Raw genomic sequence first — 57,671 nt, 5'->3', positions numbered from 1 at the left:
ACGCGGTAGCGATTGCATTACGCGCAGCGGCATAGCCCATCGCAGCGTTCGGTGTAACATGCGGATCGCCTAAGCCCAAGTCGAATAGGATCGCAGACGGAACGATAGGCACTTTGCCTACCCCGACATCCATACCAATCCCCTGCTCCTTCAAATAACGCATCACGCCGTGTGATGCTTCCAGTCCGAACGCGCTGCCGCCGCTCAGGCAAAGAGCGTGAATATGCTGTACGAGCGCAGTCGGGTGAAGCAGCTCCGTTTCGCGGGTACCTGGTGCGGAACCGCGCACATCGACGCCGCACACTGCCCCTTCCTCCGCAATGATGACCGTGCAGCCCGTTAAGGCTGCGTCATCCTGTGCATTGCCCAGTTTGATGCCAGGCACATCAGTTATACAGCCCGGATAGAACTCCTTGCCGCCCACGTGATGCAAAGCGGAATCCGAATGCTTCATATTCTCACTCCCTTAACTATTATTAATAATAAGATTCGATTAAGAAGCCCGCTTTCCTTTTTTCAGGATATATCTTGCTCTGTCTTTACTTCTGCCTCATAATGGGAGAGATTACTAAGCCATCATTTGGAGGTGTCGCAATGAAAATGCGCGTATCTGCTGTACAATACCATTTGCATTCAATTAGCAGCTTTGAACAATTCGCTCACCAAGTCGAACATTATGTGAAGACAGCAGCGGAATTCGAAGCTGAATTTGTGCTCTTCCCTGAGTTTATGACGACACAATTAATGTCCATCGGTGACGAACAGGGAGAAGCGCTGACGATACAGGATTTGCCGCAGTATACCGAAGCCTATCACACTTTGTTCAAACGGTTGGCGAAGCAATACAACATGCATCTTATCGGGGGCACACATGTCATTGCGCGTAACGATAAGCTATATAACGTCGCTCATCTGTTCTACCCTGACGGCAAGGTGGAAGAGCAAGCGAAGCTGCATATTACTCCTTTCGAAGTGAAAGACTGGAATATGGCTGCCGGAGAAGGCGTACGTGTCTTTCATACGGAAAAAGGGACGATCGCCATTTTAACCTGCTACGATATCGAGTTTCCGGAAATTGTGCGTATGGTGCGCGCGCAAGGCGCGGATGTCATCTTCTGTCCTTCCTGCACAGACGATCGCCAAGCATTTTATCGCGTGCGCTACTGCTGCCATGCCCGAGCCATCGAGAATCAAGTGTACGTCGTGGCTACCGGCACAGTCGGCTCACTGCCTACTGTTGACCTTATGCGTTTGAATTACGGCCAAGCAGCAGTCATCACGCCGAACGACATTCCGTTTCCGCCACGCGGCATCATGATTGAAGGTGAAATCAACAACGACATGATCGTAACCGCCGACTTAGATGTCACCTTGCTGCATCAAGTGCGTGAACGCGGTTCGGTCACGACTTGGCGTGATCGCCGCACCGATTTATATACGGATTGGTAAGGAGGGTGTGCATGTTCCGCCAATCGCTATATGTCATACTCGATGGCAAGCCGCGACTTGTCACGCTGCGCAACTATACAATAGAGGATACAGAAGCGCTCATCGATATCCAACGCGACTGCTTCCCTCCTCCATTCCCATCGGAGTTGTGGTGGAATGCAGAGCAGATTGCCAATCATGCGCGCATCTTTCCCGAAGGGGCACTGTGTGCCGAAATGGACGGCGTGCTCATCGGTTCAATGACCGCCCTTATCATTCAGACTGATGCATATGAGAAGCACCTGCCTTGGGACAAGGCAACAGATAACGGCTATATCCGAACGCATCATCCGGATGGCGATACGCTGTACGTCGTCGATATTAGCGTGCGACCGGATTATCGCAAGTGCGGCATCGGCAAAGTGATGATGCAGGCCATGTACGCCGTGGTCGTTCATCTCGGATTGAAGCGCCTTCTCGGCGGTGCGCGCATGCCCGGCTACGGACGGGCCGCGGCTCAGTATTCAATCGAACAATATGTGGAAGGCATCATGGAAGGGAAATGGCATGATCCCGTCGTAAGCTTTCTGCTGCGCTGCGGGCGGACGCCGGTCGCCATCGTCCCGGATTATCTTGAGGATGAAGAGTCAAGGAATAACGGGCTGCTCATGGAGTGGCGCAATCCGTTCATCACGAATTGCCGGCGATAACAGTTCCAGTATGAGCAGTCTGACTATGCAATAGGAAAAGATGGCAATGATATACAATTACGTTCGAGGAAAGGATGTTATGCCATGACAGCATTGCGATATATTCGCATCCAATCTATAGCAGATCCTTTATTTTCCCAAATGCACGCGTTAATGGGCCGCATTTTTCCGAAAGAGGAAGTGCTGGAATTCGATTTATGGAAAGAACCATTGGAGGACCCGGATATTCGCGTATTCGTCGCGGTGCATGGCGAAGAAGTCGTCGGCGCGACCGAATATCGCTTCGTGGAGCCGCTGAACGTAGCGATGACCGACTTTACCATTATCGGCCAACCCGGACTCGGCATTGGACGCTTCTTGTATAAAGAGCGCGAACGCGACCTGCTGCAAGCTGCTAAAGAAGCAGGCACATCGCTCATCGGCATGTTTGCCGAAATCTACGACCCTTATCGTGTAGGTGATTTCTCGTTCGGGGGCGTGCGCCCGATGGATCCGGTCGTACGGCGCGAGGTGCTGTCGCACCTCGGCTACGAAAGATTGGATTTCCCCTATGTTCATCCTTCTTGGTCCAACGATGGAGAAGCGGTGAGCGGACTCGATTTCTGCTTCATGCCGTTGCAAGAAAATAGGCAAGACGTACCGGCAGAACTTGTCGTTGCATTCCTGCAATGGTATTACGCCGTACTGCCGAACAAGCCTGAAGCTTGGTACAACATGATTGAGCAATTGAAGCAGCGGGATAACATTGCTTTACTTCCGCTTTAATGGAATTGCCCAGCGGCTTTTTGATGAGTTATGGCGTGTCCTGTCATTTTCTTACGAAACGACAGACAAAATGCAGGCGGATATCAGCCCTCGGTACATATCGGCGTCGACATCCGTCACGGCAAGCAGCATGCGCAGTCGTCCAACAACGCAAAATGGTGGAGCAGGAATAATCTCTGCCCCACCATTTTTTCATTCGCATGCTGCAATTCTAATAAACTGAGCTATCCCTCAAGTGTTTCTATCTGCTTTTTGGATAGCTCTTTTGCTTCATATAGCACGGAGTTTCACATGTCACACTGTACAGTGTAACCACCGTAGAGCATTCTATTACACAAGGCCGCACAGTCTCCGGCATCGTCCCGGCCGTTCTGCCCGGAACGTCTCCACGTTGCCTTGATCCATCATCGTTACGTATACCGTTCGTCCATCTTCTCCGCCGAACGTAACGTTCGTGCAATTACTGCCATGCAGACGCACTTCCTCGACGAGTTCGCCTTCCGGCGAGAAGATGGCCACCGTCCCTTTGCCGAAACGGCTCACGTACAAATAGCCTTCCGTATCGCAACGCATGCCATCTAGTCCGTAATCCGGAAACTCGTGGAACAATCTTTTGTTGGAAACATTTCCTTGTTCATCAAGGTCATATGCCCATATCCGGCGTTGAACGGATTCATTGACGTATAACGATGCTTCGTCCGGGCTAACCTCTATCCCATTGGTCGTCCCCATCCCCGTCTCCAACAGCGTCATCTCTCCATCCGGAAGGATACGCCACAATTGGCCGGTATCATTGCTCCAATTCGGATCGCTGGCGAAGACAATGTCATTTGCCATAATGGCAATATCGTTCGGTTGATTCATATCCGGATTATGCGCCAGCACATCAAGCCGCTTCGTATCGAATGAATACCGGTATACGTTGTGGCCGGCATAATCGGCGATCAACATATCACCGTTACGGTTGAACCGAATTCCGTTCCCAACACTTCCTTCCGGAAGTTCAAGGAAGACGGAGCACTCGGCTTCAGGCGTAACTTGTCCAATCGTGCCTTCACGCTCATAATTGACCGCATACAAATTGCCGTCCTTGTCGCACGCTGGTCCTTCTACTCCATTGGTAAAGCCGTGTGGAGTTGTGAACACCTTGCTTGTGCGGCATTGTGCCTTACGTTCAGCCTGACTCATACCTTCCGCTCCCCCCTATACATTATCCTTACTCCTTATTCGGCAGCCGCATGAGCATAATTAACCACATTAATCAATGTGCCGAATATAATGAATGCCATTAATTATAAATGGATTGGAACAGTTGAGTGCCGGTATCCTGACGCATCAGCGGGTATTTCCGTTGTTATGATCGTCCGCGCCGTCTTCTCCACCGTCGCCGGTATCCGTCTGAAATACGCGCCGTGCTTCTTTTTCCTGCACATACGCTTCGATCATATCGCGCTTCAGTTCCCAAGCCTTCATGCTTATATCGACATGGTATCGCTCTGGATTCGTCTTGCGCAAATATTCCGGCCAGAATAGCTGCAGCTGCTGCTTGTGATAGTCGCGGATCTCTTCCAGCGATGGTCGGTTATATACCAGTTCTCCGTCACGGTACACCGGTTGCAGCAGTCGTTCCGCATCATATTGATCTACATATTTGTGCATATACGGGTGAATCGGATCGAACAATTTAATTTTGGAACGGCGTTCCACATCATCTTCTTCCGATAAGCAGATGTAATCGGCGATTGCCTTCTTCTTTTTCTTATGAATAATGCGGTATACATCCTTCTTTCCTGGTGTCGTCACCTTTTCGGGATTCGCTGATATTTTGATCGTCGGATGCATTTCTCCTCTGACTTCCCGGGAGACCAGCTTATACACCCCGCCCAACGAAGGCTGATCCGATGCTGTAATCAACTGCGTGCCGACGCCCCACAAATCAACGCGCGCGCCCTGCAGCTTCAAGTCAGAGATTGTATACTCGTCCAAATCATTGGAAGCGCAAATTTGCACATCCGTCAGACCGGCTTCGTCAAGCATATTCCGCGCCTGGATCGACAAATACGCGATGTCGCCGCTATCCAGACGAATCGCTTGCAGTTCTTTGCCACGCTTCTTCAGCTCAAGGCCTATTTGAATGGCATTCGGAATGCCGCTATGCAGCGTATCGTACGTATCGACCAGGAGCGTCACTTGGTTAGGCAGCGCCTCGGAGAACACTTCGAATGCCTCTCGCTCGTCCTCGAAGCTCTGTACCCAAGCGTGCGCATGCGTGCCTTTCGTCGGAATGCCGAAGCGTCGGCCCGCCAGCATGTTCGAAGTGGCATGGAACCCTGCAAGGTAAGCCGCCCGCGCTCCCCACAAAGCCGCATCCGCTTCCTGGGCCCGTCTTGTTCCGAATTCCATCAAAATATCGTTGTGCGCCACCTGCTTAATTCGCGATGCTTTTGTCGCAATCAACGTTTGGAAATTCATGAAGTTCAAAAGTGCGGTTTCAATTAATTGGGTCTCAAAGACGCGTCCTTCCACACGAATAAGCGGTTCATTCGCGAAGACGAGCGTGCCTTCACGGACCGCATCAATATGTCCGGTAAACCGGAAATTCCGCAGTTCCTCGAGGAATTCTGCATCGTACTGCTCTTCCTGTTCACTTAAATATTCGATATCCTCTTCCATAAAGTGAAGCTGTTCGATATACTCCACAATACGTTCAAGTCCAGCGAACACCGCGTAACCGTTGTGGAATGGCAGCTTGCGGAAAAAAGCCTCAAATACCGTATGCTGGTTGTGCGTACCGTGCTTCCAGTGTGCATACATCATATTGATTTGATATTTATCCGTGTGTAACGCCATAGACGTATTCATCTGTTCATCCTTCTTTCTGAGGTCCCTACTGTCGAGCGGAGCTTCTATCGTTAATAGCCGCGAACAATTTGAGCTCCTAATGTATTGCGGAAATGCTGCAAGGCCCATTCATGTGCTTGTCCATTAAACGTGGCGACAGCATCCTCATGAATGACAGTCTTGTAGCCTAGATTATAGGCTTCGATCGCCGTATGCAGCACGCAAATGTCTGTGCACACGCCAACCAGGTGTACTTCTTGAATGCCTCGGGTACGAAGCCGCAGGTCCAAGTCCGTTCCGCAAAACGAGTTGTAGCGCGTCTTATCCATCCAGTAAATGTGAGCTTCGTTCTGCTTGTACACCTCTTGCACTCGGCCATACAAATGCCGTCCATCCGTACCTTTAATGTTATGCGGCGGGAACAGCGCCGCTTCCGGATGATAAGGATCCTGCTCTTCATGCATATCGACCGCCATCGTGACAAAATCGTCTGCAGCCGCAAACTTCTCCACCAGATCCGCAATGCGGTCTTCAATATCAATAGCCGGCTGTCCGCACGGAAGCCGGCCGATAACGAAATCATTCGTATAATCAATTACGACCAACGCCTTCATGGCAGTTCGTCCCCCCTCTTCACCCTTGCCGAGCAATAGGCAGCTTAACGTCATTATGACAAAATGGCGCTAAAAGTCAACCGATAAGCTACCCCTTAGCGACAAAAGTGCCGGTTCCCATCGTTCCCAATCTGCCTTGTTCGTCGGTAACCGTTCCATATAATGTAAGCATGCGTTTCGTGGCGCTCACGACATGGGCGCGCACTTCCAGCGTCCCGCTCTTCAACGGGTGCACGAAATGGACATTCAAGTTGCTTGTCACGACGTTCTCGTGCGGCCTGACTGCAGCGGCGGCAATCCCCATCGTATTGTCGAGCAAAGAACTTAACACGCCTCCATGGACCATGCCCATCATATTCAGGTGATGCTGTTCCACCTTCAGCCTTACGACAGCCTCATGTTCATCCACTCGCACCAGTTCGCAGCCCAAATATCCCCAAAAGGAGGCTTGGGCCTGTTCGGCCAACTCGCTCCAGCGCTTCATCTGATCATCATTCTCTTTGCTCATGTGCGCACACCTCACAATTGTTCAAGCTATTTATTGTAGTTAACCGCGATGGTTATATATGCATTTCTTCTTACTAGTATATACGACGCCTATCTACAGATCATCCCAAAGATTACATCTCCTGTCCATTCTGTTGTCTATAAAAAAATCGGCCGATCGCCAGTGCCAACGATCGGCCATTGATTAGATGTAATTTACGATGTCCTATATAGATGCCACTCTATTCAGTATGAGCGGATTCGCTTCGTCCCCCTTCTACTCATCCGGTTTTTCATTCGGCTCTTCACCCTGCTGCCTGCGCAGCCCCTCCTCTTCAATCAATTTACGCCGCAGAACTTTGCCAACGATCGTCTTCGGCAACTCGCTGCGGAATTCATAAATGCGCGGCACCTTGAAGGCCGCCAGTCTTGCGCGGCACCATTCCTCCAACTTCTCCTCGCTCACGTCCAAGCCTTCGGCCCGGACGATAAAGGCTTTGACCGTCTCGCCGCGATACGGATCGGGCACGCCGATGACGACAGCTTCCTTGACCGACGGATGCTCGAACAGCACCTCTTCCACGTCGCGCGGGTACACTTTGAAGCCGCTGGCATTGATCATGTCTTTTTTCCGGTCCACAATGATAAAGAACCCGTCCTCATCCATCGTCGCCATATCTCCGGTCAGCAGCCATCCCTCGTTGAGCACTGCTTTCGTCTCTTCCGGCCGATTCCAGTACCCTATCATCACCTGCGGTCCGCGCACGGCGAGCTCTCCGATCTCACCGACAGACAGCGGCTCTCTTGTATCAGGATGAACAACCATCGCCTCCGTATCTGGGAATGGGATACCGATCGTTCCGTTCTTGCGCAGGCCCTTCAGCGGATTCGCATGCGTGACCGGCGAAGCCTCGGTCAACCCATAACCTTCAATGAGCCGGCCGCCCGTGATGGATTCGAAGCGCTCCTGCACTTCCAATGGCAGCGGCGCGGATCCGCTTACGCATGCTTTGATAGAGGAGAGGTCGTACTTATGAACCTCCTTATGGTGATTGATTGCAATGTACATCGTCGGCGCTCCCGGAAAGACGGTTGGCCGTTTCTTCTCAATCGTCTCCAACACTTGCTTCGTCTCAAAGCGCGGCAGCAGCACGAGAATGCCTGCCAGATGCATCGCGTAGTTCAACAGCACCGTCAGGCCGAACACATGGAAGCAGGGCAAAGCCGCCAGAAAGATTTCCTTTCCCCTGTGGGCGTCAATGAACCAATTCGCGGTTTGCAGCGTGTTGGAGACCAGATTGTAATGCGTCAACATGACGCCTTTTGCCATGCCTGTCGTCCCGCCCGTATATTGCAGCATCGCGATATCGCGCTCCGCATCGACCGGATAGCTGACCGGCTCCGCAGAACACGACTTCAGCCAAGACTTGAAGCGGAACACGCCCGGCACATCCGGTATGTCCAGCGATTGACCATCTCTTTTCGCTTTCAACGGATAGAGCAAGTTTTTCGGAAACGGCAAATATTCTTGAATGGACCCGACGATGAATTGCTGCAGCGGAGTGCTGCGCTTCACATGGTGTACGCGCGGGAACAAAATGTCCAGCGTCACGATGACTTTTGCTCCGGAATCATTTAATTGAAACGTCAGTTCACCCTCCATATACAGCGGGTTCGTCATCACGACGATGCCTCCGACGAGCAGCGTGCCGTAGTATGCGATAACCATCTGCGGACAGTTCGGCATCATTAGGGCAACGCGGTCGCCAGTCTTCACGCCTAACGACTGCAATCCATTCGCAAATCGGTAAGCCGATTCAAGCAGCTCCCGATACGTTAGCGACACACCCATGAATTCAACGACGGGCCGCTCCGGATAATCTGCGGCGGCCTGAATCAGCAGCTGCGCGACGTTGTGCTTGGGATAGTCGAAGGACGGTGCCACTTCTGCAGGATAATGGCGAAGCCAAGTCCGTTCGCCGAGCATTGCTACCCTCCCCTTCCTCTCTTAGTATGAGAAATGTTGTTGCGGCAGTTCATCGTGCTCATTAATAGACGATATAGCGTTCAGATTTAATCACGCTTGCCGCGATGTCCCGCTTAAGTGCAAAGGTGGACAGGGAGGATGCGCGTGTAAATTTCTTCAAGAGGGACAGCTGCGTGCGAAGCACGTCGCCGCTCGCCGCTTCCTGCAGCGTTTCTTTGGCACGTTGCTCCATCACCTGCAGCGCTTCGCGCAAATAGACGCGCGTCATCTGAATCGCCAGATCCGCCTTCTCCTCTCCGAAGCGCTCAACGATCTTTTTCGTGCGCAGCAAGGCGCTTTCTCCCGCATACAATTGAATGATCATGTCAGCAGATGGGACAGAACCTCTTGCTTCTCTTCGATGCGGGTGCCGAACTTCTGGACTGCTGAGCCTCCCACGATAAGGAATAGCGTCTTCATCTGCGACAGCAGCTGTTCTTCTTCCACAAGCGGACCATCGCCTTCCGCAACACTGTACGAGAGCACTTCCTCCTGAAGCTGCTCAAGCCGCTCCATTAGCGGTAGCTCGCCTTTCATTGCTTTTTTGAGCAGCGTGCCCGGAATGAGCAGACGGTTAATCTCATTCGTCCCTTCAAAAATCCGATTAATGCGCGCATCGCGGTAAATCCGCTCGACCTTGTATTCCTGGACGTAACCGTAACCTTATCCAGTCCGAGTCCGCCGTAGGCTTCGGGCACATCTGCCGCCAACAGTCCGAGCTCGCCTGCCTTCCGCATCAGGCGAACCGTCAATTCATAATCCAACCGCTCGATGTGCTCATCTTGAGGCAGAACGTCCCCTTCCAAAAAAGCGCGTGTCGTCTCCGCGAACATGCGCTGCTCTTCTGTAAAGTCTTCCGGTGTAACGACCAGCGCCGGATCCGAATCAAAGATTAGAAAGCCGCCTCCAACCTGTCTCGCTTCGGAAGTCGCACCCATATGCAATTCCTCCTTCATTACTGGATTGCTGCTTTATACCGAGGCCGGGGCAAGCACCTCGAATACCCCGGCCGCCCCCATTCCGCCTCCAATGCACATGGACACTACGCCATAGCCGCCGCCGCGCCGGCGCAGCTCATAGAGCAGGCTCGTCGTCAGCTTGGCTCCGGTGCAGCCGAGCGGATGCCCGAGCGCAATGGCGCCGCCATTCACGTTCACCCGCTCCGGATTCAAGCGCAATTGCTGTATGACGGCCAAGCATTGCGCGGCGAACGCCTCGTTCAACTCGTACAGCGCCACGTCATCAGCCTGCAGCCCAGCCTGACGGAGCGCCTTCGGAATCGCTTCTGTCGGGCCGATGCCCATTACTTCCGGCGGAACGCCCGCAACGGCGAACGTCCGGTACACGGCAAGCGGCTCCAGACCAAGCGCTTCCGCCCGCTCCCGGCTCATGAGGAGCAAGGCTGCTGCGCCGTCGCTGAACGGCGAGGAGTTGCCGGCCGTCACCGTTCCCCCCATGCTGAAGGACGGCTTCAACATGCCGAGCGCTTCGAGGCTCGTATCCGGGCGCACACATTCATCATGCGCGAACGGCTCCGTCACGGTGCGCAAGCGGCCATTCGCTTCCGCGCGCGTACGCGCCGCCTGCACCGGGACGAGCTCGGCATCGAATGCGCCCGCCGCCTGCGCCGCGGCCGCCCGCTCATGGCTCTGCAGCGCAAAGGCGTCCTGCATCTCTCTGGAGATGCCATACGCCTGCGCCACCCGTTCCGCGGTATGTCCCATGCTCATGTACAATTCCGGCATCGTGTCCGCTATCTCGGGATGCGGAGCCAGCTTGAAGCCGGTCATCGGCACATGTGACATGCTCTCCACTCCGCCCGCGATAATGACATCTGCCGCTCCCGCCATGATGCGCTCCGCCGCGAAGGCAATCGCCTGCAGCCCCGATGAGCAGAAGCGGTTGATCGTGACTCCGGGCACCGAATACGGCAACCCGGCATGCAATGCAATCACCCGCGCTACATTTAAGCCTTGTTCGCCTTCCGGCATGGCACAGCCAAGGATAACGTCCTCTACCTCGGCCATTTGCAAGGCTGGCGCGCGTTCCAATACCGCCCTTATTACAGCGCGGCCCAAATCTTCCGCTCTCGTCTCCGCCAAGGCGCCGCGCTTGCCTTTTCCTACGGGTGTTCGCACGGCGGCAACAATAACCGCCTCGCGCCCTGAACGGGAGGAAGCGCTTGCTTCCATTTAAGCCCCTCCTTTTCACATCGCATCCATATTCCTTCCTGATAACCTGGGCATCTGCAGGGCTGCCTTTAATTCCGCAGCGGCTTGCCTTTGCTTAACATGTGCTGCATCCGCTGCTGCGTCTTCGGTTCTCCGCACAGCGACAGGAACGCTTCGCGCTCCAGATCCAGCATGTGCGCTTCAGAGACGAGACGATTGGCCGGAACGTCACCTCCCGTCAATACGCGGGCCAGCTTGCGCGCAATTTTGGCATCATGCTCGCTAATATATCGGCCTTCGAGCATGGACGAGACCGCCAGCTGCAGCACAGCTCGCCCTTCTCGGCCTGCTGCGCGAATCGTAGGCTTGCCTGCATCCGCCGCCGTTCTCCAATACCCGGCAGCATCAAGTGACAGCACCGCCTGCTTCGCCTCGAACACTCTGCGTGCGCTTGGGATGAGTACCCTATCCTGCGGACTCATATATCCAAGCCGTTCCACATCATGCCCGCTGCCGGATACTTTGGCCATCGCAATCGTTTCGAAGGCGCGCAGCAGCGGCTGCGTGACATCATCCTCCGGGTGCGGGAAGCGCTTGGACAACCTCAAGGCGATTTCCTTGCAACCGCCTCCTCCCGGAATGAGGCCGACTCCCGTCTCGACGAGGCCGAAATACGTCTCCGCGCTGAACAAAATCATATCGGACGGCAGACACGCCTCCACGCCGCCGCCGAGCGTCATCTGGTGTGGTGCGGCCACGACGGGACGATTCAGCGCCTTCAGCTTCATCATCGTATTCTGGAACTGACGGATGATCAGATCGATTTCATCCCATTCTTCGGCCTGCGCCTCTGCTAGAAGCAGCATAATATTGGCGCCGACACAGAAATTGCGGCCTTCATTGGCAATGACCATACCTCTGTAATCGCGGGAAACAATATCCACGCTTTTCTGAATCATCGACAATATATCCTCGCCGATCGCGTTGTTCGGCGAATGGAATTCAAGGCAGGCCACATCGTCCCCAATATCAATCAGACTCGCTCCCGAATTGCGCGTAATGGTCTTCCCCTGCTCCTTGCATTCACGGAGCGATACCAATTCTGGGTCTGTCTCCACCAGCTTCCATTCTCCGCGCGAAACATGGAACACCCCTTCCGGTCGACGTTCATAGAACTGTTCATGGCCCGCTGCGAGCCAATCCGTCACCCATGAAGGGACCGTTGTTCCCTCCCTTTCCATCCGTTCCACGCTGGCGCGCACGCCTATCGCATCCCAATATTCAAACGGACCGAGCTCCCAGTTGAATCCCCAGCGCATCGCCTTGTCAATGGCGCGAATATCGTCGGCAATCTCCCCTAACTTAGCAGCGGAATAGCAGAGCACATGCTTGAGCACATTCCAGACGAACTGCGCATGAGCATCGCTTAGCTTCAATATGGCCTGCAGCTTGGCCTCCGTTCCTTTGGCGCGCTTCGCCTGCTCCAGCGAAGCAGACTTCACCGGCTTGCGCGGTTCATAGCTCCAATCCGACCATCTCACGGCTCGAATTGGATCGGCGCTAGCTCCTGTCCGCTCTTTGCGGTAAAATCCTTGCCCGCTTTTCTCCCCGATCCAGCCGCGCTGAACCATTTCCTGAAACCAGGCAGGGAGCTGGAACGCGGCGCGCTCTTCATCGCACTGCACCCGTTCGGCCACATTGTTCGCCACATGCTGGAACGTATCAAGCCCGACCAGATCCAGCGTGCGGAAGGTGGCGCTCTTCGGGCGTCCCATGACAGGTCCAGTGAGCGTATCGACCTCCTCGATGCTTAAGCCGAGTCTTTCCATTTCCTTCAATGTCATGAGCAATCCATACGTTCCGATACGGTTGGCAATGAAATTCGGCGTATCCTTCGCTACAACGACTCCTTTGCCGAGCCGGCGTTCACACCATTCTCTTGCCTGTGCCAGTGTTTCCGTCTTCGTATCGGTTCCAGGAATCAGCTCTACCAGATGCATGTAGCGCGGCGGATTGAAGAAGTGAGTGCCGACAAAAGAGCCTTTAAACGCTTCTGTCCTGCCTTCCAGCATGAGGTCGACGGAAATGCCCGACGTATTCGTGCTGACCAACGTTCCTTCCTGCCATTGCCGTTCCACTGCTTCCAATACGGCGCGTTTAATGTCCAGCCGTTCGGTCACCGCTTCAATAATCCAATCCACGCGCTGCAGATCCGCCATATGGTCGGTCGTATTGCCGGGAGTAATCCGCTCTGCGAACGCTTCCACGTATAATGACGCCGGATTGCTTCGCTTCAGACGCTCCACCGCAGACCTCGCCAGCCGATTGCGAACGCGGAAGTCTTCCAGGCTCAGACCCGCTTGCTCTTCTTCCGCCGTTAACGCTGGCGGAATGATATCAAGCAGCAAGCAGGAGATGCCTGCATTCGCCAATTGCCCCGCGATGGCGGCTCCCATGACGCCCGATCCAATCACGGCCGCCCGCTCCACCTCGTTCCATTTCTTCACCTTCGTCCCTCCTCAATCATGCACTCGCAACCATCATCAACTTGCGTATTGCCCCCTTGGCCCGTTCCAACCACTTTATCGTGGTCACTTGACATGCGGTCCCCGCCCGCACCGCAGCATATGACATTCATGCGTGCCGTTCCAGTTCGAGCAGATCTAGGCCGGGAATCGCTTTCAGCAATTGTCTCGGCGCTACAGCACTTCATTGGAGCGCGCCAAGTAACAGGAGTCATGCCATGCTACCTGCTTCTGGATCGAGTGAACGGGACGCAGCCTGCCGTACAGCCACAGCTTATGTAACCATTCCGTGTGATGAAATACTTGGATTTTCCTTGGATGTCCGGTTGCAGTCCGCAGTCCGGATATTCTTTTTTCAACGTATGATACGTGTGGGGTCAGGCCGTCACAATAGTGGAGTGCCTCATGCAGCAGACGGACCAGCGCTTGTGTCACGCGCTGCGTACGTTACGCCCCCATCAAGCCGATTGGCAAGTAGATAAACCCATAGAACAACACTGCGTGCATAAGACCACTTGGCAAATCTCGTCACAGCTTGCCTTCGCTGAGTATCTGTCCGAGCGCCTGCACCGTCCGAACCGACCGCTTCGATACCGGGTCGCCTGCTTGACTGAGACGCATATAGAGCACACGCCTGCAATCAAATTTCGACAAACATGCCGACACCGATGGAAGCAACGATAATAAAGACAAGCCATTTAACATAAATTAGCATTCTATCCCCCTCCACCGATGTCTGATATGAACAAATGCATCCCCTGCTGTGACACAGCAACCAGAGGATTGCCCTTGCTTGATGGATATGTAGGCTTGATAGAAAAAATGCAATTCATATCCTCGAGTTGACAATGGGTTAAACAGGAGATATCTTGCTCGTCCGAGCATATCATGTATTAAAGAAGCCATAACTCGAGGTGATTTCATGAGCATTTTTGTCCTCATCAAGCAAACATTCGATACCGAAGAAAAAGTCGTCCTCACAGACGGAGTGCTTTCGGAAGATGGGGTAAAGTGGGTCATTAATCCTTACGACGAATACGCGCTAGAAGAAGCTATGCGCTGGAAAGAAGCGCATGGCGGCACCGTAACGGTACTAACCGCAGGTCCAGAACGTTCACAGGAAGCGTTGCGCACCGCCCTAGCCATGGGTGCCGATGATGCTATCCATATCGTTCCTCCAGAGGGCCGGGGAACGTCAGATGATGAATATATCGTGTCATCCTGGATTGCATCCATTCTGCAGGAGCAGCAGCCGGACATCATCTTTGGCGGTCATTTCAGCGTGGATCAAGGCAGCGCCCAGGTTGCGGTTCGCGTCGCGACTCTGCTCAATATGCCGCACGTATCCGCGATTACCGGACTAGAAAGGACGGGAGACAGCTTCGTTCAAGTTCAACGCGATGCCGAAGGGAACGCGGAACTTCTCGATGTATCGTTGCCCGCCCTGTTCACAGCGCAGCAAGGGCTGAATGAACCACGTTACCCCTCTCTTCCCGGAATTATGAAAGCAAAGCGCAAGCCAATTCGCGTAGTCTCTGCAGCTGAGCTGTCTCAAGAAGCGGCGCTGGAGCCCCGAACAGAACGTCTAGCGTTAGAGCCGCCGCCGCCGCGTCAAGCAGGCAGAATGATTGCAGGCGATGCTGCTGCTCAAGTACAAGAGCTAATTCGCTTGCTGCATGAGGAAGCAAAATGTCTCTGACATCTGTTTCCATTTAAAGAGCATTTAAACATGTATTTTCGAGCATGAAATGTACGTTGAAGCAACTTCTTAAGAGACCAACAACATGGATGATTATAAGAAAGGAGTGCTGCGATATGAGCTGCACTTATGCTGTCATCGCCGAAATGCGGGGAAACCAACTGCGTCAGGTAACGTTCGAGGCGCTTGACGCCGTTCAGCAGATGGCCTCTTCCGACGATCGGATTATTGTTCTTGCGATTGGATATGGACTGCAGGAAGCGGTACAAAGTTTATCTATCCCTGGAATCGCTCATGTGTATTGCGCCGAGGATGTGCGATATAAATATTACGACTCGGAGGCGTACTTCTCTGCGTTGCTCGCTTTCGTGGAACAAGAGTCGCCAGAGGTCGTCCTCTTCGGACATACTGCGATGGGACGCGATCTCGCCCCAATGTTGGCTGCACATCTTCGCACCGGGCAAATCTCCGATGTCATCTCGATCTCGCAAGACACAGACGGATTCGCCTTCCGGCGTCCGGTGTATGCAGGCAAAGCATTTGAGACCCGACGATTTACGACTCAATCGAACCCGTGGATTATTACGATTCGGCCGAATAACTTTCCAGCATTTACACCGGAAAACGGTACGCTGCCTACACATGCGACGGTATCTTCCCCTGCTGTCGTTGCGCTTCCCGCTCCTGCGCCTTCGCTGCGGACCGTAGTTCGTGATGTCGTCACGAAGATGAGCGGTTCGATTGATTTGACCGAAGCCAAAATTATTGTTTCCGGTGGCCGTGGCGTCAAAAGCGCGGGAGGCTTTAAGCCGCTTGAACAGCTGGCCCTCGTGTTGAACGGAGCAGTCGGCGCATCACGCGGGGCATGCGATGCCGGTTATTGTGACTACGCTTTGCAAATCGGTCAGACCGGGAAGGTCGTCACACCTGAAATTTACTTTGCTTGCGGCATCAGTGGCGCAATTCAGCATTTGGCGGGAATGAGCCAATCACGTGTCATCATTGCGATCAACATCGATCCGGAAGCTCCCATCTTCCAAGTGGCGGATTACGGCATCGTCGGGGATTTGTTCGAAGTCGTGCCGCTATTAACTACGGAATTCCGCAAAATGCTCGTTTAAGACATCCAGACGTGTAGCTCTCGATTTCTGCTCCATGCAGACCCTATCATCCTTACATCGTCTCTTGTCGAATTGGACCGGACGATGTAAGGATATTCGTCGTCATTGTAGAGGTTGTTCAAAAAGCCCCCTTTTGAACACGATCTTGTAATCATATTTTCACAGAACCAACTGTCAAATTACGGAATAAGTGGTATAATGGTCTCACCTATCATTCTCAAGTCCTATTGGATCACTTCATAAAGGAAGGTGTTCCCGCATGTTCGCCCGCTTAATGTTAAAGCGCTTTTCTTTTAAGCTGTATCGCAGAGACGGCCTGACGCTGGTCGAAGTGCTGGCTGCTACGGCCATATTTAGCATGCTGCTTATCGTTTTTATCACCATGAGTGGCTTTGTGCAGCAGACGGACAAGTCAATGGGCCGCTCTCACGAAGCTGTCACGATCGCGGAATCATTCATACATAAATATCGTTCCCAACCGCAATCGATCGGGCCGAGCGGCATCACCCGCGACGGTGTGCGCGCCCATCCTGGCCAAGCCAACACATACCAAGTGACCATCCATCCGCTACAGTCATATGTAGACGGCGCAGCCCCCGCACCCATATCTACTGACCATCAAGCTGTCGTACAATCGATCGTCTACATGAACGAACCATCCTATCACAATCGACCGATGCTGCTGACGGTCTCGGTCTCATGGGAGGAATCATGATGCACATACCGTCCCGCATCCGCAATGAACGCGGGTTGACGCTGCTGGAGCTGATGGCGGCATTGCTCATCACTTCCGTCATTCTGGGCGGAGCCCTGACCTTCTGGTGGAGCTTGCAAACGAACAGCAATATGGTTACTGCCGCACAAATGCAAGAGACATCCGTCCGCTGGACAAGCAAGCAATTCCACCATCTCATATCGGAAGCCTCTCTTGCCGCCCTCTCGTCTCCGCAGGAGATTAGACTTCGAGTTGGCAAGGACTACCGGGCCATCATCCATCATTCATCGACAGAGGAGTGGAATGTGTACTCATTCTCTGTTCCCTCCGCCTCCGAACTAACTGACGAGGAAGTGATGGTCAAGCTTGCCGATACTTCCGTAACCTTGAAGTCGCATCCTGATCGCTATCGTTACCTGTATTCGCTTGCCCATAGCATGCCGGCCGCTCCGCTAATCCGCATCATTCAATTGCCGGATGGAACGTCGGTGAATACGGCGGAGTTTCCCGCCATCGCTCAGGCAGGCAGCCTTCTGGAAGCAGTGCTGGAATTCCAGAGCATCAGCAGAGACTCGATGGGGCGGCCCGAGCTAACGTCCGGCAATGCCAATTCACGCTACACGATTACGGCAAAGTTGATGAAGGATCGGTAATGCAGCTGGACATCATAGCTTGTTATTATGCTGAATCTGGTGGAACATGCTGCCGCGGATGATGACCCTCCGCCCGCGGGGTATGCCGCAAGCTGCCCGTAACGTTCCGTTGAGCTCGGTAAGAGTTATCTGAAGGAAAGGAACTGATATCGTGAACAAGTTGCATTTGTGCTTGAACATCCTGCGCCGTGAACGCGGCAGCGCTATGATGATTGTCTTTTTGTGCATGATCCTATTATTTCTTACCGTCCCGCTCTTGCTCCAGGTCGTCGGCACCGGTGTGGTGCAGCAGCATTTAAGCTCGGAGCAGCGCATTGCCCAGGAAATAACGGTAGGCAATATGGAAAGCTACATTAGCTATTTAAACCAATACCAACGCAAGATAGGCGGCTCGCCAGTCGCTTCGGAGCATTATCGCAACACTTACGCGGGAATGGGGAATAAAACCGTACAGACGGGAAGCGGCTGGTCGACGACCGTGTGCATGAACGATGTAACCGATGTATTTCCCGACGCACAATCTGACCGCTTCTATATGAAGAGCGAAGCCTCCTTGCAGAAAGGCAAGAAAGAAATGGTCTATTCCTTTTTAAAGGCGCCGCGCTTCGGAGAAACGGTCGTATCCCCGAATCCAGACGATCGTGACTGTACACTGGATAAGCTGCTGCTGCAGGGAAAATTCAAGGATCCGCACCACAATGATTGGCAAGACCCGCCCATATATCTCAAACAAAGCGACGATGAAGAGAACGAAGCCGAGGATGTTGTTATTCGCAAGCATTCTGACTTGCAGACGCCTATCGGCAAATTTTTAGAGGAAAAGCAAAAGGAAAGCTCGGCAATGACAGCCCCCTCCCATGATCGCAGCTGCGGAAGCAAGTGCCAATATGATTTGTCTGAAGTAGACAAGCCGGAAGCCTTGGCTGGAGAAACGATTGCTCTGGGTAATGCTGTTATCGATCGAAATGGGGAGCGAAGCTCCTATACTATCGGCGCTCCCGATCGACTAGTGAATATCGTTGGGGGCAGCCTCACATACGACTCTTACGTTAACGTAGAGATTCACGGGAACATGCATCTCTCATCGCTAACGTTGCATAATGGCGGACATTTGACGATTCATGGCGATCTCATTATTGACGGTCCGCTTGTTGCAAGCGACTGGAAAAATGAGTACAGATCTACGATCGAACGCACTGTTATCAAGGCGAATCGTATCATAGTAAAAAACAAGCTGGAGGTAAACGACAATGCTCAACTGCTGGCAACCGAACTGCTATACGCTGAAAACATCACCACCAGCGGGAATTCTACAGTGGGAGGAGACCGCATTGTCGTTGTCAACAACCTGATTGCCCATAACCTCTTCTTTATCGATTCCGCTCATACTCGTGATATTATAGCAGGAAATATTCTACTTCAAGCCAAATCCGACCCTAGTACAGTTTCAAAAATAGAGGTGCGTGGGGATATTCTCGTGAAGGATAATCTAACTGTGAATAACAACGTTATATTTGACTTTGGCGGCACGCTCGCTATAGGCGGCAATATGGATTTGCAAGGGTCCCAAAATCGGTTCCTGCCGCGGAACAATAGCGATCGTTCCACGTCGATCATCATTGATGGCGGCATCTGCATCGGCATTCCCAATTGGGAGCCGCGCCGCGAACAGCAAGGAACATAGGGAGCAAAAGGAACAACCGGAGGTTTGCCGCCTCCGATTGCTTTTACGTTCCACGATATGTAACTAGATATGACCTTCACGACAATCAATGATTTCCACCGTCACGCCACTTACCGTTGATGATTGACATGCGCAACCAGCGTTTCTTTTACTAGCATGTCTCTAGAAGTCTGGTGAATAACGGCCAGAAGTCTGTAGATACCGTCGAGTCCTGCTAGCGGCAACTTGAGGAACTGCAAATATGCATGAAAATTTGTAAAAATAGACGATATTCGGGCATAGGATGTAATTGTACATGTAAACGACGCTCAATACCCCATTGACACGCACTTTTGCAGTTTGTCTAACTTTTCACCGGACTTCTAATAGAGCTGTCAACTTGTCGCCAGTGCGTCAGTACCAGGGGATGTATACACATGAATGATCAGTTGCACATTGTATAGCTCCTTACTGTGGCTGTCTGTAGCAGCCATATCAATACTGTACGAATGCTGCATGGTCCATTTCTCTAGTCGATGCAGTCGCTCTTGCCGCTGTATATCTGACAGCCACGACAACCAGCTTTCGTAATCGGCCGCTCCTTCCAGCTCATACGTCCACTGTTCAATCGCAGGAGTTCCTTCGTTTGCCAACTGCGCCCTCTTCTCCACTGAGGGAGGTGCACCTTCATCGACGAGTTCATTCTCGGCGTCTGATGGCGCTCCTGCCGCATTCGCATCGGTTTCTTCCAGCTTCTGCTCGGATGGGGCAAGCAGAAGCTGACGCTCTACGAAGCGCAGCTTCTTCACGTTAATCCCTGTTCTGCGCGATAGCTCCCGCACCTGCTGCAGCCATGCGCTCTCGTCATGTTGCCCGGGGACAGCCCGATGCCACCTGAGCCAATCTGCTGCAGTTGTTTGGATTGGATCAGGTTGACTGCTTATGCTTGCAAGCCGTTTTTCAAGCATCTCCACATCTTCTAATGCAGTGAGTTGTTGACGCGCTTCTTGGACAGGCAGCCATCCGAACAGAAAGATGGCAAGCAGAAGCAAGAGCCCGCCTACCCATATGAGAATTAACCAGAGCTTCTTGCTCTTTAATGAGGACTGCGTTCGTCTGCCTATCGTGTCCGCCATTTCACTTCGTCGCCTCCCTCATGCCGCGCGGCCGTAACGTGACGATGTAATCCACTTCCAATAACGGCGGCTCCACATTGGTTCCTTGCTCGGTATTGCCTGACCATTGCTGGAATTGTACGGACTGCACCTCATCCATTGACTGCAAAAGAGATAGATAAGCCGCGACAGCATCCGCATCGCGAGCAATGAATGACATGTTGATGATATCAGTACTGCCATCTGCGGTGGATTCCGCGTCAGCTCGCTTCCAGTTCATCATATCTGGCATCGCATCAGTCAACCGATTCCACATGCTTCCCCAGTCGAGCCGCTCTGCTTTCAATGCATTAGATTGACCTGTCAATTGTGTGAAAAATACTGTAGCAGGGGCCGGCTCCTTCTGCAGTCGCGCCTCGGCAATCTGACTGCGCAGCCGGTTCATATCCGCCTTCATGCGTTCGGTCCCTTGGCTATATTGAATGGAGGCGAACGTCAGCAACGCAGCTGCAACGACCATCACACCGATGCCGGACCATAAATAGAGCAGGAAACGCTGTTCGAGACGCGGACGAATCGGCAGTAAGTTAATATGCTCTGGCGTATTGTGCATCAGGTTCATACGTCCCCTCCTCTACACGCCAAGCTAACTGGAACTGCAAATGAATAAAGAGGAGCATCCAGCTCCGTCGTTAACGTGTCCGTTTCCTCCAGCATCCTGACTGGCATGTCCAGCTTCCGTTCCAACACTGAATATATTGCTTTTAAGCCGTCCGTATCCCCGCAAATGAACACGAACTGGATCGATTCACTCTGCTGCTGGGATGAATAACGGTAAAAATCTATTAACCGCTCCAATTCCATTGCCAACTCATCGCACACCGATTCATATATCTCCGTTTCATTCATCATCGTCCCAGACAAGTACGATACTCTGCTTCCGCTCATCGATATGGAGGCGGATATGTTAATGGATAAGCTCCTCGTCAGACGCAGCTGCCCGCGATGGAAGAGAAAGATATCCGTATGCATCGCATGTATGCTGGCCGTAACATATGTACGGGCATCCTCGACCTGAGGGAGGCGCGGCAGCAATCGATGCAACGCCAATGGCTTGATGTCGAAGACGCGCGGCACTAGCTTGGCTGCTTCGATCGCATCGCGGTACCGAATCATCTCCGATTTCGGCACAGCTACCAACAATACATCGCTGCGCACCGTTAATTCGACATGAGGCTGATCACGGTGCGAGGGCTTGCGCAACCCGCCTCGGAGCCTGCTCCATAACGTGGTCATGCGACGTTCTGTTACGACTGCAGCCGCAGCTTCATCGTGTGCATTGCCGACTGCCAGCACTGGATCCAGCTCCAATTCGTCATCTTCTTTTTTTCGTTCAATCGGAGATTGCGGATAAGACACAATATCATAAATCGGATCGGCGAACGGCAGCCGAGTTCGCAGCTCAAGCTCCATATCAATCATTTTTTTCAGCTCCGATTTCACGACAGACGGCAGCTGATAATGCCGAATCAACACAAAAGCGCTTGGAATGCCGAAAATCACCTCGCGCGACTGAAAACCAGCTTCCTCCCACAGCTCTAAGATGGCTGCCGTCAAGAGCTCCGGATGAATGACGCGTCCTTCCTCGACGATCCCTGCTGACAGCGGCATCCGTTTTGCCTGCACAACTTGGATTTCCGACGGCTGTTCAATAATTTCAGCAGCCTGCAGCCACGTATCGTTAATCTCCAGCCCTACTATTCTATTGCTGTTCCTGCGCAGCTTCATACGCACACCTCCTATGCAGCAACGATATATTGAAGCATCGCATGCAGAAACTCTTCCCCGTACAAATAGGCCCACCATGCGCCTACAGCAATGAATGGCGCGAACGGCAAAGAGCGGTCTTTGCCGAAGGCAGGCTTGAAGCATAGAAGTACACAGCCGTACAATAGCCCCAGCACACTTGCTGTAAACAGTGACAACAGCGCTGAAGCTAGACCGAGCACCAACCCAATGAATAGATATAGCTTAATATCCCCTCCGCCCATTCCACCGTTGCTTGCGATAGCAAGCAAAAGAAGCAGCCCCGAGCATACAACGGCAGCGAGCACATAATTCCACCATGGCAGCGGGTGAATGAAGCAGCGCATGAATACCCCGAGCCCCATCCCCCATATAAGAATGCGGTTCGGGATGATGCGCCAATCCATATCGGTCACCGCGACTACAATTAGGACCGAACTAAGCAGTGCTCCGACAATGGCTTCCCCGCTCCACGGCATGTTCCAGGCAACGACAGCGAAGGCGGCACCCGTCAACAGCTCCACCAACGGATAGCGCACAGCGATCGGCATGCCGCAAGAGCGGCAGCGTCCCCGTAAGATAATGTAGCTGATGACCGGGATCAGATCGTACGGCCGTACCTGCTCCCCACAGTGGGGGCAACGCGAAGGCGGAGCCACGACAGATTCCCCGCGCGGCACCCGGTAAGCGACGACGTTAAGAAAGCTGCCGATGCAGAGCCCAAGCAGGGCGAAGCTGACAACCCACAGTGCAATTTCCATCATCGTTCCCCCTAAGGAAAAGGTAACTCTTGCGAGTTACCTTTTGTCATTTTGATGACTTTTGGGACAGCCCTTTTCTTTTTTTTGTAAAATTCATGTTTACTCTACTGTGAAATTGAGCTTAGCTATGTTTCCCGATTCTCGCGAAATTACAACTTTTGTATATGGCTTATTCTCTTTGGATTTTTTAGGTTCTGTTTTTAAATATCCTGCATTAAGCATTTCTTTAACTTGAACTTCAAGCGTGCCTGTGTCAGGAACATTCAAATTCTTTTCCAATACGTATCGTTCAGCAGCTTCAATTAAAATTTTCTCTGATGTTGCGTCTGAACCATCTCTCGCCTTATCGAACTGACCGATAATAACGACTGATGCAATCCCGATGATAATCCCCAGAATGACGATAACCGCCAGCAGCTCGATCAGCGTCATCCCCTTTTCGTTCCGAGCGGCCTTCACCCGCTCCTGTACCCATGTCATACTCATGATTCACCTTTCCCCTCTCTAGAAAAATGATATATGTTTTACTTCCGTAAAACCGTTATTATTTTTGTGGTAGGTCCCCTGTTTGAACTCGCACCTTTAGGAATACTGATTACCTCAGATTGTCCATCAGCTTGAACGACGGCAGCATAACCGCCAGCACGATGAAGCCGACAACTACAGCAAGCACGACAATCATGAGCGGCTCAAGCATTGCCTTCAAGCGATCCGACATCGTTTCCACGTCGCGCTCGTAAAAATCGGCGACCTTCTCCATCATCTCATCCAAATTACCTGTCCGTTCCCCGACAGCCATCATCTGCACCAGCATCGGGGGAAACCAAGCATGCTCACTGAACGTTTCCGTCAACGACTGCCCGCTCTTGATATCTTCTCGCGCATCACGTATGATGCGGCCGTACACTTCATTGCCAGTGACACGAGCCGCAATGGTCAGCGTGTCGACAATCGGTATCGCTGCGCCGAAGAGCGAAGCGAACGTTCGGGTGAACCGCGCCAGCGCTTGCTTCTGCTGCAGCGTGCCGAACACCGGCATGCGCAGCTTAGCCATGTCCCAAGGGTACTTCAAGCGCGGCAGCTTCTTCAGGAACATCCATAAAAACGGAAGCAGCACCATGACCGGAATGACGATATAACTGTAGTGCTGCATGAACTCGCTCACTGCCATCACGATCTGGGTCGGCAGCGGCAGCTCGATGTCCATCGTCGTGAAGCTGTATACGAGCTTCGGAATGACGAATATCATTAATACCGTAACGACGACGATGGTCATGATGAGCATAATGATCGGATATATCATGGCTGATTTTACTTTTTCGCGTGTTTGGTGCTCCTTCTCATAGAAGACGGCCAATCGCTCCAACATCTCGTCCAGCTTTCCCGATGCTTCACCAGCCTTTACCATGTTAACGAACATTTGGCTAAATACGCCTGGGTATCGTTCGGCAGCTTGTGACAACGACGTGCCCGACTCCAAATCCTCGAGCACTTGCTGCAGCACCTCGCCGAACGGCTTATTGCCCGTCTGCTCAGCAAGGATGCGAATGGATTCCGCCAGTGGGATACCGGCACGCACCATCGTGGCGAACTGCCGGCAGAATACAGTCATCTCCCCTACCTTCACACGCGGTCCACCAAGAGCAATATCGCGATGCAGCCAATGACCTTTGCGATCCTCAAGCTTCGTAACCCACCAGTTCCTTGCTTGCAGCTGCTCAGCAGCTTGCTTCTTCGTCGACGTCTTCACGACGCCGCACCGGAACACACCGTATTCATCAATCGCCTGGAAATGAAAATCAGGCATCGTTAACAACCTCATTTCACCCAAATATATAAGCGCTTTAATTTAGTGTTCGCCTCGAACCACTTCTCCAAGTTCTGCGCCTCTATCGATATCCGGCTGCACCGCATCATAAGCTATGAGTCCGCTGGCCGCCGCGTCTGCAAACGCTTGGGAAAAGGTAATCATACCGTTGGCTCGGCTCGTCAGCATAATACCGGGCAATTGATGTGTCCTGCCCGAGCGGATGCAGTGCGCCACGGCTGGAATATTGACCAGCAATTCGAATATGCCTGTCATCCCCTTCTCATACTGTCTTCGCACCAGACGCTGCGCCACTACGCCAACGAGCACCGACGCCAATTGCGAGCGGATATGCTGCTGCATCTCGCCTGGAAAGCTGTCGATGAGCCGATCGATAGCCATGGCGGCATTGGACGTATGCAGAGTTCCGAATACGAGATGCCCCGTCTCTGCAGCACTCAGGGCTGTCGAGATAGTGTCATTGTCCCTCATTTCTCCTATGACGATAATGTCTGGATCCTGCCGTAGCGCAGCACGCAAGCCATCATAAAACGTAGGCGTGTCAATTCCAATTTCCCTTTGATGAACAAGACCTTTTTGGGAGCGATGCACCTTTTCCACCGGATCCTCCAGCGTCACAATATGGAGCGGCTTCGTCCGATTCAATTCGTTCACAAAAGCACCCAGCGTAGTCGACTTCCCGCTGCCCGTCGGACCAACGACAAGCACAAGTCCTTGCTTCTGTTGAATAAGCTGTCGCGTGATTTCTGGCAGCCCCAACGAATCGATGGAGGCCGCCTTGCTATGAACGATCCGGGCCGCAAGACATGGATTTCCTTGCATGCGATACACATGCAGACGGATGCGAACAGCCTCGCTGTGCTGGATTGCGGCATCCACATCCCCCCGGATGACGAATTGCTTCCATTGCTGCTGGGACAATAACCCTTCACACAGCTCGGTACAGTCCGTTCCAGTCAGAATGTGGTTCCCCATCACCTGCAATTCGCCCATCACGCGCATTATCGGGGGCATATCAGGTGACAGATGCATGTCGGACGCTTCCTTGGCCACTGCGATTGCAAGCCACTCGGGCCAATACTTTAAAATGCTCATTTAGTTCTGCATACCCCTTTCCTGCCGTTCTTCATCCGTCGGGCTCGCTACGCGGAACACCTCGCTAATCGTCGTTAGACCATCTGCCGCTTTGCGCAGACCATCCTCGAATAGAGAGGCAAAGTTCTGCTCGGCCGCCGCAGCACGGTATTCACTATCCGGACGTTTATTCATGGTGAGCATCCGCAGCTTATCATCCATCGTCAGCACCTCATGAATGGCCAGTCTTCCCCGATATCCGGTCCGTGAGCATGTTTCGCACCCTTCGCCGCGTCGCAACCCATCGATTGGCAAGTTATATCGTCCTAACCACTCGCACTCTTCCAATGCAGGTCTATATGACCGCGCACAGTGCGGGCAGACCTTCCGCACTAGCCTTTGCCCGGCGACACAGAGCAGAGATGAGGAGACAAGATACGGCTCTACCCCCATATCCATCAATCGTGTCATCGTATTAACAGCGCTGTTCGTATGTAATGTGCTCAGTACAAGATGCCCGGTCATCGCCGCTCGAATGGCGATTTCTGCCGTTTCCAGATCGCGAATCTCTCCGACCATAATAATATTCGGATCTTGACGCAACATCGCCCTTAACCCGCGGGCAAAGGTCATCCCAATTGCCGCGTTGACTTGCACCTGATTGATTCCCGGCAGCTGATATTCGACCGGATCTTCAATCGTCATAACATTGATGCCCTCGTGATAAAGCTGAGATAGCGCCGCATATAAAGTTGTTGATTTGCCGCTGCCGGTCGGTCCGGTCAGCAGTACAATGCCATATGTCGATTGTATTGCTTGCTGAAATTGGGTTAAATTATGTGGGGTGAAACCGAGCTGTTCCAACCCGGTCAGGCCGTGGTGCTGATTGAGCAACCGCATGACGACTTTCTCGCCATGGATCGTAGGAAGAGTAGAGACGCGAACGTCCCATTGAGCATGATCGTGGAGCCATTCGAACCGGCCGTCCTGAGGCAAACGGCGTTCAGTCAAGTTCAAGTCGGCCAAAATTTTGATTCGGGCTACAATGACATTCTGCATATGCTTAGGAAGCGTCCGCTCGGTACGCAGCACGCCATCTACCCGATAACGAATTACTAGTTCATCATCTTGAGAATCGAGGTGAATATCGCTCGCCCGCATATTGACTGCCTGTGTAATTAATTGATTTACCGTTCTGACAACTGGGGATTGCTCGTCTTCGAGTTGGGCGGATAATGATTCTTCCTCATGCATCTGCAGCTGCTGCAGCATTTCGTCCACCGATTCCTGCATTCCGTAATAACGCCGAATCGTGCGCGCAAGCTCCTCTCGCGAGGCAATTGTCGGTTCAATCCGGTATCCAGTGGCAAGACGCAACTCTTCAAGAGCATAATAATCCAACGGATCCTCCATAGCTACGATTAGCTTCGACCCGTCAATTCGCAAAGGAAGCACCCGGTATTGTTCGGCAAGACGCTGCGAAATGAGATCAATGGCTTGCTGATCGATCTGTTGGCGGTATAGCTGGATGTGAGGAATCCCTAATTGGAATTCCAACACTTCAATTAACTGCTGCTCATTAATGAAACCTTCCGACAGCAAAATATCTCCTAAACGACCTTTCCGCTTCGCTTGCTCCGCCAAAGCATGTTGCAATTGGGTAGGTGTAATGAGACCGACATCGACCAATAATTCTCCGATTCGCTTGCGCTGCTTCATGAGTCACCTCGTACAGAGTAATGATGACTATTTCCTGCCTCAAATATGTAATACTATATACCTATAATGATAAGCGCTTAAACTTTTTCTTAGTGCTATATAACCATACCCTATTCCCATTGTCAATATATCCCACATAGATATTTTGAATTTGTCTCACATTTGACAACTGTTATCCATAACACTGTCGATTTCGTTCAATAAATTGTCATTATCTCTTTCCTATGTTCATAGATCGACTACTTGCTCTGGATAACTGCCAGTATAATCAGTCGTTTCATGGAATGGCATACGAAAAAGAAGGGCTTTGCTTTATCCTAGACGTTTTCCTTCCTGACAGTATGGGAGAATGGAGCTAAGGGCATTGTACGAAAGACTGGCAGTATGTTTCGTTTGAATGAAAGCGTAATGCTATCAGTCTGAATGAAGGGGAGAGTACGGCAAGGGATAAAACAGGCATATCTTCTCCGCGATGGGAAAGGGACGACTCCCAGATGAAAAGATCTTCCGCTATGACTTTTATATATTTTATATTGCAAAATAAAAAACAAAAAAACCAGCACCGCTCTGGTGCTGGTTCCTACATTGTGCAGACCTTAGTCACTGCATGTCTCCGGATCCTCTGGTGTTGCCGCCTCTACATTAATTTTATCCGACACCGTATCTCGAATGACGGACATAATGAGCTGCAGCAAATAGTTGACATCGCTCTGACTCTGTTGAAATTCAACAACGAGCGGAATGTTATCCAGCTCATCTTGAAGCGAATTGATCTCCGTTTCAATTTTGTCTACCATTTGCTCGTTCTTGAACGATTTGAAAGCGACGATTTCCTTCTGCTTCTTCTTGATGAGGGGGATGAGCTCCTGCACACGCTTATGCTGTTGAACCAGCTTCTCTGCCTGCTGATAATGCTGCACTTCGTCAGTTGTGCATATCAATTCGGCCATTTGTTTGGCCTTTGCCATAATATCATCGCGCACGAGTAAATCGCGCGTATTGAACGAAGGTATACCGCAGCCCGTCTGATGGGCTTGTTGCGAGTCTTGCGGCGAAGATTGTGATTGTTGCGACAATGAGAACCTCTCCCATCTATTCGAACTAGTGTATTGGAAAATGTATCAAGCATCCTCTGTTCATTGTAACCTAAAAAGAGGAAAATTTTAAGAACTTATTTGCATCGGTTCTGTGACAAGCTCGCCTTTAATGTAAAATGTCATGACATCATACACCTTGACGTTGACGAATTGGCCAATCAATTCCTTCGATCCTGCGAAATGAACGAGCTTGTTCGTGCGCGTACGGCCGGATAAAATGTCCGAGTTGTTCTTGCTTTCGCCTTCGACGAGCACTTCCACCGTTTCGCCAAGCAGCTTTTCATTGCTCTTGCGGCTAAGCTGTTTCATCAATTCATTTAATCGCTGCAATCTGGCCTTCTTCACATCCATCGGAACGTTATCTTCCATTCCAGCTGCTGGCGTTCCTTCACGCGGGGAATAGATGAACGTAAAGGCAAAGTCGAATTCCACTTCCTTCACCAGCGACATGGTCTCTTCAAATTGCTCGTCGCTTTCTCCAGGGAAACCTACGATAATATCCGTCGACAGCACAACGTCAGGAATAGCCTTTTTAATTTTCCCGGCCAGATCCAAAAACAGTTCACGATCATACTTGCGGCTCATTTTCTTCAATATTTCGCTGCTCCCGGACTGTACCGGCAGATGGATATGTTCAACCAAATTGCCGCGTTTCGCCAACACTTCCACCAGATGATCATCGAAATCTCGTGGATGGGAAGTCGTGAATCGAATCCGTGGAATGTCAACCTTGCGAATGTCATCCATCAGATCCCCGAACGTATATTTCATATCTGTAAAATCTTTGCCGTATGCATTGACGTTCTGTCCCAGCAAAGTAATCTCTTTAAAGCCTTGACGGGCAAGCTCACGCACTTCCGCGATAACGTCCTCAGGACGGCGGCTGCGCTCTTTCCCCCGGGTATAAGGAACGATGCAGTATGTGCAGAACTTATCACATCCGTACATGATGTTCACCCAGCCGCGCATGCCTTCGCGCTTCTTCGGAAGATTCTCGATAATGTCGCCTTCTTTCGACCACACTTCTACAACCATTTCCTTATTGAACAAAGCGTCGCGCACTAAATAAGGAAGACGGTGTATATTGTGCGTGCCGAAAATAATATCGACAAAATGATGCTTTTGCATGATGCGGTTGACTACATTTTCTTCCTGCGACATGCATCCGCATACCCCAAGAACGAGGCCCGGCTTTTCCAGCTTCAATGTCTTTAAATGTCCCAGCTCACCGAATACTTTATCCTCCGCATTTTCCCGAATCGCGCATGTGTTCAGCAAAATGATATCCGCTTGCTTTCGTTCATCGGTCTTCTCATACCCCATCTGTTCGAGCAATCCGCTCATCGTTTCGGAGTCGTGCTCGTTCATCTGACAGCCGAACGTATAGATTAGATATTTCTTCCCGTTCCCGAGACCTTGCAGCTCTTCCGCGACTGCATTGTCGTAATGAACTTGAATATCTTGCTTGCCGCGCTGCTTCTCTTCACGTTGGTTTGGCTCCGAAATAATGTTGATTTCACGACCATTTATACGGATACGTTTACCGTGTTCATCTTCGGAAATAACTTTTGCGTTCGAGAAATCAAAATATTTGGAGTAATCCTTCGACTTTTTGCTCATGTCGGCCACTCCCTCTTCTTGGTTTGTGATAGTATATTCCTCTTATTCATTCTCTGTATAATTCGTAATTTTGTAAGGTAGTAGCTAAAAAAGCATTACTTCAAATTATACCATTAGGGGAATTGAACATCAATTCTGTGATATGCAAAATCTCTTTTTGACAGCTGTATCGTTAACCATTGAACGCTCCCGATATCATCATATTAAAAAAATGCAGCAAGTCCGGAGTGGACATGCTGCATTCTCTGATGTGACCTATTGTAAAGTTATGCGTGTATTAGTCAATGATCTCCGCAGTATCGCCGTTCTTGACGCCCGCTGCGTTTGCTTCATCCGTATCGATGTGCATATCAAGCGCGAAGTTCGCAGATACGCGTGCGACAACGTTATCGAATACGACACCACGTTCGCCACCTACAGCAACGCGGAGCTTCTGTTTGTCTTGAATGCCATATTTTTCAGCGTCTGATGTATGAAAGTGAATATGACGAGCTGCGACGATAACGCCATCTTGCAATTCCACTTCTCCTGCAGGTCCTTTGACCAAGATGCCTGGAGTTCCATTAATATCGCCGGATTCGCGCACAGGAGCTTTCACGCCGATAGCGAAGGAATCCGTACGGGAAATCTCCAATTGAGAAGCCGGTCGTGCCGGTCCCAAAATACGTACTTTATTAAAGGATCCTTTCGGTCCGATAACTTCAACGGTTTCATTCGCAGCAAATTGTCCCGGTTGAGACAACGGCTTAAATTCCGTCAATTGATACCCAGGTCCAAATAATGCTTCAACATGTTCTTGGGTTAAATGAATATGGCGAGCAGATACGCCAACGGGTACAGTTTTCATTTCTCATCCACCTCACGTATGTGTTCTCTCTAGCTAGTACCAACTCATATTATACTACTTATACTAGAAAAATAAACAAGACATGCGTCAATTGACGCATGTCTTTTTCAACAATTATTTGAATTCTGCCACCAATTTCTCGAAATCGGTAGGTGAAATTTGCAAATTTTGCTTGGCGAGCGGTTCCGGACGGAAGCCCACCACCTGGTTCTCATAACTCTTTCTTGTCTTATCCTGATATATAAGTCCTGTAATCATCCCGCCGGATTCCATCAGCTTCGTCATGGCCATGATGCGGTTCGAAGAGTCATAGTTCTCTACCGTATTCAGGTTGATGATATTCTCCTTGAACCAATCATACGTATTAATTTTGTTGAAGGTAACACATGGGCTAAATACGTTAATAAATGAGAAGCCTTCATGCTTGATCCCTTCTTCAATCAGTGACGTTAATTGTTTCAAATCGCTGGAGAACGACTGGGCAACGAAGGTTGCCCCGGATGCCATCGCAATTTCTAATGGTGAAAGCGTCGACTCGATAGCGCCTTCCGGCGTACTCTTTGTCTTGAAGCCCACTGCGCTCCGCGGAGACGTCTGTCCTTTGGTCAAGCCGTAAATCTGGTTGTCCATTACGATGTACGTAATATTCACGTTTCGACGAATCGCATGCACTGTATGCCCCATCCCGATGGCGAAGCCGTCTCCGTCACCGCCGGAAGCGATAACCGTCAAATCACGGTTGGCCAGCTTCAAGCCTTGAGCTATTGGAAGTGCACGGCCATGGATGCTATGAAAGCCGTATGCGTTAATATATCCGGATATCCGTCCGGAGCATCCGATACCGGATACGACCGCTAATTGCTCAGGCTCTAAGCCGACGTTGGCCGCTGCGCGTTGAATGGCCGCTTGTATCGAGAAATCACCGCAGCCCGGGCACCAATTCGGCTTCACATTGTTGCGGAACTCTTTAAACGTAGCCATTCTAGACCAACTCCTTGCTTTGTTTGTACAATTCCGAAGGCAGGAACGGTGTGCCATCGTATTTGTTAATACGGCGCGTCTTCTCGCCGAAACCGACATTCAGCTTGATTTGATCCGCCAATTGACCGGTCGCATTGTTCTCGATAACGACGATTGCTTGCGCTCGTTCCGCGTGCGGAGCGAACAAATCCGCTGGGAACGGATAGATTTGACGGACCGTAATATGATTCGTCTTGATGCCCTCGGCTTCAAGCTTTGTCCGCGCTTCATCAATCGTTCCGCCTGTGGAGCCCATGCCAACCAAGAGCAAATCTGGCTGTTCATGAGGAGCGTCTACATGGATTGCATTCGTGATGTGCAGACCGTTCAATTTATTCAGCCGTTTGTCCATCATATTTTTGCGGTTAACCGAACTTTCCGACGGACGTCCCGTTTCGTCATGCTCAACGCCTGTTACGTGATGCAATCCGCCCTTCTCTCCTGGGATTACGCGAGGAGAAATGCCGTCTTCAGTGAGTTCGTAACGCTTGAATTGTTTATGCTCTTCTAACGGAGGCAAGTCATTGACCAGCTTGCCGCGGTCGATGACGATTTGCTCGTAGTCCAGCATTTCACAGGACTGCTTGCCGAGAGAGAGCTGAAGATCCGTCAAGACGATGACCGGAACTTGATATTTCTCAGTTAGATTAAACGCTTCGATCATATCGTAGAAACATTCTTCAATCGAACTCGGTGCGATTACAATCTTCGGAATTTCACCGTGCGTCGCATAGATCATAGCGTTCAAGTCGCTCTGTTCTTGCTTTGTCGGAAGACCTGTGCTCGGACCCCCGCGCTGGGTGTTGACAATTACGATTGGCGTTTCCGTCATGCCAGCCAAGCCGATAGCTTCCGCCTTCAACGATAACCCCGGTCCGGCAGATGCTGTCATAGCGCGAACACCGCCATAGTTCGCTCCAATTGCCATCGTTATAGCAGCAATCTCATCCTCTGTCTGAATGACTGTACCACCGAACTTCGGCAGACGTTTAATCAAATATTCCATTATTTCAGACGCTGGCGTAATCGGATAGGCCGCCATAATCCGGCAACCGGCAGCCAACGCGCCCAAACCCATTGCATCGTTGCCGATCATGAACAGCTTCTGCTTACCATCTGCCGGCCCTAATTGGAACTCGTTCAGCGGTCCACCTGCTTGCTCCAGCACAAATTGTGCGCCACGGCGCGCCGCTTCCACGTTCTTCTCGACGACAGCCGGACCTTTCCGTCCGAATTCTTCTTCAAGCGCTTGGTTAAATACTTCGAGCGGCAACCCAAGCAGTCCCCACGAAGCGCCGGAAGCAACCATATTTTTCATCAGTGAGGCGCCCAGTTCTTCTGCGATCGCCGTAATCGGAACCGCGAACAACCGCGCATCGTTTCCTTCTGGAACGACCGGGTTAAATTTCGCGTCCGCTACAATGACGCCTCCAGAACGCAGCTCATGAACGTTCAAATCGATTGATTCTTGGTCGAATGCGACCAAAATATCCAAGTCGTCTGAAATCGCTCTAATCGGCTTCGTGCTGATGCGGATTTTATTGTTCGTATGTCCACCCTTAATACGGGAAGAAAAATGACGATAGCCGTACAAATAATAACCAAGACGATTTAATGCCGTCGAGAAAATACGGTCCGTACTTTCTACGCCTTCCCCTTGCTGACCCCCGATTTTCCAAGACAATTGACTAATCAAGCTCGCCCACTCCTTTTGAAAGGTGACTCGCGCTTGCATCCTCATGGATGCACACCAAAGTTCGATAAAATGTAACAAGTAAAAAAATAGTAATGGTTGAGTCACTCTCATTCTATGTCCGGGTGTAGGAAAAAGCAAGCGTTTTCCCCGTTGTCCACGATAGCAACTTTCGATGGATATGATACCTTTGCGAGATGAATATTTGTCTTATTCATCTCGCAAAGGTAGATTTGTCTTCAAAAATTGCAATGCATTAGTGTGAGCGATCTGCTTGACAAATGTCGACGAATATCTTTTTTCCAATTGTTCCAGCAGATGAGCGTATTGTCCTGAATGCTCCAATTTGTCAATTTTCCGGTCAATACCGTCAAAGTCAGACCCGAACATCACGTGATCTTCGCCACCTAGCTCACAGATGTGATCAATATGCCGAATTAAATCATCAATCGTTACCTTTTCTCCATCCTTAATAAAATAAGGCACGAACGTTATGCCGATACGCCCGTTACGTTCAATAATTGCTTGAATCTGCTTGTCTTTCAAATTACGAGGATGCTCGAGGATGTGTGCTGCATTAGAATGAGAGGCAAATATCGGCCGTTCCGTCAGATCAAGCAGCTCCCAAAATCCGTTCTCATTCAAGTGCGACACATCAATCATCAGTCCCAGTCGGTCGCATTCGCGAATGAACTGCCGTCCTTTGCTCGTAAACCCGCCCTGACGCGGCTCCAGCGTCCCGTCAACCGCCCAATTGGCATGGTTCCACGTTAACCCGACAAAACGCGCACCCAGCTCGTAGGCCGTGCGCACGTAGACCATATCCCCTTCCAAGCCATCCACACCTTCTAGCGACAAGAGCGTCCCAATACTATCGGCATCTTGCTCCCATCGTTCAACATCTTCACGATAACGTATGTACTCAACTCCTGGCAAAGCATTAATTCGTTCACGCAGCAAATCAATGCAGCGCAGCACCTGTGAAAAGCGAGGCGGACCGGATAGAAGCGAATCTTCCAGAAACAGCGCAAACACCTGCATACCTACTCCGCCCTGGCGCATTCGCGGCAACGTTACATCCAGCCCCTCCTCACGGTCAAAATGAATGCTGCCTTGGTAGAGCATTTTGTACAGGACGTCACAATGAAAATCGATAACTCGGTGATTCATCCATCTCTCATCCTTTCATAGGCATGTGCAGCGCTTATCGGTGGACAATGCCTCGTTACGCTCGTCCGACTAAGCGCCGAGTTTATTACAGGTTGGCTCGTCTCATTCAGCAAAGTAAAAAAACCTGCTTACATCGTAAACAGGCTAAGAAAGTCCCCCGGTCATTTCCATGTCTTCATCACTATCTAGGCTCTACAATTAACTTAATTGCCGTCCGATCTTCACCGTCAATGACAATATCCGTGAATGCAGGTATGCAAATCAAATCCACACCACTTGGTGCGACGAATCCCCGTGCAATCGCGACCGCTTTAATCGCTTGATTCAAGGCCCCGGCACCGATTGCCTGCAGTTCGGCTGCTCCCCGTTCGCGCAAAACCCCTGCTAACGCTCCAGCTACCGAATTTGGATTGGACTTTGCTGAAACCTTTAATACTTCCATGGAAAGTACCTCCTCGGGAATGTTAGGGTTAGACTCCAATACTACAACATATTCGAGAAACTCCCAAAAATTCCTGCTATCTCATCCTTCACTCCCATTCCTCTGTAAACAAAAAAAAAGACGTCCGAAAAACGAACGTCTAGCTCATAATCCAATCGTCCTCGCGAACGCGCACCTTTTCCATTTTAACGGCTTGCCCCGTCGCTTCGTCGATGTCCACAACTACTGCATGGAACTGCCATTTACCTTCATCGACGACGAACCGGACCGGCAGCTGCGTCTTGAACTTGCGCAGCACCGCTTCTCGCTCCATGCCAAGCACGCCTTCCTTGGAACCGACCATTCCCACATCCGTCAAGTATGCTGTGCCTTGCGGCAGAATGGTGTCATCATTCGTCTGCACATGCGTGTGCGTACCGACGACGAGCGATGCGCGCCCGTCCAAATGCCAGCCCATCGCAATCTTCTCGGACGTAGCTTCCGCATGGAAATCTACGAGCACTGCTTTGCGCTTTTTGCCAAGCGACTCGATAATCTCATCCGCTTTCCGGAAGGGACAATCGATGGCCGGCAGGAATGTGCGTCCTTGCAGGTTGATGATGACTAATTCTTTGCCGTTCACTTTGATGGATGCATACCCCCGCCCCGGCGTACCCGGTGGGAAGTTGGCTGGTCGCACCAAGCGCTTCTCGTCATCGATCCATTCGAAAATATCTTTGTTATCCCACGTATGGTTGCCCATCGTAAATCCATGAATGCCTAGATCGGCGAACTCTTTAATTATTGCAGCTGTTACGCCGCGTCCGCCTGCAGCATTTTCCGCATTGGCGATAATGATGTGAGGATTATATTTCTGTTTGAGTGACGGAAGGAGCAGCTTGACCGCTTTACGTCCCGTATTCCCTACAATATCACCAATAAACATCACTTTCATGTTGAACAAGGTCCTCCTTAAAAGGGAGAAGTGGCCACTAGGGCCACTTCTCCTAATCCCATATATCCATGTTATTTCGCATATTCCACAGCGCGGGTTTCACGAATAACCGTTACTTTAATATGACCCGGATAGTCTAACTCGCCCTCAATCTTCTTCGTAATATCTCGAGCGAGGCGGTAGGCTTCCGCATCATCGATCTTATCCGGCTGGACCATGACACGAACTTCGCGTCCGGCTTGGATAGCGTACGATTTCTCCACGCCTTCGAACGACTCTGAAATATCTTCCAATTTCTCCAGACGTTTGATGTACGTTTCGAGTGTTTCCCTACGCGCTCCCGGTCTTGCTGCTGAGAGGGCATCCGCCGCTCCGACCAGCATGGCAATGACGGAAGTTGCTTCACAATCGCCGTGATGAGATGCGATGCTGTTGATGACTACTGGATGTTCTTTATACTTTTTCGCCAACTCTACGCCGATTTCGACGTGAGATCCTTCCACTTCGTGATCCAACGCTTTTCCGATGTCATGCAACAATCCGGCACGTTTCGCCAATGTCACATCTTCGCCGAGCTCTCCTGCCATCAAACCAGCAAGATAAGCTACTTCCATGGAATGCTTGAGCACGTTCTGACCGTAGCTCGTACGGAATTTCAGACGGCCCAAAATCTTGATTAAATCAGGATGTAAGCCGTGTACGCCAACTTCGAACGTTGCCTGTTCCCCATATTCGCGTATCCGTTCGTCCACTTCCTTGCGCGATTTTTCCACCATCTCTTCGATGCGCGCTGGATGAATACGTCCATCGGCAACGAGCTTTTCAAGCGAAGTCCGTGCGATTTCACGACGGATTGGGTCAAACCCAGACAAAATGACTGCTTCCGGCGTATCGTCAATAATGAGATCGATACCCGTCAACGTTTCGAGCGCACGGATATTGCGTCCTTCCCGTCCGATGATGCGTCCCTTCATCTCTTCGTTCGGCAACGCAACAACGGAAACGGTCGTTTCCGCCACATGATCCGCGGCACAGCGTTGAATAGCCAGCGTAATAATCTCGCGTGAACGCTTGTCCGCTTCTTCTCGCGCTTGCTGCTCGATTTCTTTAATCATTTGTGCCGTTTCATGACGTACTTCCTGTTCCACATTCGTCAAGATGATGCTTCTTGCATCTTCCATGCTCAGGTTCGAAATGCGTTCCAATTCAGAAACTTGCTGCTGACAAATACGATCGATCTGCTCTTGTGTCTCTTCGATTCGTTTCTCTTTGTTAGCCACTTGTTCTTCTTTACGTTCCAGCGATTCTAACTTTTTATCCAACGACTCTTCTTTTTGAAGTAAGCGTCTTTCCAGACGTTGAATTTCGTTCCGGCGTTCGCGGATATCTTTCTCCGCTTCGGTGCGAAGTTTATGGATGTCGTCTTTTGCTTCAAGCACCGTTTCTTTCTTCAGTGCCTCAGCTTCTTTGCGCGCGCTGTCCATAATTTGCTCCGCGGCGTGCTCGGCACTCGTTATTTTCGCTTCCGCAAGCGATTTGCGAATCAGGTATCCGATTCCAAACCCCAAGAACAATGCAGCCACAACGAGAACGATCGCGAGCCAAATGTTAATCTCCATTGCCTCACCTCCCCGTTGGTTGCTCCAAGCACTGCTTGGGTCAGGTTTCATTTTCGATTGTTCACATGTTCCATATTCTTAATTAAGCTAGGTGACCGGCGTCTTTACACCGGCGAAGGTGATGCTTCCGCATACACCGGCGCCGCCCAAAGGCGACAATCGGAAATCTTCAAAATTGGCGAAATGAATCATTAGAAATCAATTTTTGGAAGGGGAAATTGATTTCGTGATAATAAAGATACATGTTCATTTTATTATTCATGAAAAGATATTGTCAAGCAAATGCCGCAAGCTGACACTTTACTCTCCTTCTTCCCCATCCCAGACTCCGTTTTCTGCTTCCTGTTCATCCGCTGCTTGGTAAGCGGCACGCCTGGCTATATCCATTGGGTATCCTCTTCTGGCCAAAAAAGCCGCCACCTTCTGTTTGCGAAGATGAAGTTCACCCTTGGTTTGCCGCCATTTCTTGCGGGCAGCCTGCATAGCGCTCTCCCATTCTTGTTCGGGCTCTATCGCCTCTATTGCGGAACTGATATGCTGCTCGTGAACGCCCTTCTGCTTCAACTCGTGCTGTATCCAGCGACGACCCTTCATATGACGGGTGACCCGTTGATTCGTCCATTGGTGCGCATAAGCCTGATCATCGACCAGCCACTCCTGTTCCAGCCGATCCAGCACCTCTTGGATGATACCCTCTTCATAGCCCTTCTGAGCCAGGTTACGGGCCAGTTCCATCCGGGTTCTAGGTTTGCGTTGCAAATACTTGATCGATTGAACGTAGGCCTTATTCCCTTCGTCTGCACGCAATATCTCGTCCAAGGAGTCCAGAGAGAGCTCCGTACCTTTCAACAGGCGATATTTAATCATCACTGCCTCATGTACGTTGAGCGGTGAAGCTTGATCCAAATGAATAATATATCGTCCTGCCTGCTTATCGTCACGCTCGACCCGCACGATAGATACGATACGTTCCTTATCGCTCACAGTACTCTCCTCCATCCGTGTTCATTTCGCTCTTTCTTCCCCCAATGAATACACGGTATCTTTACTATACCGCAGCAGTGCCGTTATGACCAAACAAAATAAATAAGCATCGCAAAGTGTGTACAAAAACAAGCACCTTCAACAAACTTGAAGGTGCTTGTCCATAACAGTTATGATTACTCTTCTACTTCCAGTTCAAGTGCTGCATCTTCTTCTTCATTCGAAGCATTCTGTGGGATTGTCGTCGATAAATTGCTGGCATCACGAATCTTTTTCTCAATGACTTCTGAAATGTCGCGATGCTCCTTCAAGAATTGCTTCGCATTCTCGCGGCCCTGGCCTAAGCGCTCACTGTCAAAGGAGTACCACGCACCGCTCTTCTGAATAATATCCAATTCCGTACCGATATCGACGATGCTGCCTTCGCGGGAAATACCCTCTCCATACATAATATCGATATCCGCTTGCTTAAACGGAGGCGCAACTTTATTCTTCACAACCTTAATGCGCGTACGGTTACCGATCATATCATTCCCTTGCTTGATCGTCTCCACACGGCGCACATCCAGACGCACACTAGAATAGAACTTCAGCGCGCGACCGCCTGGAGTCGTCTCTGGGTTACCGAACATTACGCCGACCTTCTCGCGCAACTGGTTAATGAATATAGCAATCGTCTTGGACTTACTGATGGCACCGGATAATTTACGCAAAGCTTGAGACATCAAGCGTGCTTGCAAGCCGACATGAGAGTCCCCCATCTCGCCTTCAATCTCTGCCTTCGGTACGAGGGCAGCAACAGAGTCAATAACGACAATATCGACAGCACCGCTGCGCACGAGCGCTTCGGCGATTTCAAGTGCTTGCTCTCCTGTATCCGGCTGAGACAGAAGCAACTCATCAATGTTAACGCCCAACTTGCTTGCATACAACGGGTCCAAAGCATGTTCCGCATCGATGAATGCAGCTTGTCCACCTGACTTCTGCACTTCAGCAATAGCATGTAGTGCAACCGTCGTCTTACCAGAAGATTCTGGTCCGTATACTTCAACAACACGGCCTCGTGGCAGTCCACCTATACCTAATGCTATATCTAATGCTAACGATCCGCTCGAAACGATCTCAACTTGCATATGAGTGGATTCGCCGAGTTTCATAATCGAACCTTTACCGAATTGTTTCTCAATTTGACGCAATGCCATTTCTAATGCAGCGCGGCGATCTGACACAAACTCACTTCCTTCATTCGTTTGTTTGATAAATATATCATACCGTGTTTTGATCGGTTTGCCAAGCATTTTTTCGAACATACATTCGTTTATTTTGCGAAAAACCACCCCTAAATCCCTTTTATTAACATTTTGTACAACGTGAAATAGTAGCAATGCGCAAAAAAAAACCGCAACAAAGTAAGATGACTTTGTTACGGTTCCTCCGTTAACTATTACTTTAATTATAAGCTATGCCACAACGAAAGTAAAGTTTATCCATGTCCTTGCAATTTCCGCCATAAGCGGTACATTACGGCGTTCACCGTTCTAATTCGGATCGTGTCGCGATCCCCGCTCAAGCGGAGCTCTTCGACATGCGTATCCTTGCCCTTTTCTCCGATTGCAATATAGACAAGACCTACCGGTTTGCGTTCTGAATGGCCTGGCCCGGCAACCCCTGTAATTGCAACCGTGAAATCCGTGTCCGCAATGTCCTGCATGCCCTCAACCATCGCTTTGGCCGCTTCAGAACTAACCGCTCCCGGAGCGCTTTCCCCTTCTAACAGCTCATGGGGCACACCGAGAATCCGTTCCTTCATTTCGTTGGAATACGTTACGGCTCCACCAAGAAACACTTGTGAGCTTCCCGGAACTGACGTCATCATCTCCGCAAATAAGCCTCCTGTACAGCTTTCCGCAGCAGACAACGTCATTTGATGCTGAATGAGATGGTTGACGAGCACCTCGTTCATCGATACGTCTTCTGCTGCATACAGATGCTGACCGAGACGATTCGTGATTTCCGTTTCTACTTCTCCAAGCTTGCTTGCAGCCAGAGCTGCATCATCGCTCTTCGTCGCAAGACGAACGAGCACTTCACCTTCTTTGGCGTACGTCGCAATCGTTGTATCCCCCTGCGCCTCAATTAGATCACGAAGCGCATCCTCCAAGATGGATTCACCGACGCCTGCAAATTTCAGCATACGCGTATACAGCGTCGATGCATCAAGCAATCCATTGTCTTTCATCCAAGGAACGACCTGTTCTGCAAACATCGGTTTCATTTCACGCGGAGGCCCGGGAAGCACAATATATGCCACACCTTCATGAACGATCGCATTCCCGATCGCCAAGCCAGTTCTGTTCGGAAGCACGTCCGCCCCTTCAATAACGAGCGCTTGGCGCTTATTGCTTTCTACCATCGGAGTGCCGCGTCCGGCAAACATTTTCTCCATCTGAGTCAATGCATCCTCGTCATGATACAACTCGCTCCCCAGCAATTCAGCCAACACATCTTTCGTTATATCGTCCATCGTAGGTCCGAGTCCGCCTGTAAACAAAATGACATTCGAACGGCTTCGCGCCACTTCGATTGTGTGACGGAGCCGATCGGCATTATCGCCAACTACCGTCTGATAATAGACATCAACCCCAAGAAGAGCCAACTGCTGAGATAAATATTGTGCATTGGTGTTTACAATTTGCCCTAATAGCAGTTCCGTACCGACAGCAATCATTTCGGCTTTCATATGAGACACCATCCTTCATCTATATCTGTACCGCCATGCTTTCAATGTATGTAAATGCTAAATCCAACCTGTAAAGCCGCTGCAAGCTGCTTCATCATCCTGTCCGCGCCTTTCGTGTATCAATGAGTCATTTTATTCATGAAAAAACAATAGGCCTTCTTTCCTCGATCCACTCTACAGTCGATGTCGTAGAAAAAAGCGCCTATTGTTTAAAAGGCTGTCTCGCAAAGGTTGTTTAAAAAGTTCCCTTTTGATCACGATGTATCTCGAGAGGATAATTCCACATCGAATCTGTAATTAAACACGCACTTTACATTTTGCCGTTACGAAAAGTGAAGCACCTTTTTATTTTTCACGAAATAATCAATACCCGAATACACCGTGATCAACGCCGCAAGCCAAGTTGAGATGACATCGAACGGGAAATTAATAAACGCGAACGGGAAATTGTTCAATAACATAGCTACAATGGCTGTAATTTGTATGGCTGTCTTCCATTTGCCCCATTTGCTAGCCGCTACCACGGTCCCTTCCAACAGAGCAACCTGGCGCAAGCCCGTAACCGCAAATTCACGGCTAATAATGACGACGGCAATCCAAGCCTGACATTTGCCCATTTCCACGAGAGAAATCAGGACGGCAGCTACCAGAAGTTTGTCTGCTAGCGGATCTAGCAGCTTGCCGAGATTCGTAACCATCTTGCGTTTGCGCGCAATATAGCCGTCTAATCCATCCGTACTGGCTGCAATAATGAAGATTAACGCCGCAAATATCTGGTTGTATGTGATATAGAAGTCCTCAATTCGTATCGGTGGCAAGTAATCAAAGTTCACCAATAGAAAGAACATCATTATCGGCACGAGAAAAATGCGTGCTAACGTTATCTTATTCGCCAGATTCACGAGACACCCTCCCCGGCTAAATCGAATTCAAGAGCATGCGTAATCTTTACTTTCGTAATATCCCCAATGCTCAGTTGCGAATTGGAAATAAACACTTCACCGTCAATTTCAGGCGCGTCAAATTGCGAACGGCCGATATATACATCGTTGCGTCCGTCGTATCGTTCAACGAGCACCTCCACGATTTCGCCAATTCGCTTCTCACTCACCTGCTTCGACACTTCACGTTGAATTTCCATCAGCGTGTTCGCGCGCCACTCTTTGACTTCATCCGGCACATGATCCGGCAAGCGAGTCGCCGGCGTTGATTCTTCCGAAGAATAGGTGAACACGCCGAGACGGTCGAATTTCATTTCTCGGACGAAATTGCACAGTCCTTCAAAATCTTCATCGGTCTCTCCTGGGAAGCCGACAATAATCGATGTGCGCAAGGCAGCACTTGGAATGCGCTCGCGGATTTTGCGAACCAATTCACGTGAATCGCGTTGACGACCTGGACGGCGCATCCGTTTTAAAATATTGTCTTCACTATGCTGCAGCGGCATGTCGATATATTTGCAAATCTTCGGATTGCTCGCGATCGCTTCAATCAGTTCATCCGAGAAGAAGCCAGGGTAAGCATAATGCAGGCGGACCCATTCCACACCTGGAACTTCACTCACTTTATGCATTAATTCAGGCAGTTTAAACCCATCATACAAATCTACGCCGTAGTTTGTTGAATCCTGCGCAATTAGACTGAATTCTTTGACGCCCTGATCGGCCAACAGCTTCACTTCGGCTAAGATCGAATCCATCGTGCGGCTGCGGAATTTACCGCGCATAATCGGAATGCTGCAGAACGTGCAGTTATTGTCACAGCCTTCTGCAATCTTCACATAAGCCGTATATCTAGGTGTGGCTACCTTACGCGGCAAAATCCGATCATAATCAAATACCGGATTGCCAACTCGCACAGGCTTGCTTCCTTGGAGCGCTTCATCTACAATATCATTAATTTTATCGAAATCACCCGTTCCGACGATTCCGTCAATTTCCGGCATTTCTTCGAGCAGTTGCTCTTTATACCGCTGCGTTAAACAGCCAGACACGATGAGAGCTTTTAAATCAGCCGTCTCTTTCAAATCAGCCAAACTTAAAATGGTGTTTACCGATTCTTCCTTAGCGGCATCGATAAATCCACACGTATTTACGATAATGACGGTTGCGTCTTCTTCCTTCTCCACTAGCTCATATCCACGTTCGTGAATCAAACCGGACATAATTTCCGAGTCAACCAAGTTTTTGTCGCAGCCCAAAGTCACGATTTTAATCTTTTCTGTCATTTATACATCCCCCATAGCAAATTGCAGCTCATCCTGTTCGTTACGGCAACGAGTCGCTTTAATAACCATTGCTTCCCTATACGATTCTTTATATTTCTAGTCTAGCAACAATCACGCTTCTTTAAACCTATTTCTATCTCATCAAGTATAATACAGGGCTATCTTTCTAGTCAAAAACCAAAAAAAAACCCAGCATCCTCTAAAAGCTCTGCTTGAGAGGTGGCGGGCTATAAGAGGCTGTTCAAAAAGCCCCTTTTGTACACTCATTATAAGTTTAACGATAATTCGTAAATTGCAAGTCTAACGGTAAATCAGCTCCTCTGAGCAGCTGCATTACCTCCTGCAGATCATCTTTATTTTTGCCGGTTACCCGAATTTGGTCCCCCAAAATTTGACTCTTCACTTTCAATTTAGAGTCCCGAATTAAAATGTTGATTTTTTTGGCGATATCCTGTTCAATCCCTTGTTTCAGCTTGATGCGTTGCCGCACAGAACCTCCCGATGCAGGCTCCAATTTGCCGTATTCGACATTTTTGAGAGATATGCCGCGCTTGACCATTTTGGATTGTAAAATATCAATAACGCTCTTAAGCTTATATTCATCTTCGGAGGCAATGACCAGATCCTCTTTTTCTAATGAAATACTGCTCTTGCTCCCCTTAAAATCATACCTGGTTTCAATTTCACGTTCCGCCTGCTTAACTGAGTTGTTCAACTCCTGCATATCCATGTTAGATACAATATCGAATGAACAGTCTGCCATATATTGACCTCTCCCTTCCGTTCTTCCTCATTACTGAAACATTATGTAATACAACACAAAGGCATTCCTCTGCAGACTGCGTCAGCAAAAGAATGCCCGTGCGTTACACGTCTACTAGTAACGGCTGCGCTCCGGCATGCGGAACATATCCAGCACACCAAGCACAATATGCGCCAAGCCGAATCCTAATATGCCGTAACCCCATGCACTTGGCGATAAATAATAACCCAACAAGCTGACGACTACACCAAGACCTGTGACCACCCAGCTTACTGCCATGCTCGACACCTCACTTGTGAAGAGATATAATGATCGCCGCAACGATTATTCTCCCCTGCAGTGATGGCATTATGCTGGTCACCTTGCTAGATGATTTATCCATAAGCCGCGCGTATCGGTTTAGGGCGTGCTTGTTCCGTTCGTCCCCGAATTTCCGGTATTTCCCGCGCCTCCGGCTTCTTGCTGGAGCTTCTGCGCTTCTTCATATGGAACCAGCTTCAGATTCATGTTTTTCAAGCCAGCCACATCACCGTCAGGGATTACTTCCCCAGCGATTTTGACGGTAATAAAATCGGCCCGCCCCATTCGAATCGCCATTCCTTTGTCTGGCATCTCGTATTTCACAGTTTTGCCATCGTCCAAGTTCTCGTAATACAGCCGTTCGCCCTGACGGTTACCTACGAACACGCCCAACCAGCTGTAACCGCCTGTCGACGTTATTTCGACTTCCAATTTCCCGTTGTCCGGAGCGGCAACCACAAAATTGTCCTCGCTTCGACTTGACTTCTCAAGCACAACAATCGGTTTTGGCTCTGGCTCTGGTGTAACCGGCGGCTCTGTGCTCGTGTTGCCTCCGTTGCCGCCTGCAGCATCGCCTTTATTCCCCTCACCCGCAACTGGGGACGGCGACTCCGAATCGGTAATCTTCGTATCATCCGCAGTCTGATTGTTCGGGGTATCCGACGTTTTTACTAAAAAGAAATATAGGATCACAATAATAAGAATAACGAACGCCCACATCAGCAGCGTCGTCGCCCATCTCCCGAACCGGTCCGAATGCTGAACACTGCGTTTCTTCCGAATTATCGGCTCGCTATTGGTCTCCGGCTCGGTAGCAGGAATATCATTGCGGTAATATTGCAATATTTCATCCGGGTTTAAGCCCACCGTCTCTGCGTACGTTTTTACGAAGGCGCGTACATAGAACGAGCCCGGCAGCACTTTGTAATCCCCTTCTTCAATTGCTTCCAAATAACGCTTCCGAATCTTCGTAGCTTCCTGGACATCATCCAACGAGAGGCCTTTCTCCAGCCTTGCTTTCTTCAACAGCTGTCCTAATTCTGACACAACCTCACCTCCTGTCTGGAATATCATGCTGCAAAGCATGTTCAAAAAGTCCCCTTTTGATCACCAAGATCATCTAGGAAGCGGTTCGACATCGAATCTTGCACTCACCCTCTAAGTCCGGTGCTCATGTAGTCTATGCCTACACTTCGCTCCTCCTTATAAGTTTTGCGGAGCAAAACTCGCTTCGGAAGCATACGCTTCAGGTTCTTGCAACCTTCTCGGTGCTGAAAAGTTCACTTTTTGAACACGTACTTGTATATATAACCCGCAACTCCCAATCCTATAGATCATGATAATTGGTCGTAAACGTCTCATATGTAATTTCTTCATCTGGCGTATTGCGCAATTCAATAATGTAATCAAATAAATCGTAATTGTATCGGGTCTCCTGAACAAAAATGTCCGGATGTTCAATCACTTTGGTGGAAGGCATATTCATAATTTCGTAAAGAAGCGATTCATGCTTCTCATTGGAGCGTATCGTGCTGACAATGCCATCGATAATGAAAATGTTGTTCGAACTCATTTCTTCCTCAGACATTTGACTGCGGACAGTCTGACGCAGCAGGGTAGACGAGACAAAAGACCATCGCTTCATCGCACAGACGCTACCGGCGATAATCGATTCCGTCTTGCCGACACGAGGCATTCCACGAAGACCAATCACTTGGTGTCCATCGCGTTTGAATATTTCCCCCAAGAAATCAACAAGCAGACCAAGCTCATCCCGAGTAAACCGAAATGTCTTCCGATCATCGGAATCCCTTTCAATATATCTTCCATGACGAACTGCCAAAATATCGACCAATTTGGGCTGACGAAGGGCGGAAACTGTAATATTGTCGACCTTCTTCAACATCTGCCCCATAATCTCAATTTTCTCGTCATCATCCGTCTGCAGCAGCATTCCCCGAGTCTTATCCTCGACACCATTTATTGTAAGAATATTCACCTCAAGCATACCGAGAAGTGATGCGATATCCCCGAGCAGCCCTGGGCGATTTTTATGTATTTTATATTCCATATACCACTGTTTATATTCCATGACACACACCTCATCCGCGGTAATCCGCCGCTTTTCATTCTACAATAACTGGCACGTAAATTCCACCGGACAAAGTGAAAAATGAAAGAAAAAAACGGCAAGCTTTAACCGTTAGGCGAATAGTATTATTATAGCAGATTGTGAGCATGTATTCATGTGACAACAATGAGATGAAGATGACAGAAAAGAAAGAAAGTTCTAGGTAGAACTCCCTTTCTTTTTGACCAATAAGGAATGTTTAAATTCTGGTGAAGCGGTAAAGCGCAGCCAAACATTCCTTATGGCAATAAACCCTACCTCTACACGCGGTCGCTCATCTTTCGAAAGGCCTCGGTAGAGAATTTCTCATGCTGCTCTGCCATGTGTCAATTAGCCGTTGCGCTCAGCCAATTTCACCATCAAGCGGGCAATCGTCTTCCGATCTTCATCGGATCCGACCTCCCACAACTCTTTCAGCGTGCGCTCCTGCTGATTCTGAGGATCCACTTTCTCATCCAAGAACGAGCCGATTTCATAAGCTAATTTGGAAATGGTTTCTTCTGTCATACCAATTCCTTTTGCTTGCTTGACGCGCTCGCCAAGAAATTTTTTCCATGAGTCAAAGCTTTTAAGTACAGATGACATGAGAACGCCTCCTTGTCGCTTTAGTTAATGCATCAACAGTCGTAATATGTACGATTGAGGCCAGAATTATGCGTTCTCATCATAGATAAAACCTGCCTCGGCAGTATGATTGACATGAATGGATTGCGCCCTCGTTATGTTTGCCATCCCCCGTTGGGGCTGATGACCTGTCCCGTAATGTAGCTCGACTCCGGTAAAGCCAAGAAGTAGACAAGCGATGCTACTTCTTCTGGAGTGCCGAGGCGGCCTAGCGGAATATCGTCCTGAAGAGCAACCCGCTCCTCATTATCCAAATGTTTGACCATATCCGTGTCCACTGCACCTGGAGCAACCGCATTGACTGTCACACCGGATGGGGCAAGCTCTTTGGCCAACGCCTTCGTAAACGCATTTACTCCGCCCTTTGCCGTGGAATACATCACTTCACAAGAAGCTCCCGTAATGCCCCAGATCGATGATACATTAATGATGCGGCCGTATTTCTGCGAAATCATATGGGGCACAAATCGTTGGGCGCATAGAAACATCCCCTTTAAATTAATGCTCATGCATTCATCCCATTCTTCTTCCGTCACATCGGTAAACAGACCGTAATACGCGACACCTGCATTATTTACCACAATATCCGGTGTGAACCCGAGCTCGTCCAGCTTTGTTTTCATCCGATCGATCTGTTCCCCTGAACGTAAATCAGCTGCGATCGTCATCACTTCGCCGCCATATGCCAAGCACCGTCTCGCCACTTCATTGGCTGATTCATGGGACTGCAAATAATGGATGATGACCTTCATCCCCACGGAAGCGAATCGTTCAGCGATGGCAGCCCCAATCCCCCGGCTTGCTCCTGTAATCAACACGGATGTTTCCGCTAAAGCCTTCATTCCCTGTTCTCCCCTTTACATGCTGTAACCTTGGACTAATACCGAAATACAAAGAAGGCGTACCCGTTAGTCAGGCACGCCTTCATATACTACGGCTGTTCCACGATTGAAACCGCTAATCGATTCCAATCGAAATGTTCTTGAAGCCGCTGATGAACCTGTTCTAACTTTAGTGATTCGTATACGGAAATTATATCAAATAAATCCGTATCCCGGAACTTGAACTTCGTGAATTCATTAGCAATTGCTTCTGGCGAATTAAGCATCCGCAAATAAGAACCGATCGCTTTATTGCGAATACGTTCGAACGAAGCCATTTCGAAGCCTTTCTGCTTCGCTTGTTCAATTAGTTCCTGTACACGCTGCACTAAGCGATCCGGCTCCTTCGTTTCTCCGCCCATAATCGAGAACGCATAATCCGGACTGCAGTTGAACTCGCTGCCGAATGAATCGGTTGTCAGTCCTTCTTCATATAGGATCTGGTTCAGTGGCGAGCTGCTGCCCAGCAGCAAATCCATCATGACGCGCGTTGCAATTTCATACTCCAAGAGCGCTCTGCCTTCCAGTCCTGTTCGGGGTTCTTTGCATCCGAACAAGCAGCGCGGGATGGAAACGGGCAGCTTCGAGACACGTCTGGCCTCTTGTACCGCATCAGGCTCTGCTTCGAAAATACGATCGATTTGTCCTTGTGGCTCGAACTGCTTCTGCGATTGATTGCGCCGCACTAATTCAAAAATAGCTTGTTCATCTACACCGCCGACGACGAACAGCAGCATATTGGTCGGATGGTAAAAGGTGTGGTAACACGTATACAGCGTCTCCTTCGTAATCGTGCCGATCGATTCAACCGTTCCGGCAATATCGATGTGTACTGGGTGACGCTGGTACATCGCCTCGATTAATCCGAAGTAGGAACGCCATGCCGGATTGTCTCGATACATGTTGATTTCCTGCGCAATAATTCCCTTTTCCTTCTCTACGTTCTCATCCGTAAAGTATGGTCTTTGCACGAAATCAATTAATGTCTCCAAACTTTCCTCAACTCGGGCGGTGGAAGAGAACAAGTATACGGTACGGTCAAAGGTTGTGAATGCGTTCGCAGAAGCGCCCTGTTGGGCAAAGGTTGCAAAAATATCACCCTCAGGCTCTTCAAACATTTTATGCTCGAGAAAATGTGCGATACCGTCAGGGACTTGAATCGCGTTCTGGCCCTCAACCTTAAAATGATTGTCTATAGAACCATACTTCGTCGAAAACGTTGCATACGTCTTCTGAAAGCCTGGCTTCGGCAAGACGTAGACATCTAAACCGTTGTCCATTCGTTCGTAATATAACGTTTCTTGCAACTGGGAATATTGACGTTGCTCCATCGTTAAACCTCCTCCCGATTACGCAAGAAGTATATCGTGTCCAAATGAAAAGTTTGTGCCGCTTCTTGTATGCGCGTTTCATCCGTTTGTATAATCTCATCTATTAATTGGGCTGTAGAGCGTTCGCGGCCAGATAAGACACGGTTAAAATCAAAACCGATCATTTCAAAAGCTGAGTCGTCAATTTCCCGAAGCTGATTGGCTATCATCGCCTTCGTCTGGTTCAGCTCCAATGATTCAATCTGTCCGGCCTTCATTGCTTCCAGCTGTTCTTTAATAATAAGCTGCGCTTTATCAAAGTTTTGGAACTCAATCCCCGATTGGATCGTGCAAATTCCTTTATGGCCGTCAAAGCGCGATGATGCATAATAGGCAAGGCTGTTCTTTTCCCGGACATGAATAAATAGCTTCGAATGTGGATAACCGCCTAGCACACCATTGAATAACAGTGCTGCCGGATACCCATTGTCCGCGTAAGTGATGGTGGAGCGAAGCCCCATGTTAAGCTTCCCTTGACTGACGTCCAGACGTTCGACGACCGTGTTCGGTTCTCCGGTCCGAGGAACGGGCATGGAACGTGCATAAGGCGTTTCGCCCATCCGGTTCAAGACGAAGGACTCGTTAATGTATCGTTCCACCTCTTCGAGTGTCGTATCGCCTACGACATACACATCGATCGCGGCATGCTCCAGCCACCAACGATATTTCTCGTGCAGCGATTGTGCGTCGATACCATCCAAATCTTGACGATCGCCAAGTGCATGGAGCCGGTATGGCTCATTTTTGCACATTTCCTCAATGCAGCGCTCTGCCGCGTATCGTATCTTATCGTTCACAATCGATTCAATGCGCTGGCGCAGCGTCTCTTTCTCCTCTGTCACATACTTGTTGCGGAAGACTCCTTCTTCCGTGACAGGCGAAGTAATGACATCGCCCATAAATTGAAACGCCTGACCGAGCAAGGAGTCTGCAGAACGGACGAACGTATCGTTAATTACGTCCATACGGAACTGTATAATTTGATAATCTCCCCGCTTGTATACGTCGAACCCAAATCCTGCACCATACATTTCGTCCAGCCGCTCGCGAAAGCGAATCGTTTCCGGATAAGAAGCCGTCCCTCGCCGAAGCACAAATGGCGTCAATGCGATCGGGGTAACCGTTTCTTCCTGAAGCGGTATCCCTACGTATACGGAGATGGCGAACGTTTTGAAGCGATTCGTCGGCATAACGTGAACCCGTATGCCTTTGACATTGCCTCGTTCAAAAGTAGGTTTGCTCACGAGTGTTTACCTCTCTTCTTCCGTGTCCCCTACACGGCTATTGTCATGCATCTTGCATCTTATATTCGATATTTATCCATAGTATACCTGCCACATACCGAATATAGAAATTGCACTTCCATCTAAAAACAAAGAAGCGAACGGTCGAGCCCTGACCATTGCTTCTTCGTTCCGAATGCTACATACAGAATATATGTTTGCCGATCGTTTTCACTTGAGTCCGGGTCCAAATCCACTTGGATGTGGCGGTAACCGGGTTGAAATAATACAGGCAGCCGCCGCTTGGATCCCATCCTTCGATCGCATCCTGTACAGCTTGGCGCGCCTTTTCATTGGGCGTCAACCAGATTTGGCCGTCTGCTACGGCAGTGAATGCCCCTGGTTGGAATATAACGCCCGATACTGTGTTCGGGAAGCTAGGTGATTTTACCCGGTTAAGAATGACAGCGGCCACAGCTACCTGGCCTTCGTATGGTTCGCCGCGAGACTCGCCATATACGGCATTGGCCATTAGTTTCAAATCATTTTCGGAAAATCCAAGATTGTTGGAGCCGCTGACGTTGTTTTTGGGCTTTGAAGCGCTTGGCGCAGTCTCTGCCGCTCCCGGCTTCCAATTTTTCGTAGCGTTGTACAGCTTCAATTTCGTCTTCGGACCAGCTACACCGTCTGCCTTCATACCGAACTTCCACTGGAACCACTTTACAGATTCGAGCGTGGAACTACCGAACACACCATCCACTTTACCGTCATAATAGCCTAAAAACTTCAGCCGTCCTTGCAGCTCATTTACGTCTTGTCCCGTTGATCCATACTTTATGGTTGCATTGCTGAAAGTGGCAGCGGACTGTGTCATATGCTTGTACTGATATGCACCGAACAGCACGAACACCATACACATCGTAATCCAAATCATGCGTTTTCTCATGGCCTAACGTCTACCTCTCTCTTGTGAATTTGACAGGATTGGCAACTTTATTATGAGAAAACGCAGCAAGTTCTATTCATTTGGATCTAGATTTTGACCATAGCTATGCTTCACCATTAACGAAATGCTCCATTCGTGCAGCAGTATGTTTAGGCTGACGGCGATTTGCTTTAACCGCTCTTTTGCTTCGCTCTCCCCTATCGTCAGAAGACGTTACGGTTTAGATTCATTGCCATCATAATCGGCAGCTTCATGCCATGGTATATTGAAACGAAGCTTGCCTTATCCTCGGCGTTGCTCCACCTGACTATATGGGAGAATGGACAAAAGAACCCGTCAACATGTTTCCGATTTGAAAGGGAGAGGGGCTCTCATTCTGAATGAAGGGGAGAGTGAGGCAACGCATGGAACAGACACACCCATCTCGCGGCACTACCACCTGCTCCCCCGCCCTCATGGCAGCTATTGCCCAGAACATGAAAAAGATTGCCAACCATCTGGCCAGAAGGGCCGAATAGGAGGCAATCTTTTATCCTTCATGTATGTTCTTACGCAAACTAATTTTCAAAAATAGTTAGTATCTATTTCCTTAGAAATACAAGGGGATGTCGACACTTTAAGGACGTCGGAGCATCTCTTTCTTACGTTATGAAGATATTTTATTTTGTTGATATTGCTCTAATGTCAAGAGCACTTCGCGCGGTCGGCTCCCTTCATGAGGTCCGATAATGCCCTGCATATGCATATGATCAATCAACCGGCTCGCCCGGTTGTATCCGATTCTCATGCGCCGCTGAAGCAAGGACGCTGAAGCCTGTTGCGCTTCAAGCACCATCTGAATGGCTTGCTCATACAGTTCATCGATCGGCTCGTCCGCTGCAAGTCCGTTCTCGTCAATTTCCGGAACCAAGTCTTCGTTGTACTCGGCCTGACCTTGTCCACTGACGAAGGAAACGACCGATTCTACCTCCTGATCAGACAAGAACGCTCCCTGTACCCGAATTGGCTTCGAGGAGCCCATCGGCAGGAAGAGCATATCGCCCCGGCCCAGCAACTTCTCCGCGCCCGCCATATCGAGAATCGTGCGAGAATCCACTTGAGAGGACACACCAAATGCTATCCGTGAAGGGATGTTCGCCTTAATGACACCCGTAATAACGTCAACCGAAGGACGCTGTGTCGCTATAATTAAATGAATGCCTGCAGCACGGGCCATTTGCGCCAATCGGCAGATCGCGTCTTCGACATCATTGGCAGCGACCATCATCAAGTCCGCCAACTCGTCGACGATAATGACAATGTATGGCAGAACCTTATCCGGTTCTTCCGCGACAAGCTTGTTATATCCTTCAATATTCCGTGTGCCCGACTTCGAGAACAGCTCGTATCGCTTCTCCATCTCTACTACGATCTTCTTCAGCGCAAGCGATGCACGACGTGGATCCGTCACGACTGGCGCCAGCAGATGTGGAATGCCGTTATACACATTTAACTCGACCATTTTCGGATCTACCATTAAAAATTTGACTTCATCCGGCTTGGCCTTGTACAGAATGCTCGTAATGATACCGTTAATACATACCGACTTCCCTGAACCTGTAGCGCCCGCCACGAGCAAGTGAGGCATGCGGGCCAGGTTGCCTACGATTGGAGTGCCCGAGATGTCGCGTCCAAGAGCGATTGACAATCGTGATGCGGCCTCTAGGAATGTCGGCGTCTCCATCACTTCACGCATCGTGACCGTCGAGACCTCATTGTTCGGCACCTCGATACCAATGGCAGATTTCCCCGGTATCGGCGCCTCCATCCGAATGTCCTTCGCAGCAAGCGCAAGGGCGATGTCATCGGACAAACTTACAATCCGACTTACCTTAACGCCGATGTCAGGCTGAATCTCATACCGTGTCACCGCTGGTCCGCGAACCACTTCCAATACTTTAGCCCGTACCCCGAAGCTTTCCAGCGTCGCCTCAAGCTTGCGGGCTGTCTGCATGAAATCAGCTTGATCCCCGCCTTTGGCACTGTTCGGCTGCTTGGCCAACAAATTGAACGACGGCATTTTGTACGGCTTAACCGGAGGGGGTGGCGGCTTAATCATTGCCGCTTCACCCGCTGCTCCTTCCGCATTCGCACCGGCAGCATCGTGGAGTAATTCGGCAGCTGATCCGGTGTCACCCGAATTGCCACCACTTTGTTGAGCAATAGCTTGAGGGGCTGCTTCCTCCCAATTATCCTCCGTATCATCGTGCTTCCACGGCGCTTGGCCAGCGGCGGCATTGGGCTCTATCAATTCGCCTTCCTGAGCAGCCCAATCCGGTTCACCCGCTTGTGCTGAGAAATCCCGGAACCGGGGAGCTTCGTTGGAACCGGAATCCAGATCATCATGCTGATTGAGCATCCCATTCGAAGCGTTCGCGGCTGCCGCTGTCCCTGCCGCATTTATAATTAGACTATCTTCCTCATCATCGGCGTCACTCAAGCGCGCCGCTTTCGAGCGCCCCTTGAAGACTGCTCTTTCGCCGTATTCTTCATCCTCATCTGTATATTCGGCTGCACGTTTACGGCTGAACAATTGCATAAATATTGGGATCTTGGCACTCCGGCGCGGAGGTCCCTCTTCATCTTCCTCGTCATCGAGCGAATCCGGCAGCATATATTCTTCCGAGGGACGCTTAGCCGCGACCCGCTGTTTGCCTTCCTGCAGCTTGCGTTCATTCAAGCGCGCCTTGCGCTTCTTCTTCAGCACATTGGTCAACTTCTTCACCTGAGTACGCAGGAGACGAACGAGTTCGACATAAGAAAGCTGGGTGGCCAGCATAAATCCGATAAATAGCAACACAATGGTAAGAAGCTTGCTTCCAAGGCTGCCGAACAGCATGAACAAAGCGCAATAAAGCACAGCGCCAACGTATCCGCCGCTTATATCCTTTTGCAGCATCGTTCCTGCTGTTCCTGTCTCTTGAGCTTGCAGTAATTCTAGTTTTAATGTCTTATGTATGTCTTGAAATATGAATCCCGCTCTAACATCCTCGGCAACAGGCAAAATACGCTGCTCAACAGTATGAACGGTACTAATCATCGTTAGAGCCAACATGATGCATACCATCCCTGTCTTGCGCGGATTCCACCCTGACGGCCAATTTCGTTTAATCATAACCGCCAAGCCAATATATATGAACATAAGCGGAATAATGAAATACCATTTTCCTAGTAGCAATCCTGAAATTTTGGATAATGATCGCCCGAAAGCCGCCCCGCCAGACAACGCGATGACGGAACACGTAATAAGCAAAATACCGTATATTTCGTATTTCAGGCTTTTGCTAAAGGATTGCTTTTTTTTCTTCCTGCGGGCCAAATACAGTCACCTCCATTTGTACATTATAGCACAGAACAGCCGTTCTTCCTATTGTCATTCCATGAAGACAAAAAAGCACGCTTACCTCCTGAACAGAGGCGCGTGCTCACACATCAAGCCATATGTTAACGCAACGATAAGACAGTGCCTGGAGCAAAACACGGGAGTAAAAAGTCCTGGAGTCCGCGGCCTTGCAGCAACCGTTCGATTCGGACGGTTGTCAAATCCAGTTGCTCCACCAGCAAAGTGCGTCCCTGCCATTCCATTTCCATAAATTTCGGCTCTTTATCATATCCATTCAACACCTGTTCCATTGGCATAACGGTATATAACATTATGCTTGTCCTCCTCCGATCGGCGGAGCAACCGGAGGGGCTTGGACTGGCTTCGCACCGGGATTCATACTCGGATTTACATTATTCACATTCGGGCTCATATTCGGATTCCCAATCGGATTGGATCTTTTCTCATCAATCATTCGATTCAAGTGCTGTAATGCCAAGCCGATTCCACCCACCTCATCGATGAGACCGTATCGAACCGCGTCAACTCCGATTACGGTCGTTCCGATATCCCGTGTAAGCTCGCCTGTCGTAAACATGAGTTCTTTAAATTTCTGTTCAGACACACGCGAATGAGTCGTAACAAAGCGTACCACCCGTTCTTGCATTTTGTCTAAATATTCGAACGTTTGCGGCACGCCGATTACAAGACCCGTCAGACGTATCGGGTGTATCGTCATCGTGGCCGTCTCCGCGATTATACTGACAGCGGATGATACGGCTATCGGTACGCCGATGCTATGCCCGCCTCCCAACACTAGCGTCACGGTAGGTTTAGACATCGATGAGACCATCTCGGCAATAGCCAGACCCGCTTCCACATCGCCGCCGACTGTATTTAAAATGATGAGCACTCCTTCAATCTTGGCGTTCTGTTCAGCCGCAACCAGTTGGGGAATAACATGCTCATATTTCGTAGTCTTGTTCTGGGGGGGAAGCACGATATGACCTTCGATTTGTCCGATAATATTTAAGCAGTAAATGTTGGATTCACCCGGAGAAGGAGTTGAAGCGGTCCCCAATTGTTGAATCGTCTCCACGGTAGGCGGACCTTTCGGTGCTTGAGCGTCTGGGGGAGCCTCATTCTGTTGCTGTGTAAACGAAAACGGAGACCCATTCTGATCTGACATCACTATTCCCTCCGATCTATCTTGTGCCATGCTGTCATAGGTTGCACATCTAAGGGAATCATTATGCTTCTAGAACATGATTTCACTTTATCGCTTTACAGAACACTTACCTTAACGTTAAAAAGGCTGCCATTCCTTGCCCTAGGGCAGAAATAACAGCCTTAACTATTACTTACACGGTTCGTGTGGGCAGGACGAGAATAACTGGTGACTGGGATTCTCGCCCCACACTTCTACACTTCCATGATAATCGGAAGAATCATCGGACGTCGGCGCGTCTGCTCGTACAAGAATCGACCAAGCGCATCCTTCACGTTCGTCTTAAGCGATGCCCACTCATTCACTTTCTCACTCATCAACTTGTGCAATGTCGATGTCACGATGCGATTAGCTTCATCAAGCAACCCTTCCGATTCACGTACATATACGAATCCGCGTGAAATGATATCCGGTCCGGACAAAATCGTGCCGTCTTGCTTACTGAGCGTAACGACCACGACCAAAATCCCGTCCTGCGACAACAGCTTGCGGTCGCGCAAGACGATATTCCCGACATCTCCGACACCAAGACCATCGATGAGCACATAGCCAGAAGGAACTTTTGAACCTCGGCGTGCAACACCGTTCTGAATTTCTACCGTATCTCCGATATCGGTAATGAAAATATTCTCAGATTCAATTCCGACCGCTTCAGCTAGCGCAGCATGTTGACGAAGCATGCGATATTCACCATGGATCGGAATAAAGTATTTCGGGCGAATCAAGTTCAG

At 50.0% G+C, this 57,671-nt stretch carries 53 protein-coding genes and 1 pseudogene (2 of these 54 running past the window's edge); 8 read left to right on the top strand and 46 right to left on the bottom strand.

All coding sequences use genetic code 11. The features are described from left to right. Window positions 1-454, bottom strand: the beginning of a protein-coding gene (locus M3650_RS01815; protein WP_251571845.1) for a P1 family peptidase. Its footprint begins 569 nt before the window's first position; only the first 454 of its 1,023 coding nucleotides appear in the window; its start codon is at window positions 452-454; the stop codon falls past the left edge of the window. 140 nt (window positions 455-594) lie between these two features. Here M3650_RS01815 and M3650_RS01810 point away from each other — a divergent pair, with 140 nt between their 5' ends. From M3650_RS01810 to M3650_RS01800, 3 genes are all read left to right on the top strand, one after another. Then, window positions 595-1,449 carry a carbon-nitrogen hydrolase family protein gene (locus M3650_RS01810; protein WP_251571843.1) on the top strand — a complete coding sequence of 285 codons (855 nt, stop codon included), beginning with the start codon at window positions 595-597 and terminating at the stop codon, window positions 1,447-1,449. An 11-nt stretch (window positions 1,450-1,460) separates the two neighbouring features. After that, window positions 1,461-2,138, top strand: a complete 678-nt coding sequence (locus M3650_RS01805; protein WP_251571841.1) for a GNAT family N-acetyltransferase — start codon at window positions 1,461-1,463, stop codon at window positions 2,136-2,138. A gap of 93 nt (window positions 2,139-2,231) precedes the next feature. Then, window positions 2,232-2,903 carry a hypothetical protein gene (locus tag M3650_RS01800; protein WP_026011427.1) on the top strand — a complete coding sequence of 224 codons (672 nt, stop codon included), beginning with the start codon at window positions 2,232-2,234 and terminating at the stop codon, window positions 2,901-2,903. Between the two features lie 330 nt (window positions 2,904-3,233). On the opposite strand, the gene M3650_RS01795 is transcribed toward M3650_RS01800, so the two are convergent. From M3650_RS01795 to M3650_RS01740, 10 genes and pseudogenes are all read right to left on the bottom strand, one after another. Then, window positions 3,234-4,091: an SMP-30/gluconolactonase/LRE family protein gene (locus M3650_RS01795; RefSeq protein ID WP_251571839.1), complete on the bottom strand. Its 858-nt coding sequence runs from the start codon at window positions 4,089-4,091 to the stop codon at window positions 3,234-3,236. A gap of 147 nt (window positions 4,092-4,238) precedes the next feature. Further along, complete coding sequence (locus M3650_RS01790) at window positions 4,239-5,765, bottom strand: nicotinate phosphoribosyltransferase (RefSeq protein ID WP_251571837.1); 1,527 nt, start codon at window positions 5,763-5,765, stop codon at window positions 4,239-4,241. Window positions 5,766-5,815: 50 nt separating this feature from the next. Next, window positions 5,816-6,358 carry a cysteine hydrolase family protein gene (locus M3650_RS01785; RefSeq protein ID WP_251571835.1) on the bottom strand — a complete coding sequence of 181 codons (543 nt, stop codon included), beginning with the start codon at window positions 6,356-6,358 and terminating at the stop codon, window positions 5,816-5,818. A gap of 88 nt (window positions 6,359-6,446) precedes the next feature. Next, window positions 6,447-6,866: a PaaI family thioesterase gene (locus tag M3650_RS01780; protein ID WP_251571833.1), complete on the bottom strand. Its 420-nt coding sequence runs from the start codon at window positions 6,864-6,866 to the stop codon at window positions 6,447-6,449. Window positions 6,867-7,121: 255 nt separating this feature from the next. Then, the gene (locus M3650_RS01775; RefSeq protein WP_251571831.1) at window positions 7,122-8,831 is read right to left on the bottom strand and encodes a long-chain-fatty-acid--CoA ligase; all 1,710 of its coding nucleotides are present in this window, start codon (window positions 8,829-8,831) and stop codon (window positions 7,122-7,124) included. Between the two features lie 61 nt (window positions 8,832-8,892). Beyond that, window positions 8,893-9,497: pseudogene (locus M3650_RS31735) on the bottom strand (hypothetical protein). Continuing rightward, window positions 9,404-9,808, bottom strand: a complete 405-nt coding sequence (locus tag M3650_RS33065) for an acyl-CoA dehydrogenase family protein (RefSeq protein ID WP_483311717.1) — start codon at window positions 9,806-9,808, stop codon at window positions 9,404-9,406. Before M3650_RS33065 ends, M3650_RS31735 begins: the two are co-directional and overlap by 94 nt. Window positions 9,809-9,841: 33 nt before the next feature. Then, on the bottom strand, window positions 9,842-11,062 hold the full coding sequence (locus M3650_RS01750) for an acetyl-CoA C-acyltransferase (RefSeq protein WP_251571826.1): 1,221 nt from the start codon (window positions 11,060-11,062) through the stop codon (window positions 9,842-9,844). A 68-nt stretch (window positions 11,063-11,130) separates the two neighbouring features. Next, a complete protein-coding gene (locus M3650_RS01745) occupies window positions 11,131-13,548 on the bottom strand; it encodes a 3-hydroxyacyl-CoA dehydrogenase/enoyl-CoA hydratase family protein (RefSeq protein WP_311295008.1) in 2,418 nt (805 codons plus the stop codon). 192 nt (window positions 13,549-13,740) lie between these two features. Next, window positions 13,741-14,001, bottom strand: a complete 261-nt coding sequence (locus M3650_RS01740) for a hypothetical protein (RefSeq protein ID WP_251571824.1) — start codon at window positions 13,999-14,001, stop codon at window positions 13,741-13,743. Window positions 14,002-14,488: 487 nt separating this feature from the next. On the opposite strand from M3650_RS01740, the gene M3650_RS01735 reads away from it, so the two are divergent. The 5 genes from M3650_RS01735 to M3650_RS01715 all read left to right on the top strand — a co-directional run bounded on the left by M3650_RS01735 (window position 14,489) and on the right by M3650_RS01715 (window position 19,438). Further along, window positions 14,489-15,265 carry an electron transfer flavoprotein subunit beta/FixA family protein gene (locus tag M3650_RS01735; protein WP_251571822.1) on the top strand — a complete coding sequence of 259 codons (777 nt, stop codon included), beginning with the start codon at window positions 14,489-14,491 and terminating at the stop codon, window positions 15,263-15,265. Between the two features lie 116 nt (window positions 15,266-15,381). Beyond that, on the top strand, window positions 15,382-16,386 hold the full coding sequence (locus M3650_RS01730) for an electron transfer flavoprotein subunit alpha/FixB family protein (RefSeq protein WP_251571820.1): 1,005 nt from the start codon (window positions 15,382-15,384) through the stop codon (window positions 16,384-16,386). A gap of 274 nt (window positions 16,387-16,660) precedes the next feature. After that, the gene (locus tag M3650_RS01725; RefSeq protein ID WP_251571818.1) at window positions 16,661-17,101 is read left to right on the top strand and encodes a type IV pilus modification PilV family protein; all 441 of its coding nucleotides are present in this window, start codon (window positions 16,661-16,663) and stop codon (window positions 17,099-17,101) included. Next, window positions 17,101-17,754, top strand: coding sequence for a prepilin-type N-terminal cleavage/methylation domain-containing protein (locus tag M3650_RS01720; RefSeq protein WP_251571816.1), 654 nt, complete (start codon window positions 17,101-17,103; stop codon window positions 17,752-17,754). The genes M3650_RS01725 and M3650_RS01720 overlap by 1 nt, the downstream gene beginning before the upstream one ends. A gap of 151 nt (window positions 17,755-17,905) precedes the next feature. Beyond that, window positions 17,906-19,438, top strand: coding sequence for a hypothetical protein (locus M3650_RS01715; protein WP_251571814.1), 1,533 nt, complete (start codon window positions 17,906-17,908; stop codon window positions 19,436-19,438). Between the two features lie 374 nt (window positions 19,439-19,812). Here M3650_RS01715 and M3650_RS01710 read toward each other — a convergent pair whose 3' ends face one another. The 35 genes from M3650_RS01710 to M3650_RS01540 all read right to left on the bottom strand — a co-directional run. Beyond that, window positions 19,813-20,553: a hypothetical protein gene (locus tag M3650_RS01710; RefSeq protein ID WP_251571812.1), complete on the bottom strand. Its 741-nt coding sequence runs from the start codon at window positions 20,551-20,553 to the stop codon at window positions 19,813-19,815. Between the two features lies 1 nt (window position 20,554). Continuing rightward, window positions 20,555-21,154: a hypothetical protein gene (locus M3650_RS01705; RefSeq protein ID WP_251571810.1), complete on the bottom strand. Its 600-nt coding sequence runs from the start codon at window positions 21,152-21,154 to the stop codon at window positions 20,555-20,557. After that, on the bottom strand, window positions 21,151-22,320 hold the full coding sequence (gene pilM, locus M3650_RS01700; protein WP_251571808.1) for a type IV pilus biogenesis protein PilM: 1,170 nt from the start codon (window positions 22,318-22,320) through the stop codon (window positions 21,151-21,153). Before pilM ends, M3650_RS01705 begins: the two co-directional genes overlap by 4 nt. Window positions 22,321-22,331: 11 nt before the next feature. Beyond that, window positions 22,332-23,099, bottom strand: a complete 768-nt coding sequence (locus M3650_RS01695) for a prepilin peptidase (RefSeq protein WP_251571806.1) — start codon at window positions 23,097-23,099, stop codon at window positions 22,332-22,334. A 99-nt stretch (window positions 23,100-23,198) separates the two neighbouring features. After that, entirely contained in the window at window positions 23,199-23,585 is a 387-nt protein-coding gene (locus M3650_RS01690) for a type II secretion system protein (protein WP_251571804.1), read from the bottom strand. A 109-nt stretch (window positions 23,586-23,694) separates the two neighbouring features. Next, a complete protein-coding gene (locus M3650_RS01685; RefSeq protein WP_251571802.1) occupies window positions 23,695-24,906 on the bottom strand; it encodes a type II secretion system F family protein in 1,212 nt (403 codons plus the stop codon). Between the two features lie 42 nt (window positions 24,907-24,948). Further along, the gene (locus tag M3650_RS01680) at window positions 24,949-26,022 is read right to left on the bottom strand and encodes a type IV pilus twitching motility protein PilT (protein ID WP_251571800.1); all 1,074 of its coding nucleotides are present in this window, start codon (window positions 26,020-26,022) and stop codon (window positions 24,949-24,951) included. Continuing rightward, on the bottom strand, window positions 26,023-27,720 hold the full coding sequence (locus M3650_RS01675) for a GspE/PulE family protein (protein WP_251571798.1): 1,698 nt from the start codon (window positions 27,718-27,720) through the stop codon (window positions 26,023-26,025). Window positions 27,721-28,316: 596 nt separating this feature from the next. Beyond that, the gene (locus tag M3650_RS01670; protein WP_251571796.1) at window positions 28,317-28,796 is read right to left on the bottom strand and encodes a YlbF/YmcA family competence regulator; all 480 of its coding nucleotides are present in this window, start codon (window positions 28,794-28,796) and stop codon (window positions 28,317-28,319) included. 87 nt (window positions 28,797-28,883) lie between these two features. Then, window positions 28,884-30,437: a tRNA (N6-isopentenyl adenosine(37)-C2)-methylthiotransferase MiaB gene (gene miaB / locus M3650_RS01665; protein WP_251571794.1), complete on the bottom strand. Its 1,554-nt coding sequence runs from the start codon at window positions 30,435-30,437 to the stop codon at window positions 28,884-28,886. A gap of 277 nt (window positions 30,438-30,714) precedes the next feature. Then, on the bottom strand, window positions 30,715-31,284 hold the full coding sequence (pduL, locus tag M3650_RS01660; RefSeq protein WP_019425069.1) for a phosphate propanoyltransferase: 570 nt from the start codon (window positions 31,282-31,284) through the stop codon (window positions 30,715-30,717). Window positions 31,285-31,398: 114 nt separating this feature from the next. Then, the gene (locus M3650_RS01655; RefSeq protein WP_019425068.1) at window positions 31,399-32,265 is read right to left on the bottom strand and encodes a 2-oxoacid:ferredoxin oxidoreductase subunit beta; all 867 of its coding nucleotides are present in this window, start codon (window positions 32,263-32,265) and stop codon (window positions 31,399-31,401) included. Between the two features lies 1 nt (window position 32,266). Then, window positions 32,267-34,000 (bottom strand): 2-oxoacid:acceptor oxidoreductase subunit alpha, encoded by a 1,734-nt coding sequence (locus tag M3650_RS01650; protein ID WP_251571792.1) that lies wholly within the window; start codon window positions 33,998-34,000, stop codon window positions 32,267-32,269. Window positions 34,001-34,207: 207 nt separating this feature from the next. After that, complete coding sequence (locus M3650_RS01645; protein WP_251571790.1) at window positions 34,208-35,167, bottom strand: dipeptidase; 960 nt, start codon at window positions 35,165-35,167, stop codon at window positions 34,208-34,210. Window positions 35,168-35,348: 181 nt separating this feature from the next. After that, window positions 35,349-35,609, bottom strand: coding sequence for a stage V sporulation protein S (locus M3650_RS01640; RefSeq protein WP_006286829.1), 261 nt, complete (start codon window positions 35,607-35,609; stop codon window positions 35,349-35,351). Between the two features lie 139 nt (window positions 35,610-35,748). Then, complete coding sequence (locus tag M3650_RS01635; RefSeq protein ID WP_019425065.1) at window positions 35,749-36,543, bottom strand: TIGR00282 family metallophosphoesterase; 795 nt, start codon at window positions 36,541-36,543, stop codon at window positions 35,749-35,751. A gap of 71 nt (window positions 36,544-36,614) precedes the next feature. Further along, a complete protein-coding gene (rny, locus tag M3650_RS01630; protein ID WP_019425064.1) occupies window positions 36,615-38,162 on the bottom strand; it encodes a ribonuclease Y in 1,548 nt (515 codons plus the stop codon). A 300-nt stretch (window positions 38,163-38,462) separates the two neighbouring features. Further along, a complete protein-coding gene (locus tag M3650_RS01625; RefSeq protein WP_251571788.1) occupies window positions 38,463-39,146 on the bottom strand; it encodes a regulatory protein RecX in 684 nt (227 codons plus the stop codon). Window positions 39,147-39,322: 176 nt separating this feature from the next. Then, window positions 39,323-40,375, bottom strand: a complete 1,053-nt coding sequence (gene recA, locus M3650_RS01620; RefSeq protein WP_026011424.1) for a recombinase RecA — start codon at window positions 40,373-40,375, stop codon at window positions 39,323-39,325. Between the two features lie 254 nt (window positions 40,376-40,629). Then, on the bottom strand, window positions 40,630-41,886 hold the full coding sequence (locus M3650_RS01615; protein ID WP_251571786.1) for a competence/damage-inducible protein A: 1,257 nt from the start codon (window positions 41,884-41,886) through the stop codon (window positions 40,630-40,632). Window positions 41,887-42,209: 323 nt separating this feature from the next. After that, entirely contained in the window at window positions 42,210-42,788 is a 579-nt protein-coding gene (gene pgsA, locus M3650_RS01610; protein ID WP_019425060.1) for a CDP-diacylglycerol--glycerol-3-phosphate 3-phosphatidyltransferase, read from the bottom strand. Continuing rightward, entirely contained in the window at window positions 42,785-44,113 is a 1,329-nt protein-coding gene (gene rimO, locus M3650_RS01605) for a 30S ribosomal protein S12 methylthiotransferase RimO (RefSeq protein WP_233695468.1), read from the bottom strand. The genes pgsA and rimO overlap by 4 nt, the downstream gene beginning before the upstream one ends. Before the next feature lie 274 nt (window positions 44,114-44,387). After that, the gene (locus M3650_RS01600) at window positions 44,388-44,876 is read right to left on the bottom strand and encodes a YajQ family cyclic di-GMP-binding protein (RefSeq protein ID WP_019425058.1); all 489 of its coding nucleotides are present in this window, start codon (window positions 44,874-44,876) and stop codon (window positions 44,388-44,390) included. Between the two features lie 114 nt (window positions 44,877-44,990). After that, window positions 44,991-45,155, bottom strand: a complete 165-nt coding sequence (locus M3650_RS01595) for a hypothetical protein (RefSeq protein ID WP_019425057.1) — start codon at window positions 45,153-45,155, stop codon at window positions 44,991-44,993. 120 nt (window positions 45,156-45,275) lie between these two features. Further along, window positions 45,276-46,223, bottom strand: a complete 948-nt coding sequence (locus tag M3650_RS01590; protein WP_251571784.1) for a helix-turn-helix domain-containing protein — start codon at window positions 46,221-46,223, stop codon at window positions 45,276-45,278. 280 nt (window positions 46,224-46,503) lie between these two features. Continuing rightward, a complete protein-coding gene (locus M3650_RS01585) occupies window positions 46,504-47,268 on the bottom strand; it encodes a DUF3388 domain-containing protein (RefSeq protein WP_019425055.1) in 765 nt (254 codons plus the stop codon). A 369-nt stretch (window positions 47,269-47,637) separates the two neighbouring features. Then, entirely contained in the window at window positions 47,638-47,892 is a 255-nt protein-coding gene (locus M3650_RS01580; RefSeq protein ID WP_019425054.1) for a DUF3243 domain-containing protein, read from the bottom strand. Between the two features lie 134 nt (window positions 47,893-48,026). Then, complete coding sequence (gene ymfI, locus M3650_RS01575; RefSeq protein WP_019425053.1) at window positions 48,027-48,773, bottom strand: elongation factor P 5-aminopentanone reductase; 747 nt, start codon at window positions 48,771-48,773, stop codon at window positions 48,027-48,029. Window positions 48,774-48,862: 89 nt separating this feature from the next. Continuing rightward, window positions 48,863-50,143 carry an EF-P 5-aminopentanol modification-associated protein YfmH gene (yfmH, locus tag M3650_RS01570; protein WP_233695466.1) on the bottom strand — a complete coding sequence of 427 codons (1,281 nt, stop codon included), beginning with the start codon at window positions 50,141-50,143 and terminating at the stop codon, window positions 48,863-48,865. A gap of 2 nt (window positions 50,144-50,145) precedes the next feature. Beyond that, a complete protein-coding gene (gene yfmF, locus M3650_RS01565; RefSeq protein WP_251571783.1) occupies window positions 50,146-51,426 on the bottom strand; it encodes an EF-P 5-aminopentanol modification-associated protein YfmF in 1,281 nt (426 codons plus the stop codon). A gap of 178 nt (window positions 51,427-51,604) precedes the next feature. After that, window positions 51,605-52,351 (bottom strand): spore cortex-lytic enzyme, encoded by a 747-nt coding sequence (gene sleB / locus M3650_RS01560; protein WP_026011423.1) that lies wholly within the window; start codon window positions 52,349-52,351, stop codon window positions 51,605-51,607. A gap of 646 nt (window positions 52,352-52,997) precedes the next feature. Further along, the gene (locus tag M3650_RS01555) at window positions 52,998-55,709 is read right to left on the bottom strand and encodes an FtsK/SpoIIIE family DNA translocase (protein ID WP_251571780.1); all 2,712 of its coding nucleotides are present in this window, start codon (window positions 55,707-55,709) and stop codon (window positions 52,998-53,000) included. Window positions 55,710-55,834: 125 nt separating this feature from the next. Further along, a complete protein-coding gene (locus M3650_RS01550) occupies window positions 55,835-56,044 on the bottom strand; it encodes a YlzJ-like family protein (RefSeq protein WP_019425047.1) in 210 nt (69 codons plus the stop codon). Then, window positions 56,044-56,901, bottom strand: coding sequence for a ClpP family protease (locus tag M3650_RS01545; RefSeq protein ID WP_251571778.1), 858 nt, complete (start codon window positions 56,899-56,901; stop codon window positions 56,044-56,046). Before M3650_RS01545 ends, M3650_RS01550 begins: the two co-directional genes overlap by 1 nt. A 233-nt stretch (window positions 56,902-57,134) precedes the next feature. Continuing rightward, on the bottom strand, window positions 57,135-57,671 hold the 3' portion of the coding sequence (locus M3650_RS01540) for a ribonuclease J (protein ID WP_251571776.1). Its footprint extends 1,140 nt past the window's final position; 537 of the gene's 1,677 nt are visible here — the last part of the coding sequence; its start codon lies beyond the right edge, outside the window; it ends in the stop codon at window positions 57,135-57,137.

The sequence above is a fragment of the Paenibacillus sp. MER TA 81-3 genome (genome assembly GCF_023713585.1).
Lineage (GTDB): Bacteria > Bacillota > Bacilli > Paenibacillales > Paenibacillaceae > Paenibacillus_B > Paenibacillus_B profundus.
Note: the sequence above shows the minus strand (reverse complement) of the source record. Positions and strands in the feature narration are given on the sequence as shown.

Excerpts from the sequence above, each read along its gene's own strand:
- M3650_RS01550 (WP_019425047.1), bottom strand. The coding sequence starts at position 56,044 with ATGTTATATACCGTTATGCCAATGGAACAGGTGTTGAATGGATATGAT.
- M3650_RS01735 (WP_251571822.1), top strand. The coding sequence starts at position 14,489 with ATGAGCATTTTTGTCCTCATCAAGCAAACATTCGATACCGAAGAAAAA.
- M3650_RS01785 (WP_251571835.1), bottom strand. The coding sequence starts at position 6,358 with ATGAAGGCGTTGGTCGTAATTGATTATACGAATGATTTCGTTATCGGC.
- M3650_RS01790 (WP_251571837.1), bottom strand. The coding sequence starts at position 5,765 with ATGAATACGTCTATGGCGTTACACACGGATAAATATCAAATCAATATG.
- M3650_RS01685 (WP_251571802.1), bottom strand. The coding sequence starts at position 24,906 with ATGCCTGATTTTCATTTCCAGGCGATTGATGAATACGGTGTGTTCCGG.
- M3650_RS01690 (WP_251571804.1), bottom strand. The coding sequence starts at position 23,585 with ATGAGTATGACATGGGTACAGGAGCGGGTGAAGGCCGCTCGGAACGAA.
- pilM (WP_251571808.1), bottom strand. The coding sequence starts at position 22,320 with ATGAAGCTGCGCAGGAACAGCAATAGAATAGTAGGGCTGGAGATTAAC.
- M3650_RS01585 (WP_019425055.1), bottom strand. The coding sequence starts at position 47,268 with ATGGAATATAAACAGTGGTATATGGAATATAAAATACATAAAAATCGC.
- M3650_RS33065 (WP_483311717.1), bottom strand. The coding sequence starts at position 9,808 with ATGGGTGCGACTTCCGAAGCGAGACAGGTTGGAGGCGGCTTTCTAATC.
- M3650_RS01805 (WP_251571841.1), top strand. The coding sequence starts at position 1,461 with ATGTTCCGCCAATCGCTATATGTCATACTCGATGGCAAGCCGCGACTT.
- M3650_RS01655 (WP_019425068.1), bottom strand. The coding sequence starts at position 32,265 with ATGGCTACGTTTAAAGAGTTCCGCAACAATGTGAAGCCGAATTGGTGC.
- M3650_RS01695 (WP_251571806.1), bottom strand. The coding sequence starts at position 23,099 with ATGGAAATTGCACTGTGGGTTGTCAGCTTCGCCCTGCTTGGGCTCTGC.
- M3650_RS01640 (WP_006286829.1), bottom strand. The coding sequence starts at position 35,609 with ATGGAAGTATTAAAGGTTTCAGCAAAGTCCAATCCAAATTCGGTAGCT.
- M3650_RS01580 (WP_019425054.1), bottom strand. The coding sequence starts at position 47,892 with ATGTCATCTGTACTTAAAAGCTTTGACTCATGGAAAAAATTTCTTGGC.
- miaB (WP_251571794.1), bottom strand. The coding sequence starts at position 30,437 with ATGAGCAAAAAGTCGAAGGATTACTCCAAATATTTTGATTTCTCGAAC.
- M3650_RS01545 (WP_251571778.1), bottom strand. The coding sequence starts at position 56,901 with ATGTCAGATCAGAATGGGTCTCCGTTTTCGTTTACACAGCAACAGAAT.
- M3650_RS01750 (WP_251571826.1), bottom strand. The coding sequence starts at position 11,062 with ATGGAAGCAAGCGCTTCCTCCCGTTCAGGGCGCGAGGCGGTTATTGTT.
- M3650_RS01645 (WP_251571790.1), bottom strand. The coding sequence starts at position 35,167 with ATGAATCACCGAGTTATCGATTTTCATTGTGACGTCCTGTACAAAATG.
- rimO (WP_233695468.1), bottom strand. The coding sequence starts at position 44,113 with ATGACAGAAAAGATTAAAATCGTGACTTTGGGCTGCGACAAAAACTTG.
- M3650_RS01710 (WP_251571812.1), bottom strand. The coding sequence starts at position 20,553 with ATGGCGGACACGATAGGCAGACGAACGCAGTCCTCATTAAAGAGCAAG.
- M3650_RS01680 (WP_251571800.1), bottom strand. The coding sequence starts at position 26,022 with ATGAGCATTTTAAAGTATTGGCCCGAGTGGCTTGCAATCGCAGTGGCC.
- M3650_RS01780 (WP_251571833.1), bottom strand. The coding sequence starts at position 6,866 with ATGAGCAAAGAGAATGATGATCAGATGAAGCGCTGGAGCGAGTTGGCC.
- M3650_RS01810 (WP_251571843.1), top strand. The coding sequence starts at position 595 with ATGAAAATGCGCGTATCTGCTGTACAATACCATTTGCATTCAATTAGC.
- M3650_RS01775 (WP_251571831.1), bottom strand. The coding sequence starts at position 8,831 with ATGCTCGGCGAACGGACTTGGCTTCGCCATTATCCTGCAGAAGTGGCA.
- M3650_RS01600 (WP_019425058.1), bottom strand. The coding sequence starts at position 44,876 with ATGGCAGACTGTTCATTCGATATTGTATCTAACATGGATATGCAGGAG.
- M3650_RS01615 (WP_251571786.1), bottom strand. The coding sequence starts at position 41,886 with ATGAAAGCCGAAATGATTGCTGTCGGTACGGAACTGCTATTAGGGCAA.
- M3650_RS01705 (WP_251571810.1), bottom strand. The coding sequence starts at position 21,154 with ATGAACCTGATGCACAATACGCCAGAGCATATTAACTTACTGCCGATT.
- pduL (WP_019425069.1), bottom strand. The coding sequence starts at position 31,284 with ATGAAAACTGTACCCGTTGGCGTATCTGCTCGCCATATTCATTTAACC.
- M3650_RS01720 (WP_251571816.1), top strand. The coding sequence starts at position 17,101 with ATGCACATACCGTCCCGCATCCGCAATGAACGCGGGTTGACGCTGCTG.
- M3650_RS01595 (WP_019425057.1), bottom strand. The coding sequence starts at position 45,155 with ATGGCAGTAAGCTGGGTGGTCACAGGTCTTGGTGTAGTCGTCAGCTTG.
- M3650_RS01725 (WP_251571818.1), top strand. The coding sequence starts at position 16,661 with ATGTTAAAGCGCTTTTCTTTTAAGCTGTATCGCAGAGACGGCCTGACG.
- M3650_RS01635 (WP_019425065.1), bottom strand. The coding sequence starts at position 36,543 with ATGAAAGTGATGTTTATTGGTGATATTGTAGGGAATACGGGACGTAAA.
- M3650_RS01730 (WP_251571820.1), top strand. The coding sequence starts at position 15,382 with ATGAGCTGCACTTATGCTGTCATCGCCGAAATGCGGGGAAACCAACTG.
- yfmH (WP_233695466.1), bottom strand. The coding sequence starts at position 50,143 with ATGGAGCAACGTCAATATTCCCAGTTGCAAGAAACGTTATATTACGAA.
- sleB (WP_026011423.1), bottom strand. The coding sequence starts at position 52,351 with ATGAGAAAACGCATGATTTGGATTACGATGTGTATGGTGTTCGTGCTG.
- M3650_RS01795 (WP_251571839.1), bottom strand. The coding sequence starts at position 4,091 with ATGAGTCAGGCTGAACGTAAGGCACAATGCCGCACAAGCAAGGTGTTC.
- rny (WP_019425064.1), bottom strand. The coding sequence starts at position 38,162 with ATGGAGATTAACATTTGGCTCGCGATCGTTCTCGTTGTGGCTGCATTG.
- M3650_RS01675 (WP_251571798.1), bottom strand. The coding sequence starts at position 27,720 with ATGAAGCAGCGCAAGCGAATCGGAGAATTATTGGTCGATGTCGGTCTC.
- ymfI (WP_019425053.1), bottom strand. The coding sequence starts at position 48,773 with ATGAAGGCTTTAGCGGAAACATCCGTGTTGATTACAGGAGCAAGCCGG.